We start from the raw sequence: 57,671 nt of genomic DNA, 5'->3' as shown, positions 1-57,671 counted from the left end.
CCGTTTGGTCGGTATCAAATCGCGTGAAATTTATGAAGCACCTGCAGCGATTACGTTGATTAAAGCACACCAGGAAATTGAGTCACTTACTCTGCCAAGAGAAGTAACGAAATTCAAACCTGTAGTTGAGCAACAATTAGAGCAAGCGATATATGATGGTTTATGGTTTACACAATTAACAGATGCTTTAAAAGCATTTATTACAGAAACACAAAAATATGTAAATGGTGTGGCGAAAGTTCAGTTATACAAAGGGCAAGCGTTTGTTGTTGGACGTAAATCGGATAATTCACTTTATGATTTCAACCTTGCAACATATAACAAGGGTGATGAATTTGATCATGAAGCAGCTCTTGGCTTTATCAAGCTTTGGGGCTTACCGACAAAAGTTCACTCTACAGTAAATAATGTCCATGCAGATAAAGCAAAGATTATGGAAAAAACAAAAATTGATATGAAGGAATCTGTGAAACAATGAAATTATGGGGCGGACGGTTTACAAAACCAACAAATGAATTAGTTGATGAATATACAGCATCCATTAGCTTCGATCAGAAGCTTGCACAATATGATATTCAAGGAAGTCTTGCCCATGTGGAAATGCTTGCAAAATGTAGGATTATCCCAGTAGAAGACGCAGAGACGATAAAAAAAGGCTTAAAATTTGTTGCAAAGAAAATAGCAGCAGGTGAAGCAGAATTAACAGAAGCGAATGAAGACATTCATATGAATGTAGAAAAGCTGCTAATTGATGAAGTGGGTGCTGTTGGTGGTAAATTACACACAGGTCGTAGTAGAAATGATCAAGTAGCATTAGATATGCGTTTGTATTTAAGAGATTCGATTGTTACATTGGTGGAGCTTTTGTCAAAATTACAAGAATCCCTAATGGAGCAAGCTAACCAAAATCTGGATACAATATTACCAGGCTATACACACTTGCAACGAGCTCAACCGGTGTTGTTCGCCCATCATATGATGGCATATGTATCCATGTTTGAACGTGATGTGGAACGTTTAAAGGACAGTTTTAAGCGTGTCAATCGCTCACCGCTCGGGGCGGGTGCTTTAGCTGGTACAACATTCCCGATTGACCGTCACTTTGTTGCGGAACAATTGAATTTTGATGGTGTGGTGGAAAATAGTTTAGATGCAGTTAGTGACCGTGACTTTGTTGTCGAGTTTTTAGCAAATGCATCACTAGCAATTATGCACCTGTCTAGATTAAGTGAAGAACTTGTCCAATGGTCCAGTGCAGAATTTAATTTTATTGAATTGGATGATGCTTTCTGTACTGGCAGCAGTATGATGCCGCAAAAGAAAAACCCTGATGTAGCAGAACTTGTACGTGGAAAGTCTGGCCGTGTATATGGTCACTTAATCGGAATGCTAACAACGCTAAAAGGTCTGCCGATTGCATATAATAAAGATATGCAAGAAGACAAGGAAGGCATGTTTGATACTGTAGAAACATTGAAAGGTGCTCTAGCCTTATTTGCGCCAATGATTTCTACAATGGAAGTGAAGAAAGATAATATGTATGCAGCTGTTGCAGAAGACTTCTCTAATGCAACTGACTTAGCTGATTACCTTGTTAACAAAGACCTGCCATTCCGTGAAGCTCATGCAGTTGTAGGGCAAGTGGTACTGCATTGTATTCAAGAGGATAAATATTTATTAGATTTAAAGTTAGAAGAGTTCAAGAATTTCTCCGATTTAATTGAAGAGGATATTTACCATGTACTGGCACCACAAACAGTAGTCAATGCAAGAGACGTTGCTGGTGGCACAGCGAAAAATAGAGTGGAAGAACAAATCAGGCTAGCAAGCAGCAGACTAGAAGAGAGCAAAAGCTGGATTACAGAATTTACTGAGAAAGTAAATGTCTTATCAAAATAAAGAAACGAAAAACTAAGTCTCTGCCTCCAGCTAGAGCTTAGTTTTTCTTTCCTTTTTAAATACGGTTTATTAGCCAAAAACAGTTATAGCCGTTAACCAGTTGACAATTTTTAAAGGAAGTTCAGTGTGCGTTGCTAGAAAGAGGAGCAGAGGCATTAAGGGTTATTCAGTAGTAGATTAAGCCATAATGATAGTTGATAGCGAAACTTCGCGTTAGTCATTTTACACAGAGTAAAGGGTAACTGTACCTAAATTAATATAATTCTGTATAAAATCTTAATGTCTAGCTTCGAATAAAGAAGTTCGAGTGTTTTTTTATCAATTTAATGCATAAATATAAATTATATAGTATAATTATAGAAAATAAAGTGGAATTCTAAAATTTCCCGCATATATAAATCTTAGAAACATTCTCGGTCTGACAAGGAGGAGAAAGAATGCAACAATCAAAAGGATATCTCGTTTTAAATACAGGAGATGTATTAGAAGGAATTTGGCTAGGCACACCGAAGCAAATGGAAGGTGAGCTAGTTTTTAATACAGCAATGACAGGTTATCAGGAAGTAATGACTGACCCGTCATACGCAGGACAAATTGTAACAATGACATACCCGCTTATTGGGAATTATGGCTGGAACGAAATCGATTATGAAAGTGTTGAACCATCATTAGCCGGCTTTATTGTATCAACGCCAAGTGAAAACCCGGAACATTATGAATCGAAAAATACATTAATGGAGATGCTTGAAAAATACCATATCCCGGCACTATCGGGAGTAGATACTCGAGCGCTCACAAGGATCATCCGTGAACATGGGGAAGTTTATGGAAAAATCACAGTTGACCCAAATGACAAACCAGTCCATACATTTGTCAATCCAGAGATCGTATCAACAGTTTCTGTTAAGGAAAAAATAGTCTATAAAACCAGTAAACCTGCTGGTTCATCAACCCCTCATGTAGTTGTGATGGATTTTGGTTACAAGCATTCAATTGCTCACTCTTTGTTAGATTTGGGATGTGATGTAACAGTCGTACCATATAATACAAGTTTCCTTGAAATTCAGGCATTGGATCCAGATGGTGTTTTATTGTCGAATGGTCCAGGAGATCCAAAAGCATTAGCACATCTATCAGAAAATATTAAACGCATTTCCGAAGGTTTTCCAACAATGGGGATCTGCCTTGGACATCAATTAATAGCATTAGCTCATGGTGCAACGACGAAACGCTTACCATATGGACACCGTGGCAGCAATCATCCGGTAAAAGATTTGAAAACAGGCAAGGTTATGATTACATCGCAAAATCATGGATATGTGGTGGACTATGACTCTGTCAATATGAAAAACTGGTATGTCTCTCATGTGAATGTGAATGACAAATCGGTTGAAGGATTAAAACATAAAACAAAACCGTTAATGACTGTACAGTTTCATCCTGAAGCGCACCCAGGACCAATTGATACACACCAACTATTCGTAGATTTTATTCAGCAGTTTATTACTAAGGGAGAGAAACAGCATGCCTAAGTTAGATGACATAAAAAAAGTATTGGTAATCGGCTCCGGACCAATTATTATTGGTCAGGCAGCCGAATTTGACTATGCAGGTACGCAAGCATGTCTTGCATTAAAAGAGGAAGGCGTAGAGGTTATTCTTGTAAACAATAACCCTGCAACAATTATGACAGATGAGAATATTGCAGATAAAGTATACTTAGAACCATTAACATGTGACTCCATAACAAAAATTATTGAAAAAGAGCGGCCAGATGGTATTCTGCCAACATTGGGCGGGCAAACAGGTTTGAATATGGCTGTCCTTCTGGATGAAGCGGGTGTCTTAGAAAAATATAATGTAACATTGCTAGGAACACCACTTGAAACGATTCAAAAAGGGGAAGACCGTGAAATTTTTAAATCAATGATGAAAGAGATTGATGAACCAATTGCAGAAAGTTTATCTACATCTTCTGTGGAAGAAGCGGTTGATTTTGCGGGTAATGTCGGTTATCCGATGATTGTCCGTCCAGCATATACATTAGGCGGGGCTGGTGGAGGTATTGCTGACAATGAGGCCGAACTGCGCCGAATTGTTAAGAATGGTCTGCATTATAGCCCAATTAATCAAGTCCTAATTGAACAAAGTGTGAAAGGCTGGAAGGAAATTGAGTATGAAGTAATGCGTGATTCCAATGATACGTGCATTATTGTTTGTAACATGGAGAACTTTGATCCTGTTGGTGTTCATACTGGTGATAGTATTGTAGTGGCACCTTCACAAACATTGACAGACCGTCAATATCAAATGCTTCGTACATCTTCTGTTAAGGTAATTCGTGAATTAGGTGTTATCGGTGGATGTAACATTCAATTTGCATTAAATCCCGAAAATGATGATTATATCATTATCGAAGTTAACCCGCGTGTCAGCCGCTCTAGTGCTCTGGCATCAAAAGCTACAGGATATCCTATAGCAAGAATTGCAGCAAAAGTAGCGTTAGGTTATCACTTGGATGAGGTAATCAACCCTATTACTGGTGACACCTATGCAAGTTTTGAGCCAGCAATTGATTATATCGCAGCTAAGATTCCGCGCTGGCCATTTGATAAATTTACTCAGGCAGATCGCTTACTGGGGACACAAATGAAAGCGACAGGAGAGGTTATGGCACTTGCGCGTAATTTCCCTACAGCAATCAATAAAGCCATTCGTTCCCTGGAGATTGGATTAGACTCTCTGCATTTACCTGGTACAGAGAGGTTGACAGAGGAAGAATTGCACACAGCATTAGATAAAGCAACAGATGAACGATTATTTGTTGTTGCAGAAGCGTTAAGACGTGGGATGACCGTTGATCAGATTCATGATATTACGCAAATTAATAATTACTTCTTATATGAACTTGAAGCGATGATCAAAAAGGAAAACGAAATTGCTTCCAAAGGTTTTGAACAAATCAATGCACAGGACTTAAAATCGGCTAAAGCGTTTGGCATTTCTGATATTACTTTAGCGAAGCTATTAAAAGTTGGCATAGAAGAAATTCAACAAAAGTTGGAGCAAGATCAATTGGCACCATCCTATAAAATGGTCGATACATGTGCAGCGGAATTTTCGGCAGAAACCCCGTACTTTTACAGCTCATGGAATGAATGGGATGAAGTAGAAGCATTAACTGGAAGTAATCGGATCGTTGTTTTAGGCTCGGGACCGATCCGTATTGGTCAAGGTGTAGAGTTTGATTATTGTTCTGTACATGCAGCAAAGTCTCTGCAAGGCCAAGGAATTGATGCAGTTGTAATTAACAACAACCCGGAAACGGTCAGCACAGATTTTAACACAGCTGATCACTTATATTTTGAACCATTAACAGTGGAAGATGTACTGCATGTTGTTGAAAAGGAAAAAGCGCAAGGTGTGCTAGTACAATTTGGCGGGCAAACTGCGATTAATCTTGCTGACGGGTTACAAAAAGCAGGAGTTAAGATTGCTGGAACAGCTTTAGAATCAATTGAAGCAGTAGAAGACCGAGATTTATTTTACCAGCTCTTACAAAAATTAAATATTCCACATATTCCTGGTGATACAGTAATGGCAGTAGAAGATGCGAAAGCTGTAGCTGAGAAAATTTGTTATCCTATCTTATTACGTCCATCATATGTTATTGGTGGCCAAGGGATGGTGATTCTAAACAATGAAAAACAATTGGTTGAATATTTATCTAATTTACAAGCAAAAACTCATGATAATCGAATTTTCCCGTTGTTAATAGACCGCTATATTGAAGGATATGAAGTGGAGATTGATGCCATTTGTGATGGGGAGGATATTTTGATCCCTGGTATTTTTGAACATGTAGAGAAAGCTGGTGTACACTCGGGTGACAGTATCGCGGTGTTTCCTGCGCCCAATTTAACAAAAGAGCATAAAAAAACAATTGAAACATATGCCAAACTAATCTCTAAAGCATTAAATGTGAAAGGGATTATGAACATCCAATTTGTATTAAGTGAAGATCGCAATACGGTATATGTGTTAGAAGTTAATCCGCGTGCATCCAGAACAGTACCAATTGCCAGTAAAGTAACAGGTGTCCAAATGGTAGATTTAGCTACTCGCATCCAAATGGGTGAAGCATTAAAAGATCAGGAATGGGAGCTTGGATTGCACAAAGAAGTTCCATATTATGCGGTGAAAATGCCTGTATTTTCTTCTAATAAATTGCCTGGTGTTGATCCAATCCTTGGACCTGAAATGAAATCTACAGGTGAGGCAATTGGAATTGGGACAACAGTTGAGCAAGCAATGGCTAAAGCGTTTGGCTGGAAAGAAAATAATTTAAAAGCTCTTCATTCGAATGATACGGTATTTCTATCCTTAAATAGAATTGATGATAAACTTATAGAAGTTTTAAAGACTACAGAAGCAAAAATTGTTTCAGATCCAAGAACGAGCGACATGCTAATAAATTCCAACATCAACGTTCATGAAGTAATCAGTATGGACCAGGCAGAAGAAAATTGTATGAACGAACAATACGCATTGATCGCTGATACGAATCGTACCGGAGAGAAAGATGAGCATGTAGCCTTAAGAGAAGCTGGATTAAAGTCTGATACGCTGTGCTTTACGTCTAATGAAACATTAATCGCGTACCTGAATGCAACGAATCAAGAATTAGAGTTACCTGCATCTATTCAGACATACCGAAAAGACCAAAATAGTGAGAATGTAAAGGAGCGTGTCAACGGGTGAGTTTTAAAGAGAAATTAAAAGGGAAAGACCTGCTTACACTAGCAGACTATACTAAAGCTGAGATTGCGTATATTTTAGAATTGGCGGATCAAATTAAGCAGAAAAGAAAGAATGGTGAAATTTATCAACCATTGAAAGGTAAGACATTAGGTATGATTTTCGAGAAATCTTCAACTCGTACACGTGTATCCTTTGAGGCTGGTATTTATCAGCTTGGCGGCACTGGATTATTCTTAAGTTCAAATGATATTCAGATTGGACGTGGGGAGCCAATATCAGATACTGCAAAGGTATTATCAGGCTACTTAGATGGAATTATGATTCGTACCTTTTCCCAAAAAGATGTCGAGGATTTAGCGGAGAATGCAACAATTCCTGTTATTAACGGGTTAACAGATGATTATCACCCATGCCAAGTCTTAGCGGATTTACAGACAATCAAAGAAAACAAAGGCAAATTAGAAGGGTTAAAACTAGCATATATTGGTGATGGCAACAACATGGCCCATTCTTTAATGATTGGGTGTGCGAAAATGGGCTTACATGTAGCAATTGCGGCACCAAAGGATTATCAGCCCAAAACAGAGATTACGGAACTTGCACAATCATTTGCTGAAGGGACAGAAATATTAGTAACTGAAGATCCATTTGAAGCAGTAAAAGATGCCGATATCATTTACTCTGATGTTTGGGCAAGTATGGGGCAAGAAGCAGAACAAAGAGAACGTGAAGAAGCATTTGCGACATATCAAGTAAACACGGAGCTATTCTCCTATGCCAATGCTGATGCCATTTTCATGCATTGCTTGCCGGCACATAGAGGAGAAGAAGTCACATCAGAAATTATTGATGGTCCAAAATCTGTGGTATTCCAAGAGGCGGAGAACAGATTGCATGCACAGAAAGCATTAATGGTTGCATTAATGGGATAGTTAGTTTCTTAGGCTAGGTCTCTAAATAAGTAGAGATCTAGCTTTTTTAGATTGAAAAGGAGGTATATTTAGTGATTAAATTCCTTTTTTAGTCTATTGCAGTTCATATTTCATTATTGTTATAATAAAGATTAATTGTGTGGAATTTACACAATAGAATCGTAAAGGATTGAATACAAAATGAATAGACATCTGATTATAGAAGAATTACAACAATTTATCGCTAGTGAACGGATTCTAGTTGATGAGTTATTAAGAAATCACACGTATACGAAACTTGGTGGAAAAGCCGATTTTTTTGTGACACCAACTACAATAGATGAAGTGCAAGGTGTTGTACGTTATGCAAAGAAAAATAGTGTTCCCTTTACTTTACTTGGTAATGGATCAAATGTAATTGTGAGGGATGGCGGCATCCGTGGAATTGTGTTAAGTTTAAAAAAGTTTGACGGGATTAGAAGAGAGGGAACGAAGGTTACAGCCGAAAGTGGTGCAAGGATAATTGATGCTTCCCGTTTTGCGCTTAAAGAACAACTGACCGGATTAGAATTTGCATGTGGAATTCCCGGAACAGTAGGTGGAGCATTATATATGAATGCGGGTGCATATGGAGGAGAAATCAAAGATTGCTTAGATCATGCCTTAGTTGTAAATTCAGATGGGGACGTGTTACGAATTGAGGCAGAAGATTTTGATTTAGCATATCGTACAAGTAACATAGCAGAAAAGGGATATATTGTATTAGAGGCAACATTTCAACTCCAAAAAGGAGAATATGAATCGATAAAAGCAATAATGGACGATTTAACCTTTCAGCGAGAATCCAAACAACCTTTGGAGTATCCATCGTGTGGCAGTGTTTTTAAACGTCCTCCAGGGTATTTTGCAGGTAAGCTCATTCAAGATAGTGATTTACAAGGGAAAGGTGTAGGAGGAGCAGAAGTGTCAACAAAACATGCTGGTTTTATTGTTAATAAGGCGAATGCATCAGCATCTGATTATATTGGTGTGATAGAAATGGTTCAGAAAACTGTAAAAGAGAAGTTTGGGGTAGAATTAGAGCGAGAAGTTAGAATTCTCGGTGAAGATTAAAAATGAAGGATACTTATTTCATCTGGGTAGATAAAACAAAAACCGTCATTCACCAAATTTTATTGAAATGACGGTTTTTGTTTTTTGAATGGATAAAATTATGCTATTATTGTTTTTTAGAGAATAAGTGTTTAATTATTTTTGTTATACTAATGCTGTAAATAATTTCTAACAAAGGAGCTAATAATAAGGTAGAGCTCTTATTACAATATTGTAATTCATAGTGAAATTTATCGTAGTCCAATTTCTTACATGTCAAGTGCGTAGCAATTGACAGTAATTATTCGTTATCTTCAATAGGAAAGGGAGAATTTGTAGTGACAGTTGGTAGAAATGATCCGTGTTCATGCGGCAGTGGTAAGAAATACAAGAAATGTTGTATGAAAAAGGATCAAATGGCAGAACTGAAAATGTTTAAAGAAGAAAAGTTTTATAAACAAAAAGAAGCATTGGTAGCAAAATTAAATGAGTTCTTATTAGCGTATTTAACATTGAATATCTATGCTCCATTAGAAACAGAATTCAATCGGAGAACAAATAATATTTTTGAGAAAAATAGTAAAGGTTTCTTTCTGTTTTGGTTACATTTTTTTAAGCAATATGATAATGGCCTCCGTGGTATTGAATGGTTCCTGGCAGAAGAAGGAAACCGGTTATCACATGAAGAGAAAGAAATGGCAGAACGATGGGCAAATATGAAACCACAATTATTACAAGTGGTCAATCAGACTAATGAGATGGTTACTGTTATGGATTGTTATTCGAGAAAGAGCTGTCAGTTACCTAAATCAAAACAAAATATACCACATGTATTGCCATGGACGAGTACGTTAGGATTATTGGAACCTGTAAATGATGTATATTATTTTAATGGAATTAGAGCATTAGTTAGTCCGAGAGCCTTAACAAATGCGAAACAGTTAGTAGAAGAGAAAGTGGCGGAGACCAATCTTGATCATGAGCAGGTGATGATTGATTACTATCCAGAAGTACTTGCCGCATTCCATATGAATGATACTAAATCGTTTAATAATGAAAAAGAAGTAACAGTATATAATTATCGTTATAAGTTACTTGAAAAAAATGTTGTAGAAGAATATTTAGCCGAGGACCCTAATCTAACATTAGACCAATCAAATACAAAACAAAATCTGTTTATCTGGCTGAGTGACACGGGTATTTATGAAGATAACCAGGTAAATGGTGAAGTGTTAGTAGCGAAAGTAAATGCAACAATAAAAATAGAAGAAGAGAATCTGTATTTTTCAAGCTATGATCAAAGGATAACGGAATTGTTTACCAATAAACTTAAACCAATTGATAAATCTATTGAGTTATTGGAAGATAAAAAGGAAACAATGACAGTTTCAAATGACTTTGAGATGCAGCAATTAGTCGCGAATCCAAGTGAGAATGTTCCTAATTATTTCAGTGTTTATGCCCAAACAATGAGTTTATTGAAGCTTGATGAACCAATTCCAGAATATGGCCATCAATCATTGAGAGAATTAGTTCAAAATGATAAAAAAGATCTGGCAGAAAACTGGTTAAGAAAAATGGAATATGAGTTAACAAAAGTAGTGGAAGAACATTTCGGTAAAGTGGAAATCTCGCCTGATTTTAATACACCGAGAAAAGAACTTGGTCTGCCAATTTCACCATTTGTAACTGGTGGGGAGGAAAGGGTCTCAAGGTTAAATTCTGCAACTGTTGCTGAGAACCAAGACCATAATATTTCAATCGATATGGATTCACCTGCCTATGAAACTTTAGGGTTTACAAACAAAATGGTTACTGCTTTTTATGCTAAAGATATTATAGCTTTTTATCAAGAAAAAACAGATGGAAAAGCAAAAACAACAGAACGAAAATATCGGAATACGATTAAAGATATTATCGATGTGCTGGAAATTCGGGCGATTACTAGCTGGGAACAATGTGATCTTAAGTTTTGGGAAAGATTACTTACCGAAGATATTATTCGAATGTATTCATATATAACAAAATCCTATGTGAAAGCTATCATTACAACTGTTAAGGCATTGGCCAAATGGCTTGCACAGCATGAAAAAGTCATGCTGGAGAAAGAAATTAATCAGATCGCTAAAAAATATGAACCTACAATGACTAAAATTGCCCAGTTGTGGGATTCAGAGATGACTTTCCAAATACCTGAAGAAACTCTCAGTAAAGAAGTTCTCATGGAGAAATTAGTTGAACGTGATGAAAACATTGCAGAGATAGAAAAAGGCAGTTTCAAAGTAATAGAAGTTAATGAGAATAGTGAGAATAAGGTTAGAACAGTCAATACTGATATAAACAAAGAACAGACAGTAACATTAAAGGAAGGTTCTATACCTTTTGTGGAAAAAGGTATGGTACTTGTTATGTACATTGGTAAAGAAGAAACAACGAATACGTGGAAAAATGTATATTTAGAGTCAATATACTTTCATATAGATTGATTAAAAAGTTTGCACTTCATCCGGGGTGCAAGCTTTTTTTTTCTAAATTTTTGAAATTTCACTTTATCTGTCTTAGTATTAATGGTAAAATAAAATTACTACGACAGACAAAGTATGTCAGGCGTAGTAGATGGAATCAGCAGCTGTCTTTTAAGGAAAGGGGGAACAGCTCTTGATTAGCAGTGATGTTATTAGAGGATACAATGATACGATTATTCTATATTTACTGTTAGAAAAAGAATCGTATGGTTATGAAATTTCGAAAAGAATCAAAGATTTATCAGAAGAAAAGTATGTCATCAAGGAAACCACCTTATATTCTGCTTTCAATCGACTTATGAAAAATGGTTATATAGAATCATTCCATAAAGAACAAACATTTGGGAAAAAACGTACGTATTATAAAATTACTAAATCAGGTTTGCTTTATTATCAAGAAAAGTGTCGAGAGTGGGAGTTGACAAAAGAAGTAATTAATCGATTTATTAAGGAGGAATTTCTGTAAATGAATACCATTATTAGTTACTTGGATAATATGTTTGCTTCATTACCAAAGTCTGCACAAATGAGTCAGTTAAGGGATGAGCTTTTGGCTAACATGGAAGAGAAGTATCATGAATTAAAACAGATGGGCAAAACAGAGAATGAAGCAATAGGTATCGTTATTTCCGAATTTGGTAATATTGATGAAATTATTGAAGAGTTTGGGGTTTCGACCGCAGAAGATGCAGAAACACAGCTATTGTTAACAGAGGCTGAGGTCGATAAATATCTTCATACAACGAGAAAATCCAGTAAATGGATCGGGGTAGGAGCAGTCTTATGTATCGTAGGTGCATCGGTATTAGTTCTCATTATTGGCTTAATGGAAAATGGCCTTCTTGGTGGTATCGATGATGAAACAGGGATATTTATTGGCTTAATTACAATGTTGTTATTTGTAGCAATAGCTGTTGGTTTATTTATTTATGCCGGGATGAAATTAGAGGAATTTAAATATATTAGTTTAAGAGATAATTTTGATTTATCCATTCAATTAAAGAATAAGCTGGAATCTGAACAAAGCACTTATCAACCAAATTATATGCTTGCGATGATTATTGGCGTTGTTTTAATTATTTTGTCACCGGCTGTTTTGTTTGCCGTGTTGGCATTTAATGAGCAATTTGTTAATTTCGGTGTGTTCATTATGTTACTGCTTGTTTCTATTGCAGTATATCTGTTTGTATATTCTGGCAATGTGTATAATTCTTATAATAAAATATTAAAAAATCAAGCGCCAAAAGCAGTGGCTAGTGAAGACCATGAGGAAGACCGTATTATTAGCGCAGTAGCAGTGATTGTTTGGCCTTTAGCTGTCATTATTTTCTTAATAAGCGGCCTTATCTATGGTCAATGGCATATTAACTGGATCGTATTTCCGATCACAGGATTGTTATTTGCCATCTTTAGTGGTGCCTATTCCATTTTAGTAAGAAAGAATGAATAAGAAACTCTTTCTTTGCAATTTTTGATATCTTTCTATATACTATAATCAATTATTAAATGAATACGTACAGGAATTCCTTTGGGGCAGGGTGTAATTCCCGACCGACGGTGAGAAAGCATAAAAGCTTTTAAGTCCGTGACCCGGAGCATTTTTAACTAATGTGAAGGTGGATTTGGTGAGAATCCAAAGCCGACAGTGAAAGTCTGGATGGGAAAAGGAATTGGTTTAGAAGTGTCTATTTTTCTATGGAGAATTAGGTAGCACATTATTGTTATGTGCTTTTATTCGACTATGAAAAAATAGTTGCTTTAAACCATGTTCTTTACTATGGATACTAACTATTTGCCCTAGGTTATTTAACCTGGGGCTTTTCTGATTTTAATCATAAAAGGTGATGTGCTGTGAGAACAAAAGAAGAATGGATGGACCTTGCATTGAATTTGGCAGAAGCAACGATCGGACAAACGAGCCCGAACCCTTCCGTTGGAGCAGTAGTCGTCAAAGACGGTATACTTCTCGGAGTTGGCACACACATACAAGCTGGCGGGCCGCATGCAGAAGTTCATGCTATAGCGCAGGCAGGAGAATCGGCCAAAGGTGCAGATATTTACGTTACCCTAGAACCGTGTGCCCATTATGGCAAAACACCGCCATGTGCAGAATTAATTGTAGAAAAAGGGATTAAACGAGTATTTATTGCATGTCTTGATCCTAACCCGAAAGTTGCGGGCAAAGGTGTTGCTATTATTGAAGCTGCCGGTATTGAAGTAGAGATCGGCATTTTAGAAGAACGGGCACTGAGATTAAATCAGCATTTCTTCCATTTGATGGCTACAAGGCGCCCTTTTGTTACATTAAAAGCAGCAATGACACTTGATGGAAAAACAGCAACTGTCACTGGTGATAGTAAGTGGATTACATCAAGTGAAGCGCGTATGGATGTTCATAAAGAAAGGCACCGTCATGATGCGATATTAGTTGGAAGAATAACCGTAGAGAAGGATAACCCTAGTTTAACGACACGTTTATCCCAAGGAGGGAAAAATCCTGTCCGTATCATTTTGGATACACATTTGTCGTTACATGGAGCATTTGAAATTTTTAATGAAGAAGCACCAACATGGGTGGTCTGTGGGCGTAATGCGGCTAGAGAACCCTTTGAAAAAGCATATCCGCATATAAAGGTAATACAATTAACAACAGAAAAAATTGTGTTAAATGATTTACTGCAAGTGTTGGCAGAGGAAAATATTCAGTCCCTTTACGTAGAAGGTGGCGGTACGATTCACCAATCCTTTTTACAAGAGAAATTGTTTGATGAATGTCATTGGTATATTGCGCCTAAACTACTGGGAGGACAAGATGCACGTTCTGTGATTGGCGGAGAATCACCATTATTAATGAAGGAAGCAGAGGAATTAGAATTTAACTCTGTTAAACAAATTGGTCCGGATATAAAGATTATAGCTGGCCGAAAGGATGAGTCCTAATGTTTACAGGAATTGTCGAGGAGAAAGGCAAAATTGAGTCAATAAAACAAACCAACCATGCGCTCCAGCTTAAAATAGCGGCAGGAAAAGTGACAGAAGATGTTTCTGTTGGTGACAGTATATCTGTTAATGGTGTTTGTTTAACGGTGACGAATTATGATGCAAATTGGTTTACAGTTGATGTTATTCCGGAAACATTTCGAGGTTCTTCTTTGTCACGCCTGTCATCCCAATCTGTTGTGAATTTAGAACGGGCAATGCATGCAAATGGCAGATTTGGCGGTCATTTTGTCTCAGGCCATGTTGATGCTATTGGAACAATCGAAAGGACATGGATAGAAGATAATGCGAAATATTACTATATTGCTGTCAAAGATACACGTTATATTACAATGAAGGGTTCAGTAAGCGTTGATGGTACTTCTCTGACTGTTTTTGGTGTGGATGATCATGGCTTTACGATCTCATTAATCCCGGAAACTCAGAAGGCGACAATCTTAGGTGAGAAGAACCGAGGAGATATTGTGAATGTAGAGTATGATATGTTAGCAAAATATATGGAAAGATTACTGCAAAATTCTGGTAAGCAGTCATCAGGATTAACGGAAGAGAAATTAAAGCAGTATGGTTTTTAACACGTTTTTAGGAGGTGCTGGTATGAAACATACTGTTGAGCAAGCAATTGAGGCATTAAAGAATGGAGAAATAATCATTGTAGTAGATGATGAGGATCGTGAAAATGAAGGTGACTTTGTTGCATTAGCAGATAAGGTAACACCTGAAGTAATTAATTTTATGGCAAAAGAAGGTCGTGGTCTTATTTGTGTTCCAATGTCGCAAAATTATGCTGACCGTTTTCAGTTAGGGGCAATGGTAGCAAATAATACAGACGATCATGGAACGAATTTTACTGTAAGTATTGATTATCACACAACACATACTGGAATTAGTGCCCAAGAAAGAGCTTTAACAATTGAGAAATTAGTCGATGACGAAACAACCGCTTTTGACTTCAAACGGCCAGGTCATGTGTTTCCTTTAATCGGGAAAAATGCTGGTGTACTGGAACGTAAAGGTCATACAGAGGCGGCCATTGATTTAGCACGGTTAGCAGGAGCTAAACCCGTTTCTGTTATTTGTGAAGTTATGAATGAAGATGGCACAATGGCAAGGCGGCCGGATTTAGAAAAAATAGCCGAAACACATCAAATGCCAATGATCACTATCGGTGAATTAGTTCAATATAGAAAAAGATATGATCAGCTGATTGTGAAAGAAACAGAAATAAATATGCCGACAGCTTATGGGGAATTTAAGTTAGTTGCATATACTGAAAAATATACGGGAAAAGAGCATGTTGCTTTATATAAAGGGAATATAAATCCTAATGAGCCCACACTTGTTCGAGTCCATTCCGAATGTTTAACAGGCGATGCGTTTGGTTCACAACGATGTGATTGCGGCCCACAGTTAGAAAAAGCATTACTGGATATTGAAGCAGCAGGAAAAGGTGTGTTGGTTTATATGCGGCAAGAGGGCAGAGGAATCGGTCTTATTAATAAAATGAAAGCATATAAACTGCAAGAGGAAGGCTATGATACAGTGGAAGCTAACCATCAGCTTGGTTTTCCTGATGATTTAAGAGATTATGCGATCAGTGTTCAAATTCTGAGAGATTTAGGTGTTGGGAAGATTGATTTACTTACAAATAATCCACGCAAGTTATCAAGTATGGAAGAGTATGGTTTAGAATTGGTCGGGAGAAAAGAAATCGAGATTCCAGCCAATAAAAATAATGAAAAATACTTACAAACAAAAGTGGAAAAATTAGATCATTTATTACAATTGAGACACAACCAAAATGGAGGAGGAATTTAATATGGGCAGAACATTTGAAGGTAATTTAGTTGGTACAGGTTTAAAAGTAGGGATTGTTGTTGGAAGGTTTAATGAATTTATTACGAGCAAATTATTAAGTGGAGCAGAAGATGCACTGCGTCGTCATGGTGTAGAAGAAAATAATGTAGAAACAGCATGGGTTCCTGGAGCATATGAAATTCCGCTAGTTGCAAAGAAAATGGTGGAATCGGGAAAATATGATGCTGTTGTAACTTTAGGGACAGTGATCAGAGGTTCTACACCACACTTTGATTATGTCAGTAATGAAGTATCAAAAGGGGTAGCGAGTGTATCAATGGATGCTGGTATTCCAGTTATCTTCGGGGTGTTAACAACAGATACAATCGAACAAGCAATCGAGCGTGCAGGAACTAAAGCAGGTAATAAAGGGGCAGAAGCTGCTATTTCTGCGATTGAAATGGCGAATTTATTACGAGAAATTGGTTAAGAAGAGGAGAGCTGCAAAAAGTGTTTGCCACTTTTGCAGCTCTCTTTAATAATGGGAGTTAAACATCTATTTCATTACGTTGTTTTAAACTTATTTACTGTTTGTGACAGTGCCAGACTTTCTTCTTTCATTCGAGAAATCCTCGTTGTCATATCTTCTATAGACATATCGCTTTCTCTCATTTGTTCAAATATATTCTCTATTTTTTCACACATCAGTTGAAAGTTAACTTTTTGCTCTTGTTTGCTTTCAAGCATATAGGATGTATCCTTATTCATAAGTTGTAAGTTTTCAGAAAAATCATTCATGATCCCATGAATGTCATGGACTTCATTATCCATCTGGTGAAATTTATTTGGCATAAATATTAATTGATTGGATAGATCTTTTAATTTGGATGATAATTTAGTGAATCCTGCTTGCTCTTTTTGAATCGTATGAACAGTGCCTTCCATTATTTCTTTAATTTCTAATGAAGATTGTTTTGATTGTTCTGCTAATTTCCTTACTTCTCCGGCTACAACAGCAAAACCTTTCCCAAATTCCCCAGCGTGTGCTGCTTCAATTTCTGCATTTAGGGCTAATAAATTGATTTGTTCAGCAATATCATGGATGGCTTGCATTACTGTATCACTTCGCTTGGAAAAATGCTGTACTCGAGCTGTCTGTTTTTGGTAATGTTCAATTGTTGTATTTACTTCACTGTTTGTTTGTGTTATCTCATCCATAATTGATTGGATACTTCGCATTTCTTTTGTTAATATATCCACCTTTTCACCAACGTGTTCTACTGATGAGAAAAATTGCTGAATGGTTGCGATCACTTCATTTTCTCTTTCTAATTCTCCTTCTAATTTCTTTTCAGATTGGAGGAAAACATGATGGGTATTCTCAATTGTTTTTACTTGTTCTTTACTCTTTTCTCTAAGACTTGTCGTGACAGTAATTAAATCTTCAGAAGAATGTTCCACATAGTTGGACGCATGCTTCACTCTGTTTATTAAATCATTGAGTTTTCGCAATAATTTATTAAAAGCATGATTTAGCTCATAAGTATCTTCTCCCGGTTCTACTTGGATCGTTCTTGTTAAATCACCTGCTGCATTGGCGATATCCTGCATTGATTGGATTGTATCAACCATGGCAATAGATGCACCATGTTCACTCACGTTGAGGCCTTGGATTTCTTCTTGTTCTTCTGGGCGTATTGTCATAAATAATCCGATTACTTTATAAACAATAAAACCAAGTGCAAATCCCCATACAAAAGCCACTGCTACGCCAAGTCCTTGAACTAGTAGTTGCTCTAGTCTTGTTTCAGATGGCAATAATGCCATTGTACCAAATAATCCAACAGCTATAGTTCCCCATACACCACACACTCCGTGAACGGAAATAGCACCAATGGCATCATCAATTTTGCATACTTTGTCAATAAAGATAAGGGAGAATACAACAAGGATACCGCCAATCGTTCCAACCATAAGTGCCATTAATGGTGTCAAAACTGCAACACCTGCAGTTACAGAGACTAATCCTGCTAATACACCATTTAGTATATCCTCAACTTTTGGCTGCTTAAACAATATCCAGCTAGTAATCAAGGCGAATAGCCCTCCACCAGCTGCAGCTAAATGGGTATTCAGTGCAATGAGTGCAATGGAAGTATCTCCGGTAGTTGTTGACCCAGCATTAAACCCAAACCAGCCCAACCATAAGATAAACACACCAAGTGCCGCTAGTACAACATTGGAAGGCTTCATTGGATGGATCTTTCCATCAACATATTTTCCAACTCGCGGTCCGACAACGATGGCTGCTGCTAGCGCAACCCAGCCACCGATGGAGTGAACAACAGTTGATCCTGCAAAGTCAACAAAGCCTATATGCTCTAACCAACCAGATTGTTCAGGGTTCAGTAAACCTCCCCATGCCCAATGACCGAAAACAGGATAGATGATGAGTACAATTAAGAATGTTCCGAATAGATAAACACCAAATTTGACGCGTTCTGCTATTGCACCAGATACAATAGTAGCTGCAGTACCTGCAAATACAATTTGAAAAAATAAAAAAGCCCAATTCCATGGGTCTGTATCTAATCCTTGAAAGAAGTATAAATTCGTCCCTAACCAGCCTGAGGTTGAATCACCAAACATAATACCAAATCCAAATAATGCAAAGACAACTGATGCAATTAACAAATCGCTGACATTTTTAATTGCGACATTGATTGAATTTTTTGCTCTTACGAGACCAGCCTCCAATGCAGTAAATCCTGCTTGCATAAAAAAGACTAATATAGATGCAAGTATAATCCATACAAAATCTAAATGCAGTTGCAATGTTTCCATAATAATCATCCCTTCAAAAAGTAAACTACTAATCTAAGCTGCGACTAATTACTAATCTTCATGAGGATGAGTCGATATTACTACACGCATGGATAAATCGTCGTGTTTATTGAAAGATTTTCTGACAAGATATTTCAGTTATTTGACAGATGCTAATGGTTGAGTTAGTTAAATGGAAAGATAAGCGTATGATATTGCAAAATATATGACAGAAAAAAATGGCGAAAGGAATATCGCCATTCATTTATTATTTATTGAGCAGTTTCTCTATATCTGCTTCCATTTCATCAGGAGTTGTTTTGGGGGCGTATCGTTTGATTACATTACCTTCTCCGTCAATAAGAAACTTTGTGAAATTCCACTTTACTTGGTCTGAGATAATTCCAGGTGCAGCTTTTGTCAGATGTTTAAATAACGGGTGGGTATCTTTACCACGTACACTTGTTTTTGCGAACATTGGGAAACTTACCCCATAATTTATTCGGCAAAATTCTTCAGCTTCTTCACTTGAACCAGGTTCCTGGTTCATAAACTGATTGCTTGGAAAACCTAGAATTTCTAAACCATCCTCTTTATATTTTTCGTATAATGCTTGAAGGCCGTCAAATTGCGGAGTGAACCCACATTTACTGGCAGTATTAACGACAATTATTGCTTTTCCTTTGTAAACACCTAATTTCTTTTCATCTCCGTTAACTGTTTCCACAGTTATATCAAATATAGACATGGAACTCCTCCTTTTATTGAAAATGGTAGCATAAATTGATATTAAATAGATGTATTTTGCTCTATTTCAAAAAAAGCATGTCATAAGAAAGAGCTAACTTTCTATGACATGCTTTTTGAATTATGCTTGTGCAGCACCGTCTTCTTCTGCAATACGGTCAAGACGTGCTTGGATTTCTTCTTCCGTTAATTCATGTTCATTTATATATAAGCTGCGAGGGTGAACACGACATTCATGTGAGCATCCACGCATATATTTATGTTCATTTTCTTCAGAACATAACATTTGTCTGTTACATTCTGGATTTGCACAATTTACATAACGTTCGCAAGGCTGCCCATCGAAATAGTCTTTTCCGACAACAACATGCTCTTTCTTGTTAACAGGAACAGAAATACGTTCATCAAAAACATATAATTGTCCGTCCCATAATTCGCCTTGTACTTCTGGATCTTGTCCATAAGTGACGATACCGCCATGGAGCTGCCCAACATCGTCAAATCCTTTTTCTTTCATCCATCCGCCGAATTTCTCACAACGAATTCCGCCAGTACAATACATTAATACTTTCTTGCCTTCTAGTTTTTCCCGATTATTTTCAATCCACTCAGGCAATTCGCGGAAATTATCGATATCTGGATTAATTGCACCACGGAAATGGCCTAGTTCATATTCGTAGTCATTTCTGGTATCTAAAATAACAGTGTTTTCATCTTGCATTGCTTCGTAAAATTCTTTAGGGGTTAAGAAGTCCGCATTTTTCTTGCGCGGATCTACATTTTCTTCTCCTAATCGAAGTGTCACAAGCTCTGGACGATGGCGGCAATGCATCTTTTTGAATGCATGTCCATCTGCTTCATCGATTTTGAACACCATATCATTAAATCTCGGATCATTATGCATTGTTTCCATATACTTGTTTGTTTGTTCGACTGTTCCCGAAACAGTGCCATTAATACCTTCTTCTGCTACAAGAATACGCCCTTTTAAGCCTAAGTCTCTGCAGAAGTTTAAGTGTTCTTGCGCATATGTTTCAGGGTCTTCGATTGTGACAAACTTATAATACAATAATACTTGGTACTTTTCTTTGGTTTCCATTTTTCTACCACCTATCAATTCATATTTGCAAGATATAAATGTTTTAGGTTGGTTTTATTCTTTTATAATCTTGCAAGAACATATTTTATCACGTTTCTTAGCAGTTCTCAATCTAATTTGCACTTCCGTTTGTTAGAAAATGCTAACATATTGTCATTTTATATAAATAACCGAAAGATTTCGAGGAAGTTGTCGGGGTGTCAGGAAATTGAAGTCTAAGAAGGGCATAAGTAGTTTAGGCAGTAAGAAATGAATGATTTTCATTCGCGCCATGGTAATGAGAGGAGGTTTCAATGCCATTAGCCATGCATAACAATCGCGCCATGGAATTGAGAGGAGGTATCAATGCCACTAGCCATGCATAACAATCGCGCCATGGTAATGAGAGGAGGTATCAATGCCACTAGCCATGCTTAACTTTTGAGCCATGGCATTGAGAGGAGGTATCAATGCCATTAGCCATGCATAACAATCGCGCCATGGCATTGAGAGGCCGTTTCAATGCCATTAGCCATGCATAACAATCGCGCCATGGAATTGAGAGGAGGTTTCAATGCCATTAGCCATGCTTAGCATTCGCGCCATGGTATTGAGAGGCGCTTTAAATGGTCAGTGAAAAGAGAAGACCTCTATTAAGTCAAAAAAATAAGAAGGTATGATTATGTTGGATAGAGGATAAATTTACATGTATACAAACTTATGTTCCGTGGTATAATTAGAACAAACGTTCTTATGAGGAGTGTATAACATGGATTATTCAATGTATCCCAGGCATAATGTACTTTGTATTGATATGCGATCTTTCTATGCAAGCGTCGAATGTGTAGATAGAGGAATGGATCCAATCAAAACAATGCTTGCAGTTGTTGGAGATCCGAATCGATCAGGCAGTATCGTATTAGCCGCATCACCAGCATTGAAGAAAACCTATCGTGTTAGTAATGTGAGTCGTTTTTTTGAATTGCCGGATGACCCTGGAATTATTATTGCTCCAGCAAGAATGGAAAGGTATTTAAATGTAAGTTTAGCGATCACTAAAATGATTACAACAATCGTGCCAAAAGAAGCGATTCATGTTTATTCGGTTGATGAATTATGGGTTACATTAGATGGTACAGAAAAATTATATGGCTCTGCGACCGATGCTGCTGAATTGATCCAGCAAAGAATATTGGACCAATTTGGCATCCCGTCAGCTATAGGAATAGGTGAAAATAAATTTTTGGCAAAAGTAGTCATGGATATTCATGCGAAAAAGGCAGCAAACGGAATAGCAGAATGTCGTTATGAAGATATAGAAAGATTGCTGTGGCCAGTTGAAATAGGGAAAATTTGGGGAATAGGGAGCCGATTGAGAAAGCATCTAAATCGAATGGGGATATTTTCGTTAGGTCAGCTTGCTAATCATCCATTAGAACAACTAAAGAAGCGGTTTGGTGTGATTGGTGAGCAGCTATATTGGCATGCGTGGGGAATTGACTTAAGTCCCGTAGAGGGTGATTTTACAAAATCAGAACAAAAAGGCTACGGACATGGGATAACATTGTTAAGAAACTACAAAGGGTCGGAAATTCCAACAGTATTATTAGAATTATGTGAAGAAGCTTGCAGACGAGCGCGAAAAGATCAAATGTATGGCCGGACGATACATTTATCGATCGGTTATTCTCAAGAAACAGGTGGGGGATTTAGTCGCTCAATGTCGATTGATGCACCGACGAATATAACAATGTCCATGCATCAGGTTTGTATGCAATTATTTCATACCTTTTATGATGGACAAAGTGAGATAAGGCGAGCATCTGTCGCTTTAACGAATTTAAGCAGAGATGTTGGCATCCAATTGTCATTATTTGAAGACCAACGAAAAAATAATATTGGTTATGTGATGGACGCAATTCGTGAGAAATATGGACCAACAGCAATCTTAAGAGCAAGCAGTTATACAGAACAAGGAATTACTTTAGAACGAAGTAAAAAGATAGGTGGACATTATGCATAGTGATAGAGGGAGTATTAAGTGGGCGTCCCTTATGTTACCGGAACATGTGAAAATATTAAGAGACATGTGGCAAGAAGACGAAGTAGAAGCAAAGAAAAATATCGATGAACAGCAATTGGAGGAAAATGCACAAATCCTCGTAGAGGCTTTTGTTTTAAATAAAAGGGTGAAAATCAAATACTACAATGAGAGTTACTATAAAACCGATCATTGTGCCATTGTTCGGATTGATCGTTATAATCAGTCAATCAGAGTGGAGAATATGGAATCAGAGCGTATCACCATACCATTGGAAAATATTTTGACAGTGGAAGGTTAGTGAGAGCACCTATCCTGATGATAGGTGCGCCCATATCACTCTTGCTCAAACCATTTAATAAGTGCTTGTGTACCACTATCTTCTTCACCGTTTTCCGCTAATTCTTCATACAACTTTAACGACAAGTCCAAACCAGGTGTGTTTAATCCCATGTTCTTAGCAGATTGAAGAGCAATTTTCATGTCTTTTATAAAATGTTTTACATAAAACCCTGGAGCATAGTCTTGCTTAATCATCCGTGGAGCTAAATTACTTAATGACCAGCTTCCCGCAGCACCGGAGGTAATACTTTTAAGTACACGCACAGGGTCTAATCCTGCTTTTTTTGCATAAGTTATTGCTTCTGAAACTCCGATCATATTGGAGGCAATGGTTATCTGATTGGCCATTTTTGTATGTTGCCCCGCACCGGCAGGACCTTGATGAACAATATTTTCCCCCATACATTCTAAAACAGGGAGGACTGCATGAAAGGCTTCGTCTGCTGCTCCGACCATTATGGAAAGTTTCCCATTTCTTGCGCCAATATCACCTCCGGAGACAGGAGCATCCAATGCATGAAGTTGTTTACCCTTTGCGATTTGGTGAATTTTTTCAGCAAGCAGCGGATCAGATGTTGTCATATCAATTAAATAACTACCTGACTGTGCATTTTCAATGATTCCGTTCTTCCCAAGGTAAACCTTTTCAACATCACTTGGATAACCAACAATTGTAATAATCATCTCTGCTTTTTTCGCTAACTCAGCAATACTTTCTGCCCAAATCGCTCCATTATTCAATAAATCCGCGGCCTTTTCTTTCGTTCTTGTATAAACATGAACTTCATGACCATGATTGATTAAATTCTGTGCCATGCTTCGGCCCATTACACCAGTCCCAATAAACCCAATTGTTTTTGACATAAGGCAACCCTCCTTTTTCTACCTACTTTAGCAGAAATAAAGGAAGGTGTCATTTTGTTTTATTTCTACCTAAATGGGAATAGAGTTCATAAAGGAGGGCGACAAAATGGATAAAGCAACAATTGATCAATGTAGAAATATGCTTGAGGAAAGAAAACAGGAAATTATACAAAAAAATGAAGAGGCAGCGTTAGCGCTGGATGAAGAAATTGGGGAATTAACCACTTTTAACAACCATCCAGCTGACTTAGGAACAGAATTATATGAAAGAGAACGAGATATAGCATTGGAAAGAAATCGAGAGCAGGAATTAGAAGAGATAAACAGGGCATTAGAGGCAGTGGATGATGGAACATATCATTTGTGCATAGTATGCGGGAAAGAGATTGAGGAAGAACGATTACTAACAATACCTACAACACGATATTGTGTTCAACATGCATAAAGACAGCGTTACAGTGGACGCTTATATAGTTGAAAAAGGACGATTCCATAAATCAACATGGGCTATGGAATCGTCCTTTTCTATATAACTTCTATCAAACTAATTCTGATAGGGGAAAAACTCATTCAACCAACTACGAATGGATTTAAATTATATTCCACTTTGCTCACTAAGTGTTAATGTAGTTGTTTGTTCTTTACCATCACGATAAAAAGTAACAGTTACTTTATCGCCAATATTTGTTTCGCGGTATAAATATGTTTTAAGTTCAAGCATTGATTTAATCTCGTGATCATTAATTTTTGTGATCACATCATATCGTTGCAGTCCTGCACTATCAGCTGGGGAACTAACTTCTACATCAGCAATAACAATTCCGTTTTCAACTGTTTCATCTAATTGTAATGTCTCTTGCTTGTGTCTTGCCGGAACTGTTTCTAAGTTTACCGCACTTATACCAATAAACGGTCGTTGAACTTCTTTGCCGGTTTCTAACTGTTCAATAATTGGTTTGGCATCATCAATCGGGATAGCAAACCCGATCCCTTCGACAGATTCTAATGCTATCTTCATTGAGTTAATTCCTACTACCTCACCATTTGTATTAATCAATGCACCACCACTATTACCTGGGTTAATAGCAGCATCTGTTTGAATAACTTCTGTGGTCCAATCTGCCATACCATCACGATTTAAATCAACGTCAACCGCACGATCCAGTCCACTGATAATCCCTCGAGTAACAGAACCAGCAAACTCTGTGCCTAGCGGGTTACCAATCGCGATCGCTGTATCACCTACAGTTAAATCCGCAGAGGTTCCTAGAGGAGCAACAGTTGTAACCTGATCGCTTGGAATACGCAGTACAGCTAAATCTGTTAATGCATCTGTGCCTAATACCTGCGCTTCCACATGCTCACCATTTGTTAAAATAACTTCCACATCTTGAGCGCCTTCCACCACGTGATTGTTTGTTACAACATAAGCATAGTCACCTTCTTTTTTATACACAACACCTGATCCCGTCCCAGCAGCATCAGATTCTTCCCATAAGTTCACTTGTTGAATGTTAGAAATACCAACAACAGCATCAGATACATTACTGATTGCTTCACTTAGAGAATTTACCTCTGTATTATCATTGGCTACATTAGTTGTAGGGATAACGTCTTCATTTGATTGGTCTGTTTCATTGGTGGTTTCACCCGTTACCTGTTCTGTGCCAGCTGTTTGCTCCTCATTATCTAAAACAGATAAGAAAATCCCTCCACTAAATAATGCAACAACTAACCCGCCGGCAAGCCCGCTTAAAAGCATCCCGCCAAGATTTTTATCTTTCTTATTTGATTCATTCTGTCCATTGCCATTAGGATATGATTGCTTTTCATGTTCTTCATACATTTATGTCCCCATCCTTTCAGTTGTTTGTTATTTTTCATCTATTATTGTAGTCATTACTTGCGGAACAATAATGGGATAATTGTAGAAAATTTGTGTAAGTTTACATTTATTTCACACCCTGCTTAATTTTTTGAGAAAGTTATGCGAAAATAAGTGTAAATGTAATGAAGAAAGGTGGCTTTCTATAGATGAACCAGCATATTTACCTAGTAGAAGACGATCCGAATATCCGTGATATTGTTCAAGCATATTTGAAAAAAGAAGGGTATCATGTCACGATGACAGAGCGGGCAGAAGATGCTTGGGAAAAAGCACAAAACGAACAACCAGATATGTGGATCCTGGATATTATGTTGCCAGGGATGGATGGTTATGAATTATGTAAGAAGATTAGGCAGATAAGTGAAGTCCCCATAATTATTATTTCGGCAAAAGATGAAGAAGTAGACAAAATTCTTGGATTAGAACTTGGAAGTGACGATTATTTAACCAAACCGTTTAGCCCAAGAGAGTTGGTGGCACGTGTAAAACGCCTATTTAAAAGGGCTGAGGCAAAGCCAATGGTGAATAATGTGAAACAAAGTGTGCTGGAAATTAATCAATTGAAATTGGACCAAGCTGCAAGACAGGTTTTTTGGAGAAATGAAGAAATTGATGTGACAACAAAGGAATTTGATATGCTCGAGATTTTTACGAAACAGCCAAATCGAGCTTTTTCGAGAGAGGAATTGCTCACAATTATTTGGGGTGACGATTATTTTGGAAGTGACCGAGCGGTTGATGACTTGGTCAAACGATTAAGGAAAAAGCTTGATGGACTCCCGGTCGAAACAGTTTGGGGATATGGCTATCGGTTACACATTGATGAGGGTGAATCATGAAATTACAGTACCAATTAACGGTCGCTTTTACAACATTACTTGTTATTATTATGACGATTTCAGGTATTACAATTTACTCCCAAATGCTCCAAATGCTAATTAAAGATGAACAGCGTCAGTTAGAAGATAAAGGGAAACTTATAGTAAATTTTATTTTATCTGAAAATTTGAATAGTACTTATAATGCCCAGCGGTTACTGGAAATGTTAAAGGAATATAATTTGCAGGTTTTTGCATATGATGAAACTTCCGACCAAATAATATTTACATCTATAGATATTGAGACATTGGAAAGCTGGATTGACCAATATGATATGAATGACTCTAATCAGCCATTATGGCAGGCAGGTAATGAAAAGTACGTTGTATCGATTCTGCCAATATATTCAGCATTTTCCACACAGCATTTAGTCCTGCTAACACCATTAGATGATTTACAAGAAGTAAGACAAAGCTTGTTTGACCGGCTTTTGTTAACTTTCCTGATAGGGATTGCGGTGGCTGTATTGTTAAGTCATTATTTAACAATGAAGCTTGTTACACCACTTACTAAATTACGCTATCAATTAAAGAAAATTGAGCGCAGGGAATTTGACCAGATGGGAGAAATTAAGGCAACAGGTGAAATTAAAGAAGTTGAAAAAAGTGTTGTCGAAATGGCTAACGAGTTAAATAATTTCATTCAATCCCAGCGGCAGTTTTTCCAAAATGCTAGTCATGAGTTGAAAACACCCTTAATGACAATACAAGGCTATGCAGAAGGAATTCGTGATGGTATTTTTGAAGGCGAAGACGCGGATCGTGGATTGAATGTAATGGTAGAAGAAATTAACCGATTGAAAAAAATAATTAATGAAATTATTCTATTGGCAAAGCTAGATAGTGAAGCAAATATATATGAGGATGAAAAAATTGAAATAAAAGAGTTTTTCGATCAAGTAATGGCAAGGGCTATTCCAATAGCCAATGAAAAAGGTGTAGAAATTGAATTAAAAACATTAGAAGATCATACGCTAACTTTTGATTATGATAAAATGCTCCAAGCTGTTATGAATATTGTAACAAATGCAATTAGGCATGCCTCTTCCAAAGTAGAAATAATGGTCCATGAGAAAAATAAAAAAATTAGTATAGAGGTAAAAGATGATGGAGATGGCATTGAAGAAGAACTGCTTAACAAGTTATTCCACCGTTTTGTAAAGGGTGAAAGTGGAGAAACAGGTCTAGGTTTAGCGATAGCCCGCGCGATTGTCGAACACTCTGGTGGAACGATTAATGCTAGGAATCATCCAGATGGAGGAGCTGTTTTTTGTATACTGTTTGTTAAAAATGAGAAATAGCTATATTATTGGGGCACACTTATGATATAATTAATAAGTTGTTAAACAATGAACGTCTTTAATTAAGGAGAGAATATAAACATGACGCAATTGAGAGAAGATATCCGCAATATTGCGATTATTGCCCACGTTGACCACGGTAAAACGACATTAGTTGACCAGTTACTTCATCAATCAGGAACATTCCGTGACAATGAACAAGTTGATGAACGAGCGATGGATTCGAATGATATTGAGAAAGAACGCGGTATTACTATTTTAGCGAAGAATACAGCGATTAACTATAAAGATAAGCATATCAACATCTTAGATACACCAGGGCACGCTGACTTTGGTGGAGAAGTTGAACGTATCATGAAAATGGTAGATGGTGTACTTTTAGTTGTTGATGCATATGAAGGTTGTATGCCTCAAACAAGGTTTGTATTGAAAAAGGCGTTAGAGCAAAAATTACGTCCTGTCGTTGTTTTAAATAAAATTGACCGCCCAAATGCACGTCCAGGAGAAGTAATCGATGAAGTACTTGATTTATTTATTGAATTAGGTGCAGATGATGATCAGTTAGAGTTCCCGGTTGTTTATGCTTCTGCATTAAATGGTACATCAAGCTATGAACCTGACACGCAAGAAGAAACAATGGATCCGATTTTTGAAACAATTACGGAGAATATTCCTGCACCTGTTGATAACAAAGAAGAGCCATTGCAATTCCAAGTAACATTACTTGATTATAATGACTACTTAGGCCGTATTGGTGTTGGACGAGTTTTCAGAGGAACGATTAAAGTAGGTCAGCAAGTTTCGTTAATGAAAACGGATGGTTCTGTGAAAAATTTCCGTGTTTCCAAACTGTTTGGCTTTATTGGTCTGAAACGTGTGGAAATCCAGGAAGCGCAAGCTGGAGACATTATAGCTGTTGCTGGTATGGAGGACATTAACGTTGGAGAAACAGTTTGTCCAACAGAACATCAGGAAGCATTGCCAATTTTACGTATTGATGAACCAACACTTCAAATGACTTTTGTTGTTAATAACAGTCCGTTTGCGGGTAGAGAAGGTAAACATATCACTTCTCGTAAAATTGAAGAGCGTTTATTATCTCAATTAGAAACAGATGTAAGTTTACGTGTGGATCCAACTAATTCTCCTGATGCCTGGGTCGTTTCAGGGCGCGGGGAGTTACACCTTTCCATTCTTGTTGAAAATATGCGACGTGAAGGATATGAAATTCAGTTATCCAAACCTGAAGTTATCATTAAAGAAATCGATGGTGTGAAATGTGAACCGGTTGAACGCGTCCAGATCGATGTTCCTGAAGATTATACGGGCCCTGTTATGGAATCACTTGGTGCGCGTAAAGGTGAGATGATTGATATGGTTAACCATGGAAATGGACAAGTAAGAATGGAATTCAAAGTCCCTTCTCGTGGGTTGATTGGATATGCAACAGAATTTATGACACAAACAAGAGGGTATGGTATCATCAACCATACGTTTGAAGAATATGCTCCATTTGTTAAAGGGCAAGTTGGTGGAAGACGCGAAGGTGTACTTGTTTCATTAGAAAATGGGAAAGCTTCCACTTATGGTATTATGAACTTAGAAGATCGTGGTATCATCTTTGTTGATCCAGGTACAGAAGTATATGCTGGAATGATCGTTGGGGAACATAATCGCGAGAATGACTTAACGGTTAATATTACGAAAGAAAAACACTTAACAAACGTTCGATCTGCAAATAAAGATCAAACATCTACTATTCGTAAAACACGTAAAATGTCACTGGAAGAAGCGATTCAGTATTTAAATGATGATGAATATTGTGAAGTAACACCAGAAACAATTCGTCTTCGTAAAAAAATATTAAATAAAAACGAACGTGAAAAAGCAGCGAAGAAGAAACCAAATTAATATTCGTATTAATAAACCAGCAAAGATGAGAAACTTTGCTGGTTTTTTCTATATTCTACAGGGAATGGGAATAGGAAGAATCTATATTGGAAGAAATGAGGGGGAGCATATGCGATTGTGGCGAAGAGTTAAGTTTATATTTACATTTCGTAAATCGATCCCATTTTTTAAAGATTTTTTCTTATCAAAAGAAGTAGCATTAACAAAGAAATTAGCATCTATTTTATTAATTGCTGCCTATGCCATTTTCCCTTTTGACCTGATCCCGGATTTCTTACTGTTCTTTGGTATTTTCGATGATATTATGTTAGCTGCAATCATATTACAGCAGATTGTCAAGATGGCTCCGTCATCCATTAGACATAAGTATGAGATAGATTTAAAATAACATGAAAAAGGAGGTAGGTTTATGCAAGTTTTGATGCTTAGTTTTTCTTTTATTTTTATAATATTAGTGCTAATTGGATTCTATAAAGTGTTTATACAAAAGAGGAACGTTACCCCATTTTATACCCCTTTCGAAGAAATAACCGGACAAACAGAAATTGAATTCCATGAGGAACAGGAAGTAATAGCAGAAGATGAGGACCAAGGGACAAAGAAGTAAAGTATGAAGGATAGCAATGTGAATGGTAAGGTGCCTTATTTCTAAGAAGCAACGAATACAGAAAGGAAGTTTTTTTATGAAAAGGATTGGATGTCTCCATGCCCATCACTCTAATATAAACTACATAGAGCATGCACTGGCGCCTTTCAAAATAGAACTGGTGCACTTTGTTGACCCTGGGCTAATGTATCATCTCACTCCTAACTCAACAGATGATATTGCAGTTAAAGTGAAAGAGCAGTTGAATTGGATCTCGTCCTGTGACATTGATGCGACATTAATAACCTGTACGAATTATATTGCATTATTAGACGAACTGTCTTTTGCCTCACGGGTTCCCATTATAAAAATAGATGAGCCATTTTTTGAACAAGTTTGCCGAAAGTCAGAACGACAAATATTATTATTTACTAATCCAGCAACAATTACTGGAACAATGAATCGACTCTATACATATGCAGCTAAACAAAAGAAATCGATTAATATTAATGCATGGTTAATAGAGAACAGCTTTGATCTACTAATGAATGGACAATCCGATGCTTATAATCAACTAATTCTTGATTACATAGGTAATGACAACAATACTGACTTGATTTCTGTTGCGCAATTGTCCATGGTGGAGGCAGTGAACCTGTCAGGGAAAGATATTGGCAACCCGCTTAATGCATTGGTCAAACATGTTGTTCAGCAATTTGATTTAGAAAAACAAGTATAGGCAATCTTCACATTCCTATACTTGCATAACTAAATCTATTTATAAAAAAAGGGGTACTCTTCATACGATTCACATATAAAAAGGTTTCATCCTATTAAATCTCACGACGCATTGCTTTCCTCTAATGTTTCTCTAATCTTACTGACGAAGTAAATGGCAAAACTACTTCATCTTTTTTGAAAAAAAATAATACAATTATGGTAAAATATAATAGATTTTTCGAATTTGATAATGGAAAGGGTATGACAACTGTGCGTATCCCGCGATTAATTGGCTGCCTGTTCGTATTATTTATTTTAGGCTGTTCAGGTCAGGTCCCTGAGGGAAGGAATCTTTCATTAAAACTGTCCGTACTTACGGAAAAGAATCAGACAAGTGCTTTAGTGGAGTCGCTAACAAGTGAAGTAAAAACAATTAGTGTTGCAGCGATAGGAGATTTATTGATTCATGACAGGGTATATAATACTGCAAAAACAGCTGATGGTTATAATTTCTTGCCAATGTTTGAAAAAGTACAAAACTATCTGGAAAGACCTGAGATTACAATAGCTAATCAAGAAACAATTACAGGAGGATCTGCCATTGGTCTGTCCAGCTATCCAAGGTTCAATAGCCCCTACGATTTAGCAGACAATCTAAAAGAAGTTGGAATAGATCTTGTAACAATGGCGAACAACCATACATTAGATCGTGGCGAAGTTGCTATTCGAAATGCGATAAGTTATTATGAGAAGATTGGTTTGGAATACACAGGAAGCTTTAAGAGTAAGAAAGATCAAGAAAGAATACGAGTGATCGAAACAGATGCACAGATCTCGGTTGCCTTTTTGAGTTATACTTACGGGACAAACGGAATTACTATACCTGAAGGAAAAGAATATTTAGTCAACACGATAGATCGTAAACAATTAGAGGAAGAGGTAGTAAAAGCACAAACTCTCGCAGATGCAGTCATAGTGAGCTATCACTTTGGAGATGAGTATGAGCGCTTTCCAAATAGCATACAAAAAGAATTAGCACAGTTTGCCGCAGACATTGGTGTTGATGTTGTTATCGGTCATCACCCGCATGTACTGCAACCGATTGAATGGGTGGATGGGAATAACGGTGGTCATACATTAGTTGCTTATTCATTAGGTAATTTCTTATCAGGGCAGGATGAGCTTTATCGTAGAATTGGCGGGATATTTCAGTTCGAGATTACAAAACAAGTTACAAAAAATCATGAAACCATTCAAGTACATAGTCCTTCGTTTCTACCAACATTCGTTGATTATAGCTTAAAAGATGGCAGGATGATGAATTTTTCAGTAATACCGCTTAGTGAAGTAACAGACAAGCAGGTAGCTAGTAATAGCAACTGCTTTACTGAAATAGAAAAACATATGACAAGGTGGTTACCAGAATTAAGAGTTATAAAAAAGTAGAGGAGAATTTCATTTTATGGAATGGAAAAATATTTATCGGGGAATGATTATGGGAGCTAGTGATGTAGTACCAGGTGTAAGTGGTGGTACAATAGCAGTCGTATTAGGGATATATGATCGATTAATTGAATCCATAAACGGATTATTTAGTAAAGAATATAAGAAGCATTTGTTATTCCTGATCCCATTAGGAGTAGGGATTTTAACAGCTGTATTTGTGTTAGCTGGTTTGATTGAATGGTTATTTGAACACCATCCAAGACCGACTCAATTCGCTTTTCTTGGTTTAATTATTGGTGTTTTGCCATTTTTGTTTAACCAATCAAATGCAAAGGCAAATTTTAAAGTGAATCATTATGTATTTATTTTAATAGGGATAGCAATTGTCGGTTCTATGGCTTTTTTCCAAACAGGTGAACCGGAACCTGTTTCAGAATTTACGTCAATGACGTATTTATGGATATTAGGTTCTGGCTTTGTCGCAAGTGCTGCAATGATCTTGCCGGGAATCAGTGGATCATTTTTGCTTTACGTGATTGGGTCCTATACAACAATCATTAGTGCAATTAAGAATCTGGACATTTCTGTTATCATGACTGTTGGAGTAGGCATATTATCAGGTATTCTCATAATGAGTAAGCTGATCCATTACTTGTTAAAACAGTTCCCATTTGTCACTTACGCTTTTGTTATTGGAATGGTAATTGGTTCCGTTTTTGTAATTTTTCCTGGCTGGCCAGTAGATGTGTTAGAAACGATCGTTAGTATTATTACTTTTGCAGGTGGATTACTATTTGCTTATTTACTTGGAAGAGTAGAATACCGCTAAAACAGAAAATTTGCTTAATCTCAAAAACAATGATAAATTTTGATCATATCGGAGTAAAGGGGTATGTAATTATGGAAGCAATAAAGACAGAAGAACAATTTAATGAAATAATCAAATCAGATAAACCTGTTATTATAAAATTCTATGCTGATTGGTGTCCTGATTGTAAGCGGATGGATATGTTTATTGGAGATATCTTAGAACAATATAATAGCTACGACTGGTATGAAGTTAATAGTGATGAAATCGAAGGTTTGGCACAGAAATTCGAAGTAATGGGTATCCCGAGTTTACTAATTTTTCAAAATGGGGAAAAAATCGCTCATCGCCACAGTGCCTATACGAAAACACCGGACGACGTACTGGAATTCTTACAACAACAATTAGGCTAATCAAAAAAGACTGTCTCAACAGAGGCAGTCTTTTTAAGTAATGAAGGAAACTTTTTGATTGTCTTATACGTATGATGAGTAGGAGGGGGGATCTTATGCTCACATTACAATTTGAAGATGTTTGTGTAGATATAGGGAAAAATCCGATTTTAAAAGATGTCAGTTTCTCCATAGAAAAAGGTCAAATTGTCGCATTAATAGGTCATAACGGTGCAGGTAAATCAACAATTATGAAGACAATAATGGGCTGGCTGGAAAAGAATAAAGGAAATATCGCTATTAATGGAATTAATCAGGACGAATCATTTTTAGCCTATAAAAAACAGATTGCATACATACCGGAAGAACCATTTTTATTATCAGAATTAACAGCAATGCAGCATTTTCAATTATATGGTCAAAGCTATGGTATTTCTGAAAAGGAGTTAAATGAAAAAGTAGAACATCTGATAAACCTGTTAGTTACACGAATATCCAGAATCATTATCCAAAGGGATGAGACAAAAAGTTCAAACAATTTGTGCTTTATTACCTGATGTTGCTTTATTGTTAATCGATGAGCCGTTTATGGGATTAGATGTCCATGCTGCAGATGACCTAGAAAAACTAATAATGAGTAAGGCGAAAAAAGGGACAAGCATCCTGCTTACCTCCCATCAGCTAGATCGAATAGGTATGTTTGCTGACAATTATATAATGTTGCATAAAGGGGAACTTACCGAGCAAGGACATATGAATAATTTCGAGGAACTAACAAGGAGGTCAACCGATTGAGAAGAACCTTACAGCTTGTTCGGTTTATTCGAAAAAGTCGAAGAAGAAAGAAACAACAACTCTATAAACTAGCTTTTGGTGTTGCACTTGACCGAACCATTTCTATCTATCTTAGTTGCTTTGTTTTTATAGGATTATTTATTATCTATGATGAACTAAAAAAATTACAGCAATGGGTATTTGAATGGGAAACTATAATTGAACCATACATGCCGATATTAATTGTCGGGTTATTTATGCGGGCAATCATTTCATCTTTCTTCCATCCTGGCATATTGTTTACCAGTGCAGAATATAAAATGACAACATTACCTTATATAAAGAAGCATGTATGGTTCGTTACATTTATTGAATCCATTGCCAAAAATGTTTTCCTGTATATATTTATTTTTCTATCGATTTTATTATTAACACCAATCTCAACTTTAATTCTCTTCAAGTGGATAAGTATTGCCATGGTTGTCACCCTGCTATTAATATTGCCACAGTGGTATCTTTTTCAAGCGAACCCATGGAGAAAAGTGATCGTGTTTGTTGTTGGAATGATATGTTTTGCACTTATCCACTTCTTGTTATCCGCCATTTTCGTCCCGGAATATTTCATTTCCACAACGATAATAATATTAATTGTCTTTAATTTGTGGTTATGGAAAAACCATTTAACAAAAGTTGACTGGATGCGTGTAATTGAAGTAAATGATACAAAAGTATGGAATATGTTCTTTGTAAATCGAATGAGCGGGATGGATATAAAACCTGTTAAGAAGCCGTTATTGCAGCAATTGTTCCGTTCAGCAAAAGAGAAGAAGCCGTTCTCTTATCAGCACGGTACAGTTATATTCAGGAAGTTGTGGAAGGTAAGCCTTTCAGAGGAAAAGGAACATTTCATTCGGGCAATGATAACAATTATCGTATGTTTAGTTGTTTTAAGTTTTCAAACGGAATGGCTTCAATGTTTTTCAATAATTATTGCCATATTTGCTTTTAATAAAATTACAGTTAGTTACTTTCATGCAGGGTTTAAACAGAAAATTATTCACAGTATACCTTGGAATATGGATGTGATCAAAAGAGCATTTTTATATTGGATCTATCCATTGCAGGGTCTTTTAGGGATAATCCTGATTTGTATATTACTATATCAGGAAGGATTCAATGCATTGACTTTCATTCGGTTAGTACACTATTTCCTTACAGCATATGTATTGTTGAATCTCGATTTGAATATTTCCGTAAATAAAATAAATCAAAAATGGTACACTCCCCCCTTAAGCACACGGTTAATCGGGCCTTTAAGCTACTTAACAATTTTAGGTAGCTTTATTACCCCATTTGCATCAGTTTATATAGTATTCTTAATAATTTATTTATTTTATATTAAAAAAGCAAAATATGTAAAAACTTAGATTGACGGCACCATATAGATTCCCTATAATACGTGCATAGAGATAAAGTAGAGAGGATGAAAGGGATGGACGATCGAGAGCTATACTCAAAGAAAAAACAAGACCCTTCTCTTAAATTGTTTGTTGTTTTATCGAAAGCTTATCGAGCAGTAGTTGATCAAGTAGCAGATGATATAAGAAGTTATGGACTTAATACGACAGATTTTGGTGTTTTAGAGTTATTGTATCATCAAGGAGAACAACCATTACAAAAAATTGGGAATAAAATCTTGTTAGCAAGCGGAAGTATTACTTATGTTGTTGATAAATTAGAAAAGAAGGGTTATGTCAAAAGGACACCGTATGACAAAGATCGCCGTATTACGTTCGCTTCCATTACAAAAGAAGGGGAAAAATTATTAAATGAAATTTTTCCTGAGCACTGGAAGCAAATTGAGGCAATTACAGCAGGATTAACGGAAGATGAGAAAAAAACGGCGATTGAATTACTGAAAAAGCTAGGGTTATATGCAAGTGAATTATCAAATAAAAAATGATGTTTTATTCTTTTGGAATATGGGTAGATCTTAGTAGGTAGAATTGCCACTAGGAGGGACACCAATGAATCGACCAGAAGTGCAAGTGTATATTAGTGATCATTGTAAAGAATGTGAAGATGTTATTCATTTCTTGGAGAAAAGAAATGTTAAATATATTTCCAAAAATACATCTAGAAATAAATCATTTTTAAAAGAGATACAAAAAGAGAATGTATACGTGACCCCTGTTGTTAAAACCAATTACGGGAAGTGGGTATTAGGCTATCAGGAAGACCAGCTAATCCATGTTTTAGGGTTATAAACCAGCACATACTCCTCTTTCATTGCATAGCCTATAGTAGATAAACTTGTGCATAGAAATGGAGGGGATATGTATGCATAACTGGAACACCCAAGGGAGGCAGCCAAACCAATATTACGACATGCAAAAACCGTATCCGCCAAAGCAAATTCCGATGACACCATTTCAATATTATCAAAAGCCTAACCTGCCGTTACCTTATTATCAATCGAATCAAACAATGAAACCACCATTTGGCAAACAAGCAAATTCAATATTAAGCTATTTTCAAACAAAAGACGGCGAAATGGATTATGACAAAGTCTTTCATACTGTTAATCAATTAGCGGCAACTTATCAGCAAGTATCACCATTATTTAAAAATGTCAGCAATATAGTGAAGTCTTTTAAAGCTTAAAAGGTTAGTTATCCTTGTCTTTAATGACAAGGATATTTCTGTGGAGTAAACGTGATGTAAACAGGGTAAACTATCTCTAGCGAGGGAGGAGATGCAATGTCTGGATGCCTGGTAATCCATGGCTTCACTGGCGGGCCTTATGAAGTATTGCCATTAGCAGAATACTTAGGGGACGTTACAGACTGGGAAATTGTCACACCTAAACTGCCGGGTCATGGTTTAGGAGCGGGCCGTGATTTAGATTTATCTACAGTTACGTATAAGGATTGGATTAATGAATGTGAAGAAGCATACACAGATTTACAAAAAAGACATGACCAGATTTATATCATTGGTTTCTCAATGGGTGGTATGATATCTGCTTATTTAGCGGCGAAGTATGGTTGTGAAAAGTTAGTATTATTATCTACATCCAGGAGATACATAAGTGTACCCAGAATGACACTTGATCTGCTAAATTTTGGCCGGAAAGCTCTGACTAGAAAGTTAAAAACAGATCCTCTCTATCTGCATTATATGGGGAAATACGGATCAGTACCTGTTCGAGCAACCAGAGAATTCCTAAAATGCATGAAATTCACTAAACCATATTTGAAAGAGATCAACTGCCCGGTTTTTATCGCACAAGGGATCCAAGATGGCATGGTTCCATATAAAACGGTTCATTATTTAGATAAGGAAATACCTGGTGACGCACAGATTATCTATTTCCATGATTCCAAACATTTAATATGTTTAGGGGAAGATAAAGAAATCGTGATCAATGCTGTGTATAAATTTTTAGTCGATGACACTCATAACGCCTTAGCCAATAATGGCTAAGGCGTTATCGTTACTTTCATTCTTCTCTTTCTTCTAGTACTAGCAATAAACAATAAAAGCCCAAATACTACAATCATTCCGCCAAGCCATTGTACCCATGAAACCTTTTCTCCAAGAATAAAATATGCAAGCATTGCTGCACCGACAGGTTCAAACACAATACCCATGGATATAATAGACGTGCTAACCCATTTTAACGCCCAATTTAATAAGTTCAGACCTAGTAATGTAGGTATAACCGCAATAGAAAGGAAAATTAGCCATTCGTCACTGCTATAATTAATATAGGAATTCCCTGCAATCATATTGTATATGATAAGGACAATACTTCCGCTTAAGTAGGAAACACATGTGTAAGTAACCATGGACACCTTTTTTCTAACACTCTGCCCTAAAAGGAAGTAAATAGTTATGAATACAGCGGCGACCAATGCGAGTATATCACCATACAATGCTTCACCCGCAATCTGGAAGTCTCCCCATGCAATAATAATACTGCCGAAGATTGCGATAAACATACTGATAATTGTTCCTGGAGCAAATTTCTCTTTGAAAAATATGGATGTTCCAATGAAAGCGAACACAGGCTGTAATGTAACTAAAACAACAGAACTAGCGACAGAAGTATAATTTAATGATTCGAACCAAATAATAAAATGGATAGCTATACTAATGCCTGCCAGGATTGTCATGCCCCAGTCTCGCTTATCTAGACTTCTCAGCTCCGCTTTTTTTATATATACAAATGGGAGCATGAGTATTGCTGCAAAAAGTAAGCGATAATTGGCAATAATTGCAGCAGGTACATCACCAGCCATTTTTACAAAGATTGCAGCAGATGATACTGCAATAACGCCAATGGTGATAGCTAAATATGGAAACATTCGATTACTTTTCACTTTTTCACCGCCCGTCAATGCATTCCTTTTTTTTAGTATACAGTATTTATGGAAAATACAAAAAAATATTCCATTATCACTTTTTAATATTTGAAAATGAGGAAAAATTTATATAGAATTAAACAGAAGAGTGTGATATGATATAATAATCCATTGATTGGTCATTTATAAGCCTCTTCCAAATGAATGTGGAGGAAGGCTTTTTTCATTGCAACATCCCATATAATTGTGTTATAAACACAATAACTTTCACAAATTCGCCACATAGTGAGAACTTCTGATAGAAAACTTGGCTTGTCGGCAAGTCCATAGCAGTAAGCCTTAGTTTTGCTTATACTATCTTCCAATTTAACTAATACTTTATGATAGTGTAAAAATTTACTAATAAATTAGGATGATTTTGACAATTTATTTTCTTCCTTAAAAACCTTTGTATTTTCCGATAGGATCAATGAATAAATGGGTAAACTAATGATAATGAAGAAAAATGATATTAGATGAGATTTTAAGAAAAAAAGGAGTAGAACAAAATAGTGACAAATTTTAACGAATTAGGTATTTCAGCGTCAATCATGAAAGCATTAGAAAAAATGGGGTTTGAAGAGGCTACACCAATCCAAGCTCAAACAATCCCATTAGGTATTCAAGGGAAAGATGTCATTGGACAAGCGCAAACAGGGACAGGGAAAACAGCAGCATTTGGAATCCCAATGCTGGAGCAAGTTGATCAGAATGAGCGTAAAATTCAAGGGTTAGTTGTCGCACCAACTAGGGAACTGGCAATTCAAGTATCAGAAGAATTGCACAAACTAGGTAAAATTAAAGGTGTAAAAACACTGCCTGTCTATGGTGGACAACATATGGAACGTCAAATCAGAGCATTGAAAGACCGCCCGCATATTGTTGTGGCAACACCTGGACGTTTATTGGATCATTTGCGTCGCCGCACGATTCGTGTGGATGATGTGAAGATTGCTGTCCTTGATGAAGCAGATGAAATGTTGAACATGGGATTCATTGATGACATTCGTGATATCCTTAAGGCGATTCCGGATGAACGACAAACCTTGTTATTCTCTGCAACAATGCCAAAAGAAATCCGTAATATCGCAGCAACATTAATGAAAGATCCAGAAGAAGTTAAAGTGAAATCGAAAGAGATGACAGTGTCAAATATTGATCAGTATTTCATTGAAGTACATGAAAAGCAAAAGTTTGATACACTTACAAACCTTCTGGATGTACATGTACCAGAATTAGCTATTATTTTTGGCCGTACAAAAAAACGTGTTGATGAACTAACTGAAGGGCTTCAAGCGCGTGGTTTCAGAGCAGAAGGTATTCACGGTGATTTAACGCAAGGGAAACGATCTTCTGTCCTGAATAAATTTAAATTTGGCCGTATTGAGATTCTTGTCGCAACAGATGTAGCTGCACGTGGTTTAGATATTTCTGGTGTAACACATGTATACAATTTTGATATCCCGCAAGATCCAGAGAGTTATGTCCACCGAATTGGACGTACAGGTCGTGCTGGTAAAATGGGTGAAGCTATTTCATTCATAACACCAAGAGAGACACCTCACTTACACTTAATTGAAAAAGTAACGAAGAGTAAAATGAAACGTATGACACCGCCAAGTTTTGATGAAGCAAAACGCGGACAACAACAATTGACTGTACAGAAATTAATCAGAACAATTGAGAAAAAAGATTTAGCCGACTATCGTGAAACGGCAAACGAATTATTAGAAGAGTATGATTCAGTTACGATTGTATCAGCTGCATTAAAAATGTTGACGAAAGAACGTCGCCAAACTCCTGTAACGTTAAGTTCTGTTCAGCCTGTTAGTGTAAAACAAGCAACGAAGAACAAGGGCGGAAAAAACTTTAGAAATGATAACAAACGTGGCGGGTTTAATGGACGCAAAGGCAAACAAGGCGGCCGCAATCGTAAATTCCAAAACAAGCGATCAAATAATAATCAAGGACGTTAAAAATAACCGGGATATTTATCCCGGTTATTTTTTTTATATTATGATGATACCAATGATAGAAAGGAATGGAATTGCATAAATGGTTGCAAAGCCTATGAATGCTGTTGTTCTGATCCAATTCTTTTCAGTATCTGATACTTTTTCTTTCGGTACTTCTTGATTGACTGACCATATTTGGGCAATAGCAAAAATTAGAATACCAATAATAATCATTATTGGTATGAGTTTACCACCAAATGTTAATCTACTGTCTTCCATTGTTACAAAGCCTAAAACAATGAGAAGGATAGGAATCACTTCAATCAGTGCAACAAATAGAAAATACCTTGATTGGTCTTTCTGTACACCTTGTAAATCAAAGTCATCTTGCTCAATTCTCTGAATTATTTTTCTCATTAAATTTTTGAAATTAATTAAAATTCCAATTCCCGCAATGATCGCAGCAATGGTAAAAGACCAAACTGATAACATAATAACCTCCTAAGTTGTTAAAAGAGTGAGGAAATAATCCCTAAAATAACTAAAATGATGAAAATAATAGTAATGATTGGTTTGAGATATTTTTTATAGCGATATCTTTTCTTATTCCAGCGATTTGGATCGAAACCGATATCTCCTTCCGGCCTGGGACTTCTTTTGTTTCTATAGGGCGAGAAAGGTTTGACATTACGCAAAATAATCGGGCCTAGTGCTAAACCGGCAATAAAGCCGAATAAATGTCCGGTAATATTAATATTGGAATTAATAAAGGTCATGACAAGACCAATGATAATAATAATTGTGATCAATCTTGCGCTGCCTGGGTCAATTAACTTCTTCTCAAAGATAACCATAAAAAGATACAAACCAAACAATCCATAAATTGCTCCAGAAGCCCCAACATAAGCATAGGATAAATCCGGAATTGCAAATAATGTTAAAATATTAGCAACAACCCCTGTGAATAGATAAGTAAGTAAAAACTTCCATTTCCCTAACATTTGTTCAAGTGCGGGAGCGAATAAGACAGTAGAAAATGAATTAAATAGAATATGCCCTGCACCAGAATGTAAGAAGACAGATGTGAAAAGACGCCAATATTCACCTTGCAATATAAAATAGTGTACGCCCGTACCATACTGGTAAATAAAGTTTCCCAATGGGGAGAACAGTACGCTAATTAGCCATATCCCTATTTGAAGTCCGACAATTATCGATGTAACTGGGTAGAACCTAAGGAAATCTTTGAAACTCTCTGTCCGGATAAACATAGAACACATCCTTCTTCGATTATAGGTAGCTCTATATTAACATAATATCGATTGGTATATATAGTGTTATACAGCGTATTTCTTCTCATAAAAAAAACGTTAAGCTATACTGAAGGAAACAACTTTAAAGAGGGTATAACAATGATAAGAGGTATTGGGATAGATATTGTTGAAATGGAGAGAGTGAAACAGATTTTAATAAGACAACCAAATATAGTCGATAGAGTTTTAACAGCTGATGAAAAAGAACTTTATGAAAACTTAACAGCCGAACGGAGGAAAATGGAGTTCTTCGCTGGGAGATTTTCAGCAAAAGAGGCTTTTTCTAAAGCGTTAGGAACAGGAATTGGAAAAGTAAGTTTTCAAGATATAGAAATTTTGCGGGATGAGAATGGTGCACCGACAATTCAATCCCGTGCTGCCAAAGGGGAAAAGGTTTTTGTTTCCATATCACATAGTGAAGCATATGCGGTAGCACAAGTAATAATTGAAGGAGATTCGGCATAATGAGAGAGGTTGTCTCATAATATTTTAGTGCGGGTAGGAGGGAACAAGATGTACATCGTAACCGCGGAGGAAATGTATGAAATCGATCAATATGCGATAGAACATGGGGGGATAGATGGCAAAATCCTTATGGAAAATGCGGGACAGGCCATTGCAGAGCGGATTAAAAAGCAAGAAGCAAGCCGTCAATCTGTAGCTGTTGTAGCAGGCAGTGGCAATAATGGTGGTGATGGATTCGTTATTGCAAGATATCTATTGCTAGCAGGCTTTACAGTAAAGGTATTTCAACTTGTACCAGATCACAAGGTGACAGGAGATGCACTCTATCATAAACAATTATTTATTAATCAACAAGGCCTGATTGAAAGTGATACAACTGTTGAAATATTACGAAAAGATCTGCCACACTATCATTTTATTATTGATGCTATCCTGGGTATTGGGGTAAAAGGAGACATTCGTCCATCAATTAAACCATTCATTGATGTAATTAACCAATCTGATCAGAAAGTGATCTCTGTAGATATTCCAAGCGGTCTGCCGGCAAATGCAGGAACTAATCTCGATATTGCGATCAAAGCAGATGTTACTTATGTGATTGAAGCACCTAAGCAAAGTCTTTTTACGGAATGGGGTGCACCATATTACGGAGATTGGGAAGTTGTACCGATCGGAATGCCGGAACAAGCCTACTTAAATCGTTCTCCGCTTAAGAGGTGGGGCAGGGAAGAGGTTGTTTCCACTTTACCGAAGAGAGATACTTTTTCCCATAAAGGATCCCATGGCAGAGGTGCAGTAATTGGCGGTGGACAAACAATGCCAGGTTCTGTGACGTTAACTGCAAGGGCTGCATTAAAGTCAGGTGCAGGTTTAGTGACAATCGCTACAGTAAAGGACAATATCCCTGTTATTGCCAGTACGTGTACAGAAGCTATGTATCACGTGTTAGAGGATCGAGATGGTATCATTACAACTAACGATGTAGATCTCTTCACAGCCTTTGATGGATTGGCAATTGGCATGGGAATGGGAAGAGAACAAGTTACAGCAAACTTCACCCAACAACTGATTGAAAAATTAGATATGCCAATGGTTATAGATGCAGACGGACTGCATCACTTGAAGCCAATACTAAATAAAGTGTCTAAAAGAAATTATCCACTAATTATTACGCCACATTATGGGGAAATGGCGATGCTTACGGATTATACAGTGGCTCAAATTAAGCGTTCACCATTCTCGATAGCTAAAGAGTTTGCTAGCAAACATCAGCTATATGTTGTTTTAAAAGGTAAGTTTACGATTATTACTTGTCCTGATGGTACACAGACAGTAAATGATACCGGAAACGCTGGTTTAGCTAAAGGTGGCAGTGGTGATGTATTAGCAGGGATTATTTTAGCGATGATCATGCAACGGCAATCTTTGCTGGAAGCTTTATGTAATGCCTGCTATATCCATGGTTTATCTGCTGATATGAGGGTGGAGTCAGGAATAAATACAGAATTTGACTTGCTTGCTTCAGATGTAATTGATGGTCTATCGCATGTTTTTCGTACATTGGTCTGACGTGTAATTGTTCCCTTTGTCCTCTTACTTGAGACAAAGGAGAGTTGTCGCGATGAAAAAATATATTAGCCTAATTATTGGACTGTGTTTAGTTATTCTTTTAGCAGCGTGTGGAGAAAAGTCAAAAGAGGATGTAGTTAGCAAACTAGAGAATATGGCTGAAAAGATGAACACTTACCAAGCGCAAGCAGTGATGACATTATCAACAGGTAAAGAAGATCAAGTGTATCGCATCGAAGTGGCACATAAGAAAAAAGACTTCTACCGAGTTTTGTTGAAGAATGAACAAGATGAAGGTAATAGTCAAATTATATTACGCAATGATGAAGGTGTGTTTGTTCTAACACCTGCTTTAAATAAAAGCTTTAAGTTTCAAAGTGAGTGGCCTGCTAACAACAGTCAGCCATATTTATTACAATCATTAATTAAAGATGTGGTTGATGACAATGAAGCGACTTTTACACAAACAGAAAACTATTATGTGTTTGAAACGAAAACAAGTTATGAAAGCAATAGTAACTTGCCATATCAAAAAATATACTTTGACAAGAAGTCTTATGCACCAGTATTAGTAGAGGTAATGGATCATGATAAAAATACGTTAGTTACGGTAGAGTACGCCTCGTTCGAAATTGACCCAGAATTGCCTGATGATACGTTCAATATGGAAAAGAATATGACTGCGAGTGTATTAGGGGTACCGGTAATGGCCCAGGAAGATCTGCCCCAAGATCTAACTGTATATTATCCTGCTGACCAATTAGGTGCCGAGTTAGTTGAAGAGAATCAAATGGATACAGAAAATGGGAAACGTGTGATGTTATCATATGAAGGGGAAAAGAATTTTACGATTATTCAGGAATTAGTGACAACATATCCAACAAGTACACAATCCCCTGAAATGGTAAATGGTGAACTAGTTGATTTAGGCTTTACAGTTGGTGCAATGACAGAAGCCTCACTGGAGTGGCAATATAATGGTGTGAATTATTATTTAGCTAGTGAGCAATTAACGAAACAAGAGTTAATTGAAGTGGCCACATCTATATATGCGCAAGCAGAAAAATAATAACAAAGCAGACTTATAGCGAGTCTGCTTTTTTTTGTTAGATATATTTCTCATTATACTGTTTATTTTCCTTGATGTATAATAAGGAGACAGCAATTATATGAGAGGAATTAGATGATTTATGGATAAGTTTTATCGAGATTCTTGGGTAGAAGTTCAATTAGCGAATATTATTTATAATATACAACAATTAAGGAAAAGGCTAAGTGCGGGAACAGAAATATATGCAGTTGTTAAAGCCGACGCATATGGTCATGGAGATATAGAAGTTGCACATGCAGCATTACAATCAGGTGCCAAACGTCTTGCTGTTGCGACTTTAGATGAAGCAATTGCACTTAGAAATAAAGGGATTGAAGCACCGATTTTAGTGATGGGCTGGGTTCGGCCAGAGTATGTTATGGTAGCAGTTGATTACGGAGTAACAGTTACCTGCTATCAAAAAGAATGGCTGGAAGAGGTCATTTCACTCCCCTTGTCAAACCCTGTTACTGTTCATTTGAAATGGGATACAGGTATGGGAAGAATTGGAATTAGGGGGAAGGATGAATTATTAGAAGTATTGCCATTGCTTAAGAATAACAAAATTAACTTAGAGGGTATATTTACGCACTTTGCAACTGCTGACGAGGAATCAACAGCACTGTTTGAGCACCAGATTAACTGTTTTGAAGAGCTGCTGCAAGTTTTCCGAGATAATTGGAGTGAAAAAGTAATCCTTCATACAGGAAATAGTGCAGCGAGTATGCGTTTTCCAGAGAAAATGTTTGACTATGTACGGTTTGGTGTAAGTATGTACGGTTTATATCCATCTAAAGTGGTAAAAGATGAAAGGCCAATCGACTTGAAACCTGCCTTATCTCTGCACAGCAGATTAGTTCATGTGAAAAAAGTCGATAAGGGTTCGACAATAAGTTATGGTGCAACATATATAGCGGAAAAAGAAGAGTGGATAGGAACAGTACCTTTGGGTTATGCTGATGGTATAAGGAGAGCGTTGCAAGGTGCAGAAGTATTAATTAATGGGTGCAGATGTGAAATAATCGGACGTATATGCATGGATCAGTTTATGGTTCGTTTGCCAAAAAAAGCAAGAGTTGGGGATAAAGTAACTTTGATTGGGACACAAGGGGAAAGCGAAATTGAAATGGATGAGCTTGCTGAAAGATTGAATACAATAAACTATGAGATTGCATGTATGATTAGTTCGCGAGTTCCACGAATATATGTTGGAGAAGTGTGACATAATGAATCTAGTGTAAAAAAGTTAATGAATTTGTTGAAAATCCCTTTGCAATGCCTTCGTGGAATGGTATGATATTAGTGGATTAATATTTTAGGCTTGTCAATGTTTGTGGAGGTGTATGGTTTTGTCCGAAGACTTACAAGAAGTTGCTGTAAGATTACCTAAAAACCTGCTGAATGAGGTGGATGGCTTGATGAAGAGTGAAGATAGTAATTTAAGTGATTTTATTTGTCAAGCAACAAAAACTTACCTGCGTGAAAAGAAAAAGCGCCATATTCAGGAGTCGATGCAGAGAGGCTATATGGAAATGGCAAAAATTAATCTAAACATTGCTTCAGAAGCTTTCCAAGCTGAAGAGGAGGCTGAAATTACACTTGAGCGCTTAGTGAGCGGTGGGGTGTAGGTTTTGATTGTAAAAAGAGGCGATGTATATTTCGCCGACCTTTCTCCTGTTGTCGGTTCTGAACAGGGTGGTGTAAGACCAGTTTTGGTTTTACAAAATGATATTGGTAACCGCTTTAGCCCTACTGTTATTGTTGCGGCTATTACTGCGCAGATACAAAAGGCAAAATTACCGACACATGTAGAAATTGATGCGAAAAAATACGGTTTTGAACGGAACTCAGTTATTTTATTAGAGCAAATTCGTACGATTGATAAACAAAGGCTGACTGATAAAATAACCCATCTGGATAGTGTGATGATGGAAAAGATTGATAAAGGATTAGAAATTAGTTTAGGCTTAACTGAGTTCTAATGCTTTATTTCTTCTGAGTAGTAATTATAAATCACCTGTTAATCAGGATAAAACAGAAGAGGTCACCCTTGTCGGACAAAAGACAAGGGTGATTTCTTTTACAATTGAGAGTAAAGAATATGGTGCACGTTATAAGAGAAATTAATTCTTTTGCCCTAACCCGGCAGTTTTAAGGAAAGTCATTATAAGGTAAATATTACTCATTTAGGCTAAATTAATCGTAAAATGTCACAATATCATGTAAAATTAAGTTATTGAATAAAATTGATAAATTTGCGGAGGTAAGTAATATGCCAGAATCTTTACGTAGAATTGTGGTAGAGAATAGTGACAGTATTTCTAAAAGTTGGCTGGAAGAAATATCGAAGAAAAGGGAAGATGACTATATTTCGAATGTTTCTGAAGAGTTATATCAGACAACCAATAGAGAATTTGTTAATGTAATCTTTTCTAGTATTAATCGACAACGCAATACAACAGCTTTAACTGATTTCTCGGAAAGATTAATCAATTTCGGATGGCCGTTAAGTTATATAACAGACGGATTACAAACCTTCCGTCGCGTGACAATTGATTTTATTTTATGTCAATCCGAAAAAATTGATTCAGAAAGTTTATCAAGAATATTAAATGTTGTAGATGATTGGGTAGAACCAATTATTAATCAGTTAGTAAATGAATATACAGGAAGCTGGGAAAATACTGTTTCCCTCCAAAGACTTGCATTACAAGAATTATCTGCACCTTTAATTCCAGTAATGGAAAATATAACCATAATGCCTCTTATTGGAACAATTGATACAGAACGAGCGAAATTAATTATGGAAAACCTGCTGGAAGGTGTAATTAAACACAACTCTGAAGTTGTATTAATCGATATTACAGGAGTCCCAGTTGTTGATACCATGGTTGCACACCATATTATTCAAGCAGCTGAAGCCGTGAGATTAATTGGAGCAACATGTATTCTTGTCGGGATTCGACCGGAAATTGCTCAAACTATCGTTAATCTAGGTATTGATCTAAGAAAATTCCCAACGAAAAGTTCGTTAAGAAAAGGGTTTAATACTGCACTGAAAATAACAAACAGAGAAGTTATAGAGATAGCTAACGACAAAGACAAGGAAATAACAAGTATTTTAGATTCATTAAAATAAGGAGGTGCTTCGAATGAGAATACCAATATTAAAGTTGCATAATTATTTATTGGTATCAATCCAAATTGATCTTGATGACCAAACTGCGATTGAATTTCAAGAAGACTTACTAAACAAAATACATAAAAGTGGCGCAACAGGCGTGGTTATAGACCTAACCTCTGTAGATATTATAGATTCTTTTATTGCCAAGGTGCTCGGCGATGTCGTTTCAATGTCAGATTTAATGGGAGCGAAAGTAGTTTTAACAGGTATTCAACCCGCTGTTGCAATGACTTTAATTGATTTAGGTATTCATATGCAAAATGTTCCGACGGCGCTTGATCTAGAACAAGGATTGATAAAACTTCGCCTGGAATTGGAGGAGTGACTATGTCGAAAACTCAATCCAATGTACAAATAAAGAAAGAGTGGGACATCGTTGGAGCGCGGCAAATGGGACGAGAGAAAGCGAAAGAGCTGGGTTTTGGAACTGTTGATCAAGCGAGAATTGCTACTGCTATATCAGAATTAGCCAGAAATATTTATCTATATGCGGAGACTGGCACAATTACTTATGAAATTGTCGGCGACCTGAATAAAATTGGCCTGAAAATTATTGCCAGTGATGATGGTCCAGGAATATCAGATATAAGTAGTGCCATGGAAGATGGCTTTTCTACATCTGGAGGATTGGGCGCAGGTCTTCCTGGTGTAAAAAGATTGATGGATAATTTTGATATTGAATCGGAAGACGGCAAGGGAACAACAATCACTGCAATCAAATGGGTTCGGAATTAAGTTACTTTCGTTTTGCTTCCTAAAAAATATAAACGGAACTAGTATTGCAGAACAAGGTGTAGCTAGGAGGTAATTAACATGGGACCCTTTCGTTTCAATTCGGACAATTATCGAAAGTTATTAGAACGTTATATTGCAACAGAAGATGAATCTTCCCTTTATCAAGCTGAGCAATTTAGTAAATTATCAATGCAAAATAATATATCACCAGAAGAAATTATAAATATTCATATCCAATCACTAAAGGAACTTTATCCAGACTTGCCAAAGGAAATTGATTCTTCGCTAAATTTTCTGTTAGAAACAATGATTTCATATGGTCTGGCTTATCAGGAATTCCAGACATTGAGGGAGAAACAAGGGAAATTAGAGTCTGAGATATCGGTTGCTGCTAATATGCAACAAACATTATTGTCAACACACAAACCTGAAATCGTTGGCTTAGATATTGGTGCAATAAGTGTACCTGCAAACATAATGAATGGAGATTACTACCATTTTGTGACAGATGAGAATGGGAATTTAGGTATAGCGATCGCGGATGTTATTGGTAAAGGAATACCTGCAGCGCTTGCGATGTCTATGATAAAATATTCTTTAGATAGTTTTCCGGAAACCCAACGGAATCCGAGAGTGATTTTAGAAAATTTGAACAGAGTTGTGGAAAGAAACGTGGATACAAGCATGTTCATTACAATGTTTTATGGCCTGTTTCATGCGGAGTCTAATTTACTTCAATTTGCTTCTGCCGGTCATGAGCCTGGTTTTTATTATAGTGCAAAGAAAGACGAGTTTTTTGAAATTAAAACTAACGGATTAGTACTCGGTGTAACAAATGATACCACCTATGAACAATTCGATATCCAAATGGAGAAAGATGATATTGTTATATTATTGACAGATGGGGTAACAGAATGTCGAGTTGGTGAACGATTTATCGAACCCGATGAAGTGTTGCAAGTGATTAGAAATTATATGCACTTGCCTGCACAAGAAGCGGTTGAACGTGTGTATAGGCATTTTGAAAAGTTACAAGATTTTCAATTAAGGGATGATTTTACCTTGATCTTCCTGAAAAAATGAGTTTACAGTAAATTAAAAAGGGTATAGTGTGTTAAGTGACTTATATTTATGCTCATATTTCGAAGTATACGTTACACTCTATGAAATTTTGTATTGATTATATTAGGGGGTATAGCACGGTGAATTTGAACATTGAGATTAATGATCAAGGGCTGACTCAATCATTGAAGTTAGCAGGAGAGATTGATGCATATACAGCACCAAAGTTAAAGGAAGCGCTACTGCCATTAGTTAAAAAAGAAAATGTAACAGTACTTGTAGACTTAGAACAGGTTAATTACATGGATAGTACAGGCTTAGGTGTATTCATTAGTGCATTGAAAGCTACGAAAGAATATGACAGTAAGCTTAAGTTAGTTTCTTTACAAGATCGTGTATGGCGTCTGTTTGAGATTACGGGATTAGAAAATATTATGGATATTGATTCAACTGTACGAGGTGGGAAATAAAATGGAATCCTTTGACTTCATCGAAATGAAAGTGCCGGCAAAAGCTGAATATGTAGGAGTAGTAAGGTTGAGTACATCAGGAATAGCAAACCGTATGGGGTTTAGCTACGAAGATATTGAAGACTTAAAAGTAGCAATATCTGAGGCGATGTCCAATGCAACGACCCATGCTTATGAAGATAGAGATGGTGGGGAAGTGACAGTTGGGTTTGGGCTTTATGAAGATCGTTTAGAAGTAATGGTTGCTGATCGTGGGGAAAGTTTTGATCTGAAGCGGATAAAATCAGAAATTGGCCCATATAAAAGTAATCAGTCTGTCGAAAATCTAAGAGAAGGAGGCTTCGGACTTTTTCTCATTGAAGCATTGATGGATAAAGTAGAAATAAAAAATGATTATGGAGTAATTGTATTAATGACCAAATACCTCCGTGAAAATGAGGTGGATATCAATGACGACCAAATCTCAACCACACCATGATCGTGAGGATGAGATTTACCAATGGATTAGAGATTTTCAATTAAATCCTGATGATAAAGAGATTCAAGAAAAAATCGTCTTGACCTACGAGAAACTTGTTAAATCATTAGCAAGAAAATATGCGAAAAATAGTATGATCTATGAAGATTTGGAGCAAGTAGGCATGCTCGGTTTGTTAGCTGCGATCAGAAGGTATGATCCAGACATAGGTAAATCCTTTGAATCATTTGCCATTCCTACGATTATTGGTGAAATTAAAAGATTTATTCGGGACAAGACATGGAGTGTCCATGTGCCAAGAAGAATTAAAGAATTGGGTCCAAAGATTAAAAATTCGATTGATGTTTTAACAACAGAAAATCAAAAATCGCCAACAGTGAAGGAAATTGCAGAATATATAGGAGTTTCCGAAGAAGAGGTTCTTGAAACAATGGAAATGAGCCAGAGCTATAATGCGTTATCCGTTGACCGTAAATTAGAAGCGGATTCTGATGGCAGTGAAGTATCCATTCTTGATCTTATCGGTAATCAAGAGAAGGGTTATGAAGATATTGACAGACAATTATTACTTGAGAAGATTTTGCCAATCCTGAATGAGAGAGAGCAACAAATTCTCCAATATACTTATTTCGAAAACAAAAGCCAGAAAGAAACAGGCGAATTGTTGGGGATTTCACAGATGCATGTATCAAGAATCCAAAGACATGCATTGAAGAAGCTGCGCGAAGCATTACAAGCAGAAAATATGGAGGCCACGCGCTAATGCAAAATAGTCAGTTAGTGGATGTATCGGTCTTTCAAAAAGCGAAAAGCGGAAACTATTATTGTGGCGATAGTTATTTTTATCACGAAGAAGATGGTACATTTATCTGTGCGTTAGCAGATGGACTTGGTAGTGGAGAATATGCGAAAGAATCTTCTCAAATTGTAGTAGATACAATTAAAGCAGATAGTAATATGCCCATAAAATCACTGCTGCACAAATGTAATCAGAAGTTAATAGGGAAACGTGGTGTAGTATTAGGGATTTTGCAAATTAATTTAGAAGATGAGAAATATTTTTATTCGTCTATCGGTAATATTGGCTTAATCACTATAACATCGGAATCACTCAAAAAAAGGAATATACCGCAGCCAGGTTATCTGAGTGGATATGATCGCCCTTTTAAGGTATTGGCAGGTACAGTTGAACAAGACATGATCTTTATAATGTTTTCAGATGGTGTCACATCGAAGGAAATAGCTAATCCAAATCTATTTCACAAAGAAGTAAGACATATAACAGATACATTTTCCTATTTATTTCAGCAAAAACTAGATGATGATACAACATTGATTGCAATGAAGTATAGAAAAGAAACCTCCTGATTAGTCAGGAGGTTTCTTTTACGAATATGGATAGTTTTGATAAAATAATGAAGATGAGAAAGAGGAGGACTAAATGTGCCAGATAAACAATCTTTAATAAAATCAGTTGCTGAAAAAGCGAAGATTAAGATATCCTCGGTAAAAAGTGTTATTGAATTACTAGAAGAGAGTAATACGGTACCTTTCATTGCCAGATATCGTAAAGAACAAACAGGATCACTGGATGAAGTGCAGATTAAGGATATTCAAGAAACATGGAATTATGTGAACGCTCTTGCTGACCGGAAATCAGAAGTTATCCGTTTAATTGAAGAACAGGGTAAGCTAACCCCTGATCTAAGACAAGAAATCGAGCAAGCTGCACAACTGCAAAAAGTAGAAGACCTTTACCGCCCGTTTAAACAAAAACGGCGCACAAGAGCGACTGTGGCGAAAGAAAAAGGGTTAGAGCCATTAGCTGAAAAGATTTTTAAACAAACAGGTGTAAAGTTATTATTACATGCAGAAAATTATTTATCAGAAGAGCATGAATTACATACGATAGACGAAGTTTTAGCTGGTGTACAAGATATAATTGCAGAATGGATAGCTGACGAACCTGGATATCGTGAAGCAATTCGAGAGCAATTTCACCAAAAAGGAATGATTAAATCCGCTGTCAAAAAAGAGGAACATGATGAGAAGAAAGTATATGAAATGTATTATAATTACAGTGAACCAGTTCGCTCGATTGTGTCCCATCGGGTTTTAGCATTAAACCGGGGGGAAAAGGAGGAAGTATTAAAGGTTTCCATTGAAGCTCCAACAGAGGTAATACTGGCATATTTGCAAAAACAAGTTATTTTAGACGGAGTTTCAACAGATATCCGTGAATTTTTGCAATTAACTATTGAAGATAGCTTTAAACGATTAATACAGCCATCTGTAGAAAGGGAAGTTCGTTCCAGTTTATCAGAAAAAGCTGAAGCGCAAGCAATTGATATTTTTTCTAAAAACTTAAAAAATTTACTATTACAGCCACCTCTAAAGGGGAAATTTGTCCTTGGTGTCGACCCTGCATTCAGAACAGGCTGCAAGTTAGCCGTAGTAGATGATACAGGGAAGGTCAAACAAGTTGATGTTATTTATCCAACAGCACCAAAAAATGATGTGGAAGGTGCAGAAGCAAAGGTTCTAAAGTTTTTGTCAGTTTATCCAGTTGAGTTAATCGCGATTGGTAATGGGACAGCATCAAGAGAAACAGAACAATTTATTGCAAATACAATTGAAAAAAACAAGTTAGACGTTGCCTATATCATCGTTAATGAAGCTGGTGCAAGTGTATATTCCGCATCGAAACTTGCGAGAGAAGAGTTCCCGGACCTGCAGGTGGAAGAACGCAGTGCAGTTTCTATTGCGAGAAGAGTACAAGATCCATTAGCGGAACTGGTGAAAATTGATCCAAAATCAATTGGGGTTGGACAGTACCAGCACGATGTTAGCCAAAAGCAATTAAATGAATCATTATCATTTGTTGTCGAGACTGCAGTCAACCAAGTTGGCGTTAACGTAAATACAGCATCTGCTTCGTTATTGCAATATGTATCAGGGCTAAATAAGACAGTTGCTAATAATATTGTCAAGTATAGAGATGAGAACGGGAAACTATCCAGTAGAAAAACGTTAAAGAAAATTCCGCGTCTTGGCAACAAAACATATGAGCAAAGCATTGGATTCCTTCGAGTGATAGATGGGGAAGAGCCGTTAGACCGGACACCAATTCACCCTGAAAGTTATGTGGCAACAAAAAGCTTATTAAATGAGTTGAAGTTTACATCACAAGACCTGGGGACAGAACAACTGAAAGCAGCTCTTCATCATGTTGATGTAAAGCTAGCCGAGAAATTGGATATAGGTATACCGACCCTGGAGGATATAATAAAAGCATTAATTAGCCCGAATCGTGATCCGCGGGATGATTTACCTCAACCATTATTAAAGAAAAGTGTCCTTTCTATGGAAGATTTGCAAGAAGGTATGGAATTGCAAGGGACTGTGCGCAATGTCGTTGATTTTGGTGTGTTTGTAGATATAGGTGTGAAACAAGATGGACTTGTTCATATTTCAAAAATGTCCAATCGATTTGTAAAACATCCAATGGATATTGCTTCTGTTGGGGATGTTGTAACAGTTTGGGTAGATCAAGTGGACCAGCAAAAACAAAGAATAGCTTTAACGATGGTTAAAGAATAATGAAAAGTGGCTTTTCGGATGAAAATAAACGGAAAGCCACTATTCTTCAAGTTGATTACAGTAAAAGAACCAACATTGATTAAGTACTCGAATTTGCTGCTTGTTTTTATGCAAAAAAGCGCCAGTAAGTTGTCTTTTAAGCCATGTGGGCATAGTAATCCCTCCGTTGATTGAAGACAATAATGGATTTTATTATTATAGTATGATCAAATAAGTAAGGTGTGATAAATTGGTTTTACCTGATCAAGAAGAGCTATATACACTCGTTAATAGTATATCTAAAGAATACTTTCATAAACCATATCAAGATAAAGTCGTTTTTAACAGCAGACTCCGAACAACAGGCGGAAGATATCTTCCTTCAAAAAGATTGATTGAATTGAACCCTAAATATATGATTGAATTAGGTGAAGATGAGTTTATTGGTATAATAAAACATGAGCTGTGTCATTATCATTTACACATCGAAGGAAAAGGGTTCAAACATAGGGATAAAGAATTTAAAGAACTCTTAAAGCGGACAGGCTCACCAAGATATTGTAATTCACTGCCATCGATGAGAAAGGAATATAAACATGTTTACCAGTGTGTTGACTGTAAGCATGTTTATCGAAGGAAGAGAAAAATTGACCTTAAGCGATACAGATGCGGGAAATGTCATGGAAAACTGACACTTAACAGATAAATTAATATATTTTATAGAATTCTATTGACTTAAATATTAAAAATGTGGTAAGTTATATTAGCTTCGTTTTTGAAGACAATATTTACACCAAACAAATTTAAAAAAGTTTGAAAAACACATTGACAATTTGTTTTGGATGTTATATTATATTAAACGTCGCTGATAAAGTTATTACATTTATTCCACAGTAGCTCAGTGGTAGAGCAATCGGCTGTTAACCGATCGGTCGTAGGTTCGAGTCCTACCTGTGGAGCCATGGAGAAGTACTCAAGTGGCTGAAGAGGCGCCCCTGCTAAGGGTGTAGGTCGTGTAAGCGGCGCGAGGGTTCAAATCCCTCCTTCTCCGCCATTGTATTTTCATAATGGCCCGTTGGTCAAGCGGTTAAGACACCGCCCTTTCACGGCGGTAACACGGGTTCGAATCCCGTACGGGTCACCAATCAAATAATATGGTCCGGTAGTTCAGTTGGTTAGAATGCCTGCCTGTCACGCAGGAGGTCGCGGGTTCGAGTCCCGTCCGGACCGCCATCTTTGTTGGGCTATAGCCAAGCGGTAAGGCAACGGTTTTTGGTTCCGTCATGCGTTGGTTCGAATCCAGCTAGCCCAGCCATTTTTATTGCATTTGTTAAGATCTAATAATTCGTCAATGTAGACGAATTTACTATTCAGATAGTTTGATCGATATTTCACAAATTATCATTAAGCAGATGCGTGCAGAAGAGCCATTAGCTCAGTTGGTAGAGCATCTGACTTTTAATCAGAGGGTCGGAGGTTCGAATCCTCCATGGCTCATCCATGAAGTTATGGATGGATGATTACTATCATTATCCTATTCTATTGATTTTAAATGATAGTATGCGGTAAATTTACTTACCCTCCATGACTCGACATATATCTTCTACTGATATCTTGCGGTCGTGGCGGAATGGCAGACGCGCTAGGTTGAGGGCCTAGTGGGAGTTAATCCCGTGGAGGTTCAAGTCCTCTCGACCGCATAAAAAATAATATAAAAAAGTGTTGACATAACCGAGCGCTTTGTGTTATATTAGAATATGTCGCTTCAACAAAGCGCCCGTAGCTCAATTGGATAGAGCGTTTGACTACGGATCAAGAGGTTAGGGGTTCGACTCCTCTCGGGCGCGCCACACCGGGAAGTAGCTCAGCTTGGTAGAGCACTTGGTTTGGGACCAAGGGGTCGCAGGTTCAAATCCTGTCTTCCCGACCAGTCGACACATCATAAAAAAGCATATTACATTCTTAATGCGGGTGTAGTTTAGTGGTAAAACCTCAGCCTTCCAAGCTGATGTCGAGGGTTCGATTCCCTTCACCCGCTCCAATAAATGGGCCTGTAGCTCAGCTGGTTAGAGCGCACGCCTGATAAGCGTGAGGTCGGTGGTTCGAGTCCACTCAGGCCCACCATTTATACAATCGATCATTGAAAACTGAACAAAACAACCAGTATGAAATTTAAGTAAGAACAAGCTAGCTTATAGAAGCGAGCAGATCAAATTGGCACTTCCATGTGCATATTTTATTGAGAGTTTGATCTTGGCTCAGGACGAACGCTGGCGGCGTGCCTAATACATGCAAGTCGAGCGCGGGAAGCAAACAGAACTCTTCGGAGGGACGTTTGTGGAACGAGCGGCGGACGGGTGAGTAACACGTGGGCAACCTGCCTGTAAGACTGGGATAACTCCGGGAAACCGGGGCTAATACCGGATAACACTTTTTCTCTCATGAGGAGAAGTTGAAAGGTGGCTTCGGCTACCACTTACAGATGGGCCCGCGGTGCATTAGCTAGTTGGTGAGGTAACGGCTCACCAAGGCAACGATGCATAGCCGACCTGAGAGGGTGATCGGCCACACTGGGACTGAGACACGGCCCAGACTCCTACGGGAGGCAGCAGTAGGGAATCTTCCGCAATGGACGAAAGTCTGACGGAGCAACGCCGCGTGAACGAAGAAGGTTTTCGGATCGTAAAGTTCTGTTGTTAGGGAAGAACAAGTGCCGTTCGAACAGGGCGGTACCTTGACGGTACCTATCGAGGAAGCCCCGGCTAACTACGTGCCAGCAGC

General features: G+C 37.1%; 58 protein-coding genes, 11 tRNA genes, 1 rRNA gene and 1 riboswitch (1 of these 71 running past the window's edge). Of the genes, 61 read left to right on the top strand and 9 right to left on the bottom strand.

Annotated features, from left to right (window positions below; all coding sequences use genetic code 11):
* The 13 genes from ACFOY7_RS03240 to ribH all read left to right on the top strand — a co-directional run.
* Window positions 1-478: the final stretch of an argininosuccinate synthase gene (locus ACFOY7_RS03240; protein ID WP_390249334.1), read on the top strand. It extends 782 nt beyond the left edge of the window; only the last 478 of its 1,260 coding nucleotides appear in the window; the start codon falls outside the window, past its left edge; its stop codon occupies window positions 476-478.
* Entirely contained in the window at window positions 475-1,899 is a 1,425-nt protein-coding gene (argH, locus tag ACFOY7_RS03235; RefSeq protein WP_390249332.1) for an argininosuccinate lyase, read from the top strand. Before ACFOY7_RS03240 ends, argH begins: the two co-directional genes overlap by 4 nt.
* Window positions 1,900-2,336: 437 nt before the next feature.
* Window positions 2,337-3,431: a carbamoyl phosphate synthase small subunit gene (locus tag ACFOY7_RS03230; protein WP_390249330.1), complete on the top strand. Its 1,095-nt coding sequence runs from the start codon at window positions 2,337-2,339 to the stop codon at window positions 3,429-3,431.
* A complete protein-coding gene (carB, locus tag ACFOY7_RS03225) occupies window positions 3,424-6,660 on the top strand; it encodes a carbamoyl-phosphate synthase (glutamine-hydrolyzing) large subunit (protein WP_390249328.1) in 3,237 nt (1,078 codons plus the stop codon). Before ACFOY7_RS03230 ends, carB begins: the two co-directional genes overlap by 8 nt.
* Window positions 6,657-7,592: an ornithine carbamoyltransferase gene (gene argF / locus ACFOY7_RS03220; protein ID WP_390249326.1), complete on the top strand. Its 936-nt coding sequence runs from the start codon at window positions 6,657-6,659 to the stop codon at window positions 7,590-7,592. The genes carB and argF overlap by 4 nt, the downstream gene beginning before the upstream one ends.
* 180 nt (window positions 7,593-7,772) lie before the next feature.
* On the top strand, window positions 7,773-8,684 hold the full coding sequence (murB, locus tag ACFOY7_RS03215; RefSeq protein WP_390249324.1) for a UDP-N-acetylmuramate dehydrogenase: 912 nt from the start codon (window positions 7,773-7,775) through the stop codon (window positions 8,682-8,684).
* A 317-nt stretch (window positions 8,685-9,001) separates the two neighbouring features.
* Window positions 9,002-11,149, top strand: a complete 2,148-nt coding sequence (locus tag ACFOY7_RS03210; protein WP_390249322.1) for an SEC-C metal-binding domain-containing protein — start codon at window positions 9,002-9,004, stop codon at window positions 11,147-11,149.
* Between the two features lie 172 nt (window positions 11,150-11,321).
* On the top strand, window positions 11,322-11,654 hold the full coding sequence (locus ACFOY7_RS03205) for a PadR family transcriptional regulator (protein WP_390249320.1): 333 nt from the start codon (window positions 11,322-11,324) through the stop codon (window positions 11,652-11,654).
* On the top strand, window positions 11,655-12,638 hold the full coding sequence (locus tag ACFOY7_RS03200; protein ID WP_390249318.1) for a permease prefix domain 1-containing protein: 984 nt from the start codon (window positions 11,655-11,657) through the stop codon (window positions 12,636-12,638).
* Window positions 12,639-12,708: 70 nt separating this feature from the next.
* Window positions 12,709-12,861, top strand: a riboswitch (FMN riboswitch).
* A gap of 178 nt (window positions 12,862-13,039) precedes the next feature.
* Window positions 13,040-14,128 carry a bifunctional diaminohydroxyphosphoribosylaminopyrimidine deaminase/5-amino-6-(5-phosphoribosylamino)uracil reductase RibD gene (gene ribD, locus ACFOY7_RS03195; protein ID WP_390249316.1) on the top strand — a complete coding sequence of 363 codons (1,089 nt, stop codon included), beginning with the start codon at window positions 13,040-13,042 and terminating at the stop codon, window positions 14,126-14,128.
* Window positions 14,128-14,763, top strand: a complete 636-nt coding sequence (gene ribE / locus ACFOY7_RS03190; protein ID WP_390249314.1) for a riboflavin synthase — start codon at window positions 14,128-14,130, stop codon at window positions 14,761-14,763. The genes ribD and ribE overlap by 1 nt, the downstream gene beginning before the upstream one ends.
* A 22-nt stretch (window positions 14,764-14,785) precedes the next feature.
* On the top strand, window positions 14,786-16,006 hold the full coding sequence (locus tag ACFOY7_RS03185; protein WP_390249312.1) for a bifunctional 3,4-dihydroxy-2-butanone-4-phosphate synthase/GTP cyclohydrolase II: 1,221 nt from the start codon (window positions 14,786-14,788) through the stop codon (window positions 16,004-16,006).
* Window position 16,007: 1 nt separating this feature from the next.
* Window positions 16,008-16,475: a 6,7-dimethyl-8-ribityllumazine synthase gene (gene ribH, locus ACFOY7_RS03180; protein WP_390249310.1), complete on the top strand. Its 468-nt coding sequence runs from the start codon at window positions 16,008-16,010 to the stop codon at window positions 16,473-16,475.
* A gap of 74 nt (window positions 16,476-16,549) precedes the next feature.
* On the opposite strand, the gene amt is transcribed toward ribH, so the two are convergent.
* The 3 genes from amt to trhO form a co-directional block, all read right to left on the bottom strand.
* Window positions 16,550-18,829: an ammonium transporter gene (gene amt / locus ACFOY7_RS03175; protein WP_390249308.1), complete on the bottom strand. Its 2,280-nt coding sequence runs from the start codon at window positions 18,827-18,829 to the stop codon at window positions 16,550-16,552.
* A gap of 247 nt (window positions 18,830-19,076) precedes the next feature.
* Complete coding sequence (locus tag ACFOY7_RS03170; protein ID WP_390249306.1) at window positions 19,077-19,556, bottom strand: glutathione peroxidase; 480 nt, start codon at window positions 19,554-19,556, stop codon at window positions 19,077-19,079.
* A gap of 120 nt (window positions 19,557-19,676) precedes the next feature.
* A complete protein-coding gene (gene trhO, locus ACFOY7_RS03165; RefSeq protein WP_390249304.1) occupies window positions 19,677-20,654 on the bottom strand; it encodes an oxygen-dependent tRNA uridine(34) hydroxylase TrhO in 978 nt (325 codons plus the stop codon).
* Window positions 20,655-21,402: 748 nt separating this feature from the next.
* On the opposite strand from trhO, the gene ACFOY7_RS03160 reads away from it, so the two are divergent.
* Window positions 21,403-22,656 carry a Y-family DNA polymerase gene (locus ACFOY7_RS03160; RefSeq protein ID WP_390249302.1) on the top strand — a complete coding sequence of 418 codons (1,254 nt, stop codon included), beginning with the start codon at window positions 21,403-21,405 and terminating at the stop codon, window positions 22,654-22,656.
* Window positions 22,649-22,975 (top strand): YolD-like family protein, encoded by a 327-nt coding sequence (locus ACFOY7_RS03155; protein WP_390249300.1) that lies wholly within the window; start codon window positions 22,649-22,651, stop codon window positions 22,973-22,975. Before ACFOY7_RS03160 ends, ACFOY7_RS03155 begins: the two co-directional genes overlap by 8 nt.
* Window positions 22,976-23,010: 35 nt before the next feature.
* Here ACFOY7_RS03155 and ACFOY7_RS03150 read toward each other — a convergent pair whose 3' ends face one another.
* Complete coding sequence (locus ACFOY7_RS03150; protein ID WP_390249298.1) at window positions 23,011-23,880, bottom strand: NAD(P)-dependent oxidoreductase; 870 nt, start codon at window positions 23,878-23,880, stop codon at window positions 23,011-23,013.
* Between the two features lie 106 nt (window positions 23,881-23,986).
* Here ACFOY7_RS03150 and ACFOY7_RS03145 point away from each other — a divergent pair, with 106 nt between their 5' ends.
* Complete coding sequence (locus ACFOY7_RS03145; protein WP_390249296.1) at window positions 23,987-24,325, top strand: TraR/DksA C4-type zinc finger protein; 339 nt, start codon at window positions 23,987-23,989, stop codon at window positions 24,323-24,325.
* Between the two features lie 150 nt (window positions 24,326-24,475).
* Here the strand turns inward: ACFOY7_RS03145 and ACFOY7_RS03140 are convergent, their stop codons facing one another.
* On the bottom strand, window positions 24,476-25,726 hold the full coding sequence (locus ACFOY7_RS03140) for a S1C family serine protease (protein ID WP_390249294.1): 1,251 nt from the start codon (window positions 25,724-25,726) through the stop codon (window positions 24,476-24,478).
* Between the two features lie 188 nt (window positions 25,727-25,914).
* On the opposite strand from ACFOY7_RS03140, the gene ACFOY7_RS03135 reads away from it, so the two are divergent.
* The 16 genes from ACFOY7_RS03135 to ACFOY7_RS03060 all read left to right on the top strand — a co-directional run bounded on the left by ACFOY7_RS03135 (window position 25,915) and on the right by ACFOY7_RS03060 (window position 38,070).
* Window positions 25,915-26,607: a response regulator transcription factor gene (locus ACFOY7_RS03135; RefSeq protein ID WP_390249292.1), complete on the top strand. Its 693-nt coding sequence runs from the start codon at window positions 25,915-25,917 to the stop codon at window positions 26,605-26,607.
* On the top strand, window positions 26,604-27,947 hold the full coding sequence (locus ACFOY7_RS03130; protein WP_390249290.1) for a sensor histidine kinase: 1,344 nt from the start codon (window positions 26,604-26,606) through the stop codon (window positions 27,945-27,947). Before ACFOY7_RS03135 ends, ACFOY7_RS03130 begins: the two co-directional genes overlap by 4 nt.
* A gap of 81 nt (window positions 27,948-28,028) precedes the next feature.
* Window positions 28,029-29,858, top strand: a complete 1,830-nt coding sequence (gene typA / locus ACFOY7_RS03125) for a translational GTPase TypA (RefSeq protein WP_390249288.1) — start codon at window positions 28,029-28,031, stop codon at window positions 29,856-29,858.
* 109 nt (window positions 29,859-29,967) lie between these two features.
* Window positions 29,968-30,246: a YkvA family protein gene (locus ACFOY7_RS03120; protein WP_390249286.1), complete on the top strand. Its 279-nt coding sequence runs from the start codon at window positions 29,968-29,970 to the stop codon at window positions 30,244-30,246.
* A gap of 21 nt (window positions 30,247-30,267) precedes the next feature.
* On the top strand, window positions 30,268-30,465 hold the full coding sequence (locus tag ACFOY7_RS03115) for a DUF3951 domain-containing protein (RefSeq protein WP_390249285.1): 198 nt from the start codon (window positions 30,268-30,270) through the stop codon (window positions 30,463-30,465).
* A gap of 76 nt (window positions 30,466-30,541) precedes the next feature.
* Window positions 30,542-31,183 (top strand): hypothetical protein, encoded by a 642-nt coding sequence (locus ACFOY7_RS03110; protein ID WP_390249283.1) that lies wholly within the window; start codon window positions 30,542-30,544, stop codon window positions 31,181-31,183.
* A 176-nt stretch (window positions 31,184-31,359) separates the two neighbouring features.
* Window positions 31,360-32,610, top strand: a complete 1,251-nt coding sequence (locus ACFOY7_RS03105; protein ID WP_390249282.1) for a CapA family protein — start codon at window positions 31,360-31,362, stop codon at window positions 32,608-32,610.
* A gap of 16 nt (window positions 32,611-32,626) precedes the next feature.
* A complete protein-coding gene (locus tag ACFOY7_RS03100) occupies window positions 32,627-33,439 on the top strand; it encodes a DUF368 domain-containing protein (RefSeq protein ID WP_390249280.1) in 813 nt (270 codons plus the stop codon).
* Between the two features lie 71 nt (window positions 33,440-33,510).
* Window positions 33,511-33,831 carry a thioredoxin family protein gene (locus ACFOY7_RS03095; RefSeq protein WP_390249277.1) on the top strand — a complete coding sequence of 107 codons (321 nt, stop codon included), beginning with the start codon at window positions 33,511-33,513 and terminating at the stop codon, window positions 33,829-33,831.
* 95 nt (window positions 33,832-33,926) lie between these two features.
* Window positions 33,927-34,367 carry an ATP-binding cassette domain-containing protein gene (locus ACFOY7_RS03090; protein ID WP_390249275.1) on the top strand — a complete coding sequence of 147 codons (441 nt, stop codon included), beginning with the start codon at window positions 33,927-33,929 and terminating at the stop codon, window positions 34,365-34,367.
* Entirely contained in the window at window positions 34,327-34,605 is a 279-nt protein-coding gene (locus ACFOY7_RS03085; RefSeq protein ID WP_390249273.1) for an AAA family ATPase, read from the top strand. The genes ACFOY7_RS03090 and ACFOY7_RS03085 overlap by 41 nt, the downstream gene beginning before the upstream one ends.
* Window positions 34,602-36,011 carry a hypothetical protein gene (locus ACFOY7_RS03080; protein ID WP_390249271.1) on the top strand — a complete coding sequence of 470 codons (1,410 nt, stop codon included), beginning with the start codon at window positions 34,602-34,604 and terminating at the stop codon, window positions 36,009-36,011. Before ACFOY7_RS03085 ends, ACFOY7_RS03080 begins: the two co-directional genes overlap by 4 nt.
* 65 nt (window positions 36,012-36,076) lie before the next feature.
* Window positions 36,077-36,547, top strand: coding sequence for a MarR family winged helix-turn-helix transcriptional regulator (locus ACFOY7_RS03075; protein WP_390249269.1), 471 nt, complete (start codon window positions 36,077-36,079; stop codon window positions 36,545-36,547).
* A gap of 64 nt (window positions 36,548-36,611) precedes the next feature.
* Window positions 36,612-36,851, top strand: coding sequence for a thioredoxin domain-containing protein (locus ACFOY7_RS03070; protein ID WP_390249267.1), 240 nt, complete (start codon window positions 36,612-36,614; stop codon window positions 36,849-36,851).
* Between the two features lie 73 nt (window positions 36,852-36,924).
* A complete protein-coding gene (locus ACFOY7_RS03065) occupies window positions 36,925-37,248 on the top strand; it encodes a YppG family protein (protein WP_390249265.1) in 324 nt (107 codons plus the stop codon).
* Window positions 37,249-37,344: 96 nt separating this feature from the next.
* Window positions 37,345-38,070 carry an alpha/beta hydrolase gene (locus ACFOY7_RS03060; RefSeq protein ID WP_390249263.1) on the top strand — a complete coding sequence of 242 codons (726 nt, stop codon included), beginning with the start codon at window positions 37,345-37,347 and terminating at the stop codon, window positions 38,068-38,070.
* Here ACFOY7_RS03060 and ACFOY7_RS03055 read toward each other — a convergent pair.
* The gene (locus ACFOY7_RS03055; RefSeq protein WP_390249261.1) at window positions 38,067-38,969 is read right to left on the bottom strand and encodes a DMT family transporter; all 903 of its coding nucleotides are present in this window, start codon (window positions 38,967-38,969) and stop codon (window positions 38,067-38,069) included. The genes ACFOY7_RS03060 and ACFOY7_RS03055 overlap by 4 nt on opposite strands.
* A 533-nt stretch (window positions 38,970-39,502) precedes the next feature.
* Here ACFOY7_RS03055 and ACFOY7_RS03050 point away from each other — a divergent pair.
* Window positions 39,503-40,966, top strand: a complete 1,464-nt coding sequence (locus ACFOY7_RS03050) for a degradosome RNA helicase CshA (RefSeq protein WP_390249259.1) — start codon at window positions 39,503-39,505, stop codon at window positions 40,964-40,966.
* A gap of 33 nt (window positions 40,967-40,999) precedes the next feature.
* Here ACFOY7_RS03050 and ACFOY7_RS03045 read toward each other — a convergent pair whose 3' ends face one another.
* Both ACFOY7_RS03045 and ACFOY7_RS03040 read right to left on the bottom strand, forming a co-directional pair.
* The gene (locus ACFOY7_RS03045) at window positions 41,000-41,437 is read right to left on the bottom strand and encodes a hypothetical protein (RefSeq protein WP_390249257.1); all 438 of its coding nucleotides are present in this window, start codon (window positions 41,435-41,437) and stop codon (window positions 41,000-41,002) included.
* Between the two features lie 17 nt (window positions 41,438-41,454).
* A complete protein-coding gene (locus tag ACFOY7_RS03040; RefSeq protein ID WP_390249255.1) occupies window positions 41,455-42,216 on the bottom strand; it encodes a rhomboid family intramembrane serine protease in 762 nt (253 codons plus the stop codon).
* Window positions 42,217-42,357: 141 nt separating this feature from the next.
* On the opposite strand from ACFOY7_RS03040, the gene acpS reads away from it, so the two are divergent.
* From acpS to ACFOY7_RS02965, 15 genes are all read left to right on the top strand, one after another.
* Window positions 42,358-42,723, top strand: a complete 366-nt coding sequence (gene acpS, locus ACFOY7_RS03035; protein ID WP_390249253.1) for a holo-ACP synthase — start codon at window positions 42,358-42,360, stop codon at window positions 42,721-42,723.
* A gap of 48 nt (window positions 42,724-42,771) precedes the next feature.
* Window positions 42,772-44,292, top strand: a complete 1,521-nt coding sequence (locus tag ACFOY7_RS03030; protein WP_390249251.1) for an NAD(P)H-hydrate dehydratase — start codon at window positions 42,772-42,774, stop codon at window positions 44,290-44,292.
* Between the two features lie 52 nt (window positions 44,293-44,344).
* The gene (locus tag ACFOY7_RS03025) at window positions 44,345-45,361 is read left to right on the top strand and encodes a LolA family protein (RefSeq protein WP_390249249.1); all 1,017 of its coding nucleotides are present in this window, start codon (window positions 44,345-44,347) and stop codon (window positions 45,359-45,361) included.
* Between the two features lie 121 nt (window positions 45,362-45,482).
* Window positions 45,483-46,604 carry an alanine racemase gene (alr, locus tag ACFOY7_RS03020; protein WP_390249247.1) on the top strand — a complete coding sequence of 374 codons (1,122 nt, stop codon included), beginning with the start codon at window positions 45,483-45,485 and terminating at the stop codon, window positions 46,602-46,604.
* A gap of 121 nt (window positions 46,605-46,725) precedes the next feature.
* Window positions 46,726-47,010, top strand: a complete 285-nt coding sequence (locus ACFOY7_RS03015) for a CopG family ribbon-helix-helix protein (protein WP_089739879.1) — start codon at window positions 46,726-46,728, stop codon at window positions 47,008-47,010.
* A gap of 3 nt (window positions 47,011-47,013) precedes the next feature.
* Window positions 47,014-47,364, top strand: a complete 351-nt coding sequence (locus ACFOY7_RS03010) for a type II toxin-antitoxin system PemK/MazF family toxin (protein WP_390249245.1) — start codon at window positions 47,014-47,016, stop codon at window positions 47,362-47,364.
* 290 nt (window positions 47,365-47,654) lie between these two features.
* Window positions 47,655-48,521, top strand: a complete 867-nt coding sequence (locus ACFOY7_RS03005; RefSeq protein WP_390249243.1) for an RsbT co-antagonist protein RsbRA — start codon at window positions 47,655-47,657, stop codon at window positions 48,519-48,521.
* 13 nt (window positions 48,522-48,534) lie between these two features.
* Entirely contained in the window at window positions 48,535-48,891 is a 357-nt protein-coding gene (locus ACFOY7_RS03000; protein ID WP_390249241.1) for an STAS domain-containing protein, read from the top strand.
* Window positions 48,892-48,893: 2 nt separating this feature from the next.
* Window positions 48,894-49,301 (top strand): anti-sigma regulatory factor, encoded by a 408-nt coding sequence (locus ACFOY7_RS02995; RefSeq protein ID WP_390249239.1) that lies wholly within the window; start codon window positions 48,894-48,896, stop codon window positions 49,299-49,301.
* Window positions 49,302-49,379: 78 nt separating this feature from the next.
* A complete protein-coding gene (locus ACFOY7_RS02990; protein WP_390249237.1) occupies window positions 49,380-50,384 on the top strand; it encodes a PP2C family protein-serine/threonine phosphatase in 1,005 nt (334 codons plus the stop codon).
* 119 nt (window positions 50,385-50,503) lie between these two features.
* Window positions 50,504-50,833, top strand: coding sequence for an STAS domain-containing protein (locus ACFOY7_RS02985; RefSeq protein ID WP_390249235.1), 330 nt, complete (start codon window positions 50,504-50,506; stop codon window positions 50,831-50,833).
* 1 nt (window position 50,834) lies between these two features.
* Window positions 50,835-51,311, top strand: a complete 477-nt coding sequence (gene rsbW, locus ACFOY7_RS02980; RefSeq protein WP_390249233.1) for an anti-sigma B factor RsbW — start codon at window positions 50,835-50,837, stop codon at window positions 51,309-51,311.
* Window positions 51,283-52,074, top strand: coding sequence for an RNA polymerase sigma factor SigB (gene sigB, locus ACFOY7_RS02975; RefSeq protein WP_390249231.1), 792 nt, complete (start codon window positions 51,283-51,285; stop codon window positions 52,072-52,074). Before rsbW ends, sigB begins: the two co-directional genes overlap by 29 nt.
* Window positions 52,074-52,679: a SpoIIE family protein phosphatase gene (locus ACFOY7_RS02970; protein WP_390249229.1), complete on the top strand. Its 606-nt coding sequence runs from the start codon at window positions 52,074-52,076 to the stop codon at window positions 52,677-52,679. Before sigB ends, ACFOY7_RS02970 begins: the two co-directional genes overlap by 1 nt.
* A gap of 75 nt (window positions 52,680-52,754) precedes the next feature.
* Window positions 52,755-54,911 carry a Tex family protein gene (locus ACFOY7_RS02965; RefSeq protein ID WP_390249227.1) on the top strand — a complete coding sequence of 719 codons (2,157 nt, stop codon included), beginning with the start codon at window positions 52,755-52,757 and terminating at the stop codon, window positions 54,909-54,911.
* A 39-nt stretch (window positions 54,912-54,950) separates the two neighbouring features.
* Here the strand turns inward: ACFOY7_RS02965 and cmpA are convergent, their stop codons facing one another.
* A complete protein-coding gene (gene cmpA / locus ACFOY7_RS02960) occupies window positions 54,951-55,064 on the bottom strand; it encodes a cortex morphogenetic protein CmpA (protein ID WP_390249225.1) in 114 nt (37 codons plus the stop codon).
* 76 nt (window positions 55,065-55,140) lie between these two features.
* On the opposite strand from cmpA, the gene ACFOY7_RS02955 reads away from it, so the two are divergent.
* The 13 genes from ACFOY7_RS02955 to ACFOY7_RS02895 form a co-directional block, all read left to right on the top strand.
* Window positions 55,141-55,596: a SprT family protein gene (locus ACFOY7_RS02955; protein ID WP_390249224.1), complete on the top strand. Its 456-nt coding sequence runs from the start codon at window positions 55,141-55,143 to the stop codon at window positions 55,594-55,596.
* Window positions 55,597-55,777: 181 nt separating this feature from the next.
* Window positions 55,778-55,852 (top strand) — tRNA-Asn (locus ACFOY7_RS02950).
* Window position 55,853: 1 nt separating this feature from the next.
* Window positions 55,854-55,944: transfer RNA gene (locus ACFOY7_RS02945), tRNA-Ser, on the top strand.
* A 15-nt stretch (window positions 55,945-55,959) separates the two neighbouring features.
* Window positions 55,960-56,034 (top strand) — tRNA-Glu (locus ACFOY7_RS02940).
* 12 nt (window positions 56,035-56,046) lie between these two features.
* Window positions 56,047-56,123, top strand: a tRNA-Asp gene (locus ACFOY7_RS02935).
* 7 nt (window positions 56,124-56,130) lie between these two features.
* A tRNA-Gln gene (locus ACFOY7_RS02930) sits at window positions 56,131-56,205 on the top strand.
* A 109-nt stretch (window positions 56,206-56,314) separates the two neighbouring features.
* Window positions 56,315-56,387: transfer RNA gene (locus ACFOY7_RS02925), tRNA-Lys, on the top strand.
* A 119-nt stretch (window positions 56,388-56,506) separates the two neighbouring features.
* Window positions 56,507-56,590: transfer RNA gene (locus tag ACFOY7_RS02920), tRNA-Leu, on the top strand.
* A 73-nt stretch (window positions 56,591-56,663) separates the two neighbouring features.
* Window positions 56,664-56,740, top strand: a tRNA-Arg gene (locus tag ACFOY7_RS02915).
* Between the two features lie 3 nt (window positions 56,741-56,743).
* Window positions 56,744-56,820, top strand: a tRNA-Pro gene (locus ACFOY7_RS02910).
* Between the two features lie 37 nt (window positions 56,821-56,857).
* Window positions 56,858-56,931, top strand: a tRNA-Gly gene (locus tag ACFOY7_RS02905).
* A gap of 6 nt (window positions 56,932-56,937) precedes the next feature.
* Window positions 56,938-57,014, top strand: a tRNA-Ile gene (locus ACFOY7_RS02900).
* Window positions 57,015-57,125: 111 nt separating this feature from the next.
* Window positions 57,126-57,671 (top strand): 16S ribosomal RNA (locus ACFOY7_RS02895); the annotation flags it as partial.

The organism is Gracilibacillus xinjiangensis, from assembly GCF_042651765.1.
GTDB classification, from domain to species: Bacteria; Bacillota; Bacilli; order Bacillales; family Amphibacillaceae; genus Gracilibacillus; species Gracilibacillus xinjiangensis.
Note: the sequence above shows the minus strand (reverse complement) of the source record. Positions and strands in the feature narration are given on the sequence as shown.

Coding starts and splice junctions, on each gene's coding strand:
- argH (WP_390249332.1), top strand. CDS start 475: ATGAAATTATGGGGCGGACGGTTTACAAAACCAACAAATGAATTAGTT.
- ACFOY7_RS03230 (WP_390249330.1), top strand. CDS start 2,337: ATGCAACAATCAAAAGGATATCTCGTTTTAAATACAGGAGATGTATTA.
- carB (WP_390249328.1), top strand. CDS start 3,424: ATGCCTAAGTTAGATGACATAAAAAAAGTATTGGTAATCGGCTCCGGA.
- murB (WP_390249324.1), top strand. CDS start 7,773: ATGAATAGACATCTGATTATAGAAGAATTACAACAATTTATCGCTAGT.
- ACFOY7_RS03200 (WP_390249318.1), top strand. CDS start 11,655: ATGAATACCATTATTAGTTACTTGGATAATATGTTTGCTTCATTACCA.
- ribE (WP_390249314.1), top strand. CDS start 14,128: ATGTTTACAGGAATTGTCGAGGAGAAAGGCAAAATTGAGTCAATAAAA.
- ACFOY7_RS03185 (WP_390249312.1), top strand. CDS start 14,786: ATGAAACATACTGTTGAGCAAGCAATTGAGGCATTAAAGAATGGAGAA.
- ribH (WP_390249310.1), top strand. CDS start 16,008: ATGGGCAGAACATTTGAAGGTAATTTAGTTGGTACAGGTTTAAAAGTA.
- amt (WP_390249308.1), bottom strand. CDS start 18,829: ATGGAAACATTGCAACTGCATTTAGATTTTGTATGGATTATACTTGCA.
- ACFOY7_RS03170 (WP_390249306.1), bottom strand. CDS start 19,556: ATGTCTATATTTGATATAACTGTGGAAACAGTTAACGGAGATGAAAAG.
- trhO (WP_390249304.1), bottom strand. CDS start 20,654: ATGGAAACCAAAGAAAAGTACCAAGTATTATTGTATTATAAGTTTGTC.
- ACFOY7_RS03160 (WP_390249302.1), top strand. CDS start 21,403: ATGGATTATTCAATGTATCCCAGGCATAATGTACTTTGTATTGATATG.
- ACFOY7_RS03155 (WP_390249300.1), top strand. CDS start 22,649: ATGCATAGTGATAGAGGGAGTATTAAGTGGGCGTCCCTTATGTTACCG.
- ACFOY7_RS03150 (WP_390249298.1), bottom strand. CDS start 23,880: ATGTCAAAAACAATTGGGTTTATTGGGACTGGTGTAATGGGCCGAAGC.
- ACFOY7_RS03145 (WP_390249296.1), top strand. CDS start 23,987: ATGGATAAAGCAACAATTGATCAATGTAGAAATATGCTTGAGGAAAGA.
- ACFOY7_RS03140 (WP_390249294.1), bottom strand. CDS start 25,726: ATGTATGAAGAACATGAAAAGCAATCATATCCTAATGGCAATGGACAG.
- ACFOY7_RS03135 (WP_390249292.1), top strand. CDS start 25,915: ATGAACCAGCATATTTACCTAGTAGAAGACGATCCGAATATCCGTGAT.
- ACFOY7_RS03130 (WP_390249290.1), top strand. CDS start 26,604: ATGAAATTACAGTACCAATTAACGGTCGCTTTTACAACATTACTTGTT.
- typA (WP_390249288.1), top strand. CDS start 28,029: ATGACGCAATTGAGAGAAGATATCCGCAATATTGCGATTATTGCCCAC.
- ACFOY7_RS03120 (WP_390249286.1), top strand. CDS start 29,968: ATGCGATTGTGGCGAAGAGTTAAGTTTATATTTACATTTCGTAAATCG.
- ACFOY7_RS03115 (WP_390249285.1), top strand. CDS start 30,268: ATGCAAGTTTTGATGCTTAGTTTTTCTTTTATTTTTATAATATTAGTG.
- ACFOY7_RS03110 (WP_390249283.1), top strand. CDS start 30,542: ATGAAAAGGATTGGATGTCTCCATGCCCATCACTCTAATATAAACTAC.
- ACFOY7_RS03100 (WP_390249280.1), top strand. CDS start 32,627: ATGGAATGGAAAAATATTTATCGGGGAATGATTATGGGAGCTAGTGAT.
- ACFOY7_RS03095 (WP_390249277.1), top strand. CDS start 33,511: ATGGAAGCAATAAAGACAGAAGAACAATTTAATGAAATAATCAAATCA.
- ACFOY7_RS03090 (WP_390249275.1), top strand. CDS start 33,927: ATGCTCACATTACAATTTGAAGATGTTTGTGTAGATATAGGGAAAAAT.
- ACFOY7_RS03085 (WP_390249273.1), top strand. CDS start 34,327: ATGAGACAAAAAGTTCAAACAATTTGTGCTTTATTACCTGATGTTGCT.
- ACFOY7_RS03075 (WP_390249269.1), top strand. CDS start 36,077: ATGGACGATCGAGAGCTATACTCAAAGAAAAAACAAGACCCTTCTCTT.
- ACFOY7_RS03070 (WP_390249267.1), top strand. CDS start 36,612: ATGAATCGACCAGAAGTGCAAGTGTATATTAGTGATCATTGTAAAGAA.
- ACFOY7_RS03065 (WP_390249265.1), top strand. CDS start 36,925: ATGCATAACTGGAACACCCAAGGGAGGCAGCCAAACCAATATTACGAC.
- ACFOY7_RS03060 (WP_390249263.1), top strand. CDS start 37,345: ATGTCTGGATGCCTGGTAATCCATGGCTTCACTGGCGGGCCTTATGAA.
- ACFOY7_RS03045 (WP_390249257.1), bottom strand. CDS start 41,437: ATGTTATCAGTTTGGTCTTTTACCATTGCTGCGATCATTGCGGGAATT.
- ACFOY7_RS03040 (WP_390249255.1), bottom strand. CDS start 42,216: ATGTTTATCCGGACAGAGAGTTTCAAAGATTTCCTTAGGTTCTACCCA.
- acpS (WP_390249253.1), top strand. CDS start 42,358: ATGATAAGAGGTATTGGGATAGATATTGTTGAAATGGAGAGAGTGAAA.
- ACFOY7_RS03030 (WP_390249251.1), top strand. CDS start 42,772: ATGTACATCGTAACCGCGGAGGAAATGTATGAAATCGATCAATATGCG.
- ACFOY7_RS03025 (WP_390249249.1), top strand. CDS start 44,345: ATGAAAAAATATATTAGCCTAATTATTGGACTGTGTTTAGTTATTCTT.
- alr (WP_390249247.1), top strand. CDS start 45,483: ATGGATAAGTTTTATCGAGATTCTTGGGTAGAAGTTCAATTAGCGAAT.
- ACFOY7_RS03015 (WP_089739879.1), top strand. CDS start 46,726: ATGGTTTTGTCCGAAGACTTACAAGAAGTTGCTGTAAGATTACCTAAA.
- ACFOY7_RS03005 (WP_390249243.1), top strand. CDS start 47,655: ATGCCAGAATCTTTACGTAGAATTGTGGTAGAGAATAGTGACAGTATT.
- ACFOY7_RS03000 (WP_390249241.1), top strand. CDS start 48,535: ATGAGAATACCAATATTAAAGTTGCATAATTATTTATTGGTATCAATC.
- ACFOY7_RS02995 (WP_390249239.1), top strand. CDS start 48,894: ATGTCGAAAACTCAATCCAATGTACAAATAAAGAAAGAGTGGGACATC.
- ACFOY7_RS02990 (WP_390249237.1), top strand. CDS start 49,380: ATGGGACCCTTTCGTTTCAATTCGGACAATTATCGAAAGTTATTAGAA.
- rsbW (WP_390249233.1), top strand. CDS start 50,835: ATGGAATCCTTTGACTTCATCGAAATGAAAGTGCCGGCAAAAGCTGAA.
- sigB (WP_390249231.1), top strand. CDS start 51,283: ATGACGACCAAATCTCAACCACACCATGATCGTGAGGATGAGATTTAC.
- ACFOY7_RS02970 (WP_390249229.1), top strand. CDS start 52,074: ATGCAAAATAGTCAGTTAGTGGATGTATCGGTCTTTCAAAAAGCGAAA.
- cmpA (WP_390249225.1), bottom strand. CDS start 55,064: ATGCCCACATGGCTTAAAAGACAACTTACTGGCGCTTTTTTGCATAAA.